Origin of the sequence: Clostridium puniceum, from assembly GCF_002006345.1 — a bacterium.
GTDB classification, from domain to species: domain Bacteria; phylum Bacillota; class Clostridia; order Clostridiales; family Clostridiaceae; genus Clostridium; species Clostridium puniceum.
In genome coordinates, this window is the sequence record NZ_LZZM01000198.1 from 1 (window position 1) to 40,674 (window position 40,674).

The 40,674-nt window shown below is 28.8% G+C and carries 37 protein-coding genes and 4 pseudogenes; 33 read left to right on the forward strand and 8 right to left on the reverse strand.

Annotation, left to right across the window (positions count from 1 at the left end; translation table 11 throughout):
* Window positions 1-110: 110 nt before the first annotated feature.
* Window positions 111-491 (reverse strand): ATP-binding protein, encoded by a 381-nt coding sequence (locus tag CLPUN_RS19115; protein WP_077848834.1) that lies wholly within the window; start codon window positions 489-491, stop codon window positions 111-113.
* Between the two features lie 267 nt (window positions 492-758).
* Entirely contained in the window at window positions 759-2,312 is a 1,554-nt protein-coding gene (istA, locus tag CLPUN_RS19125; RefSeq protein ID WP_077848835.1) for an IS21 family transposase, read from the reverse strand.
* Window positions 2,313-3,130: 818 nt separating this feature from the next.
* Between istA and CLPUN_RS29695 the strand changes: the two genes are divergently transcribed.
* Complete coding sequence (locus CLPUN_RS29695; protein ID WP_242954192.1) at window positions 3,131-3,253, forward strand: helix-turn-helix domain-containing protein; 123 nt, start codon at window positions 3,131-3,133, stop codon at window positions 3,251-3,253.
* A gap of 138 nt (window positions 3,254-3,391) precedes the next feature.
* Here the strand turns inward: CLPUN_RS29695 and CLPUN_RS29700 are convergent, their stop codons facing one another.
* Entirely contained in the window at window positions 3,392-3,532 is a 141-nt protein-coding gene (locus CLPUN_RS29700; RefSeq protein ID WP_423237310.1) for a hypothetical protein, read from the reverse strand.
* Between the two features lie 413 nt (window positions 3,533-3,945).
* Here CLPUN_RS29700 and CLPUN_RS28860 point away from each other — a divergent pair, with 413 nt between their 5' ends.
* From CLPUN_RS28860 to CLPUN_RS19170, 7 genes are all read left to right on the forward strand, one after another.
* Window positions 3,946-4,134 carry a hypothetical protein gene (locus tag CLPUN_RS28860; protein ID WP_242954193.1) on the forward strand — a complete coding sequence of 63 codons (189 nt, stop codon included), beginning with the start codon at window positions 3,946-3,948 and terminating at the stop codon, window positions 4,132-4,134.
* 331 nt (window positions 4,135-4,465) lie between these two features.
* On the forward strand, window positions 4,466-4,921 hold the full coding sequence (locus CLPUN_RS19145) for a DUF6678 family protein (protein WP_077848836.1): 456 nt from the start codon (window positions 4,466-4,468) through the stop codon (window positions 4,919-4,921).
* Between the two features lie 161 nt (window positions 4,922-5,082).
* Window positions 5,083-5,595 carry a hypothetical protein gene (locus CLPUN_RS19150; RefSeq protein ID WP_077848837.1) on the forward strand — a complete coding sequence of 171 codons (513 nt, stop codon included), beginning with the start codon at window positions 5,083-5,085 and terminating at the stop codon, window positions 5,593-5,595.
* 428 nt (window positions 5,596-6,023) lie between these two features.
* On the forward strand, window positions 6,024-6,587 hold the full coding sequence (locus CLPUN_RS19155; protein ID WP_077848838.1) for an RNA 2'-phosphotransferase: 564 nt from the start codon (window positions 6,024-6,026) through the stop codon (window positions 6,585-6,587).
* Window positions 6,580-7,128 carry a hypothetical protein gene (locus CLPUN_RS28865; RefSeq protein WP_242954194.1) on the forward strand — a complete coding sequence of 183 codons (549 nt, stop codon included), beginning with the start codon at window positions 6,580-6,582 and terminating at the stop codon, window positions 7,126-7,128. Before CLPUN_RS19155 ends, CLPUN_RS28865 begins: the two co-directional genes overlap by 8 nt.
* 52 nt (window positions 7,129-7,180) lie before the next feature.
* On the forward strand, window positions 7,181-7,393 hold the full coding sequence (locus CLPUN_RS19165) for a Rossmann-fold NAD(P)-binding domain-containing protein (RefSeq protein WP_077848839.1): 213 nt from the start codon (window positions 7,181-7,183) through the stop codon (window positions 7,391-7,393).
* A gap of 282 nt (window positions 7,394-7,675) precedes the next feature.
* On the forward strand, window positions 7,676-8,086 hold the full coding sequence (locus CLPUN_RS19170; RefSeq protein ID WP_077848840.1) for a peptide deformylase: 411 nt from the start codon (window positions 7,676-7,678) through the stop codon (window positions 8,084-8,086).
* Window positions 8,087-8,153: 67 nt separating this feature from the next.
* On the opposite strand, the gene dapB is transcribed toward CLPUN_RS19170, so the two are convergent.
* The 3 genes from dapB to CLPUN_RS19185 are packed head-to-tail and all read right to left on the reverse strand — an operon-like array spanning window position 8,154 to window position 10,819.
* On the reverse strand, window positions 8,154-8,909 hold the full coding sequence (gene dapB / locus CLPUN_RS19175; RefSeq protein ID WP_077848841.1) for a 4-hydroxy-tetrahydrodipicolinate reductase: 756 nt from the start codon (window positions 8,907-8,909) through the stop codon (window positions 8,154-8,156).
* A gap of 8 nt (window positions 8,910-8,917) precedes the next feature.
* Window positions 8,918-9,796 carry a 4-hydroxy-tetrahydrodipicolinate synthase gene (dapA, locus tag CLPUN_RS19180; protein WP_077848842.1) on the reverse strand — a complete coding sequence of 293 codons (879 nt, stop codon included), beginning with the start codon at window positions 9,794-9,796 and terminating at the stop codon, window positions 8,918-8,920.
* Between the two features lie 30 nt (window positions 9,797-9,826).
* Window positions 9,827-10,819, reverse strand: a complete 993-nt coding sequence (locus CLPUN_RS19185; protein WP_077848843.1) for an aspartate-semialdehyde dehydrogenase — start codon at window positions 10,817-10,819, stop codon at window positions 9,827-9,829.
* 301 nt (window positions 10,820-11,120) lie between these two features.
* Between CLPUN_RS19185 and CLPUN_RS19190 the strand changes: the two genes are divergently transcribed.
* The 3 genes from CLPUN_RS19190 (at window position 11,121) to hslO (ending at window position 13,168) form a co-directional block, all read left to right on the forward strand.
* A complete protein-coding gene (locus CLPUN_RS19190) occupies window positions 11,121-11,336 on the forward strand; it encodes an alpha/beta-type small acid-soluble spore protein (protein WP_077848844.1) in 216 nt (71 codons plus the stop codon).
* Window positions 11,337-11,439: 103 nt separating this feature from the next.
* Window positions 11,440-12,177 (forward strand): class I SAM-dependent DNA methyltransferase, encoded by a 738-nt coding sequence (locus CLPUN_RS19195; protein ID WP_077848845.1) that lies wholly within the window; start codon window positions 11,440-11,442, stop codon window positions 12,175-12,177.
* A gap of 115 nt (window positions 12,178-12,292) precedes the next feature.
* Window positions 12,293-13,168 (forward strand): Hsp33 family molecular chaperone HslO, encoded by an 876-nt coding sequence (gene hslO, locus CLPUN_RS19200; RefSeq protein WP_077848846.1) that lies wholly within the window; start codon window positions 12,293-12,295, stop codon window positions 13,166-13,168.
* A gap of 399 nt (window positions 13,169-13,567) precedes the next feature.
* Here hslO and CLPUN_RS19205 read toward each other — a convergent pair whose 3' ends face one another.
* Complete coding sequence (locus tag CLPUN_RS19205; RefSeq protein WP_077848847.1) at window positions 13,568-14,635, reverse strand: IS110 family RNA-guided transposase; 1,068 nt, start codon at window positions 14,633-14,635, stop codon at window positions 13,568-13,570.
* 667 nt (window positions 14,636-15,302) lie between these two features.
* On the opposite strand from CLPUN_RS19205, the pseudogene CLPUN_RS19210 reads away from it, so the two are divergent.
* The 14 genes and pseudogenes from CLPUN_RS19210 to CLPUN_RS19280 all read left to right on the forward strand — a co-directional run.
* Window positions 15,303-15,626 (forward strand): annotated as a pseudogene (locus CLPUN_RS19210) (NADH-quinone oxidoreductase subunit NuoE family protein); the annotation flags it as partial.
* A 1-nt stretch (window position 15,627) separates the two neighbouring features.
* Window positions 15,628-17,487 (forward strand): annotated as a pseudogene (locus CLPUN_RS19215) (NADH-ubiquinone oxidoreductase-F iron-sulfur binding region domain-containing protein).
* Window positions 17,488-17,491: 4 nt separating this feature from the next.
* Window positions 17,492-19,169 (forward strand): annotated as a pseudogene (locus CLPUN_RS19220) ([FeFe] hydrogenase, group A).
* A gap of 491 nt (window positions 19,170-19,660) precedes the next feature.
* Window positions 19,661-20,419 carry a YdcF family protein gene (locus tag CLPUN_RS19225; RefSeq protein ID WP_077848849.1) on the forward strand — a complete coding sequence of 253 codons (759 nt, stop codon included), beginning with the start codon at window positions 19,661-19,663 and terminating at the stop codon, window positions 20,417-20,419.
* 110 nt (window positions 20,420-20,529) lie between these two features.
* Window positions 20,530-21,378, forward strand: a complete 849-nt coding sequence (locus CLPUN_RS19230; protein WP_077848850.1) for a pseudouridine synthase — start codon at window positions 20,530-20,532, stop codon at window positions 21,376-21,378.
* A gap of 88 nt (window positions 21,379-21,466) precedes the next feature.
* The gene (locus CLPUN_RS19235; RefSeq protein WP_077848851.1) at window positions 21,467-21,796 is read left to right on the forward strand and encodes a hypothetical protein; all 330 of its coding nucleotides are present in this window, start codon (window positions 21,467-21,469) and stop codon (window positions 21,794-21,796) included.
* A complete protein-coding gene (locus CLPUN_RS19240) occupies window positions 21,793-23,250 on the forward strand; it encodes a sensor histidine kinase (protein WP_077848852.1) in 1,458 nt (485 codons plus the stop codon). The genes CLPUN_RS19235 and CLPUN_RS19240 overlap by 4 nt, the downstream gene beginning before the upstream one ends.
* Window positions 23,251-23,278: 28 nt before the next feature.
* On the forward strand, window positions 23,279-23,977 hold the full coding sequence (locus tag CLPUN_RS19245; RefSeq protein WP_077848853.1) for a response regulator transcription factor: 699 nt from the start codon (window positions 23,279-23,281) through the stop codon (window positions 23,975-23,977).
* Window positions 23,978-24,293: 316 nt separating this feature from the next.
* Entirely contained in the window at window positions 24,294-25,469 is a 1,176-nt protein-coding gene (locus CLPUN_RS19250) for a TolC family protein (RefSeq protein ID WP_077848854.1), read from the forward strand.
* A gap of 1 nt (window position 25,470) precedes the next feature.
* Complete coding sequence (locus tag CLPUN_RS19255) at window positions 25,471-26,907, forward strand: HlyD family secretion protein (protein WP_077848855.1); 1,437 nt, start codon at window positions 25,471-25,473, stop codon at window positions 26,905-26,907.
* Between the two features lie 12 nt (window positions 26,908-26,919).
* Complete coding sequence (locus CLPUN_RS19260) at window positions 26,920-27,657, forward strand: ABC transporter ATP-binding protein (RefSeq protein WP_077848856.1); 738 nt, start codon at window positions 26,920-26,922, stop codon at window positions 27,655-27,657.
* Complete coding sequence (locus CLPUN_RS19265; protein ID WP_077848857.1) at window positions 27,648-29,117, forward strand: ABC transporter permease; 1,470 nt, start codon at window positions 27,648-27,650, stop codon at window positions 29,115-29,117. The genes CLPUN_RS19260 and CLPUN_RS19265 overlap by 10 nt, the downstream gene beginning before the upstream one ends.
* Window positions 29,118-29,509: 392 nt before the next feature.
* Window positions 29,510-30,985, forward strand: a complete 1,476-nt coding sequence (locus tag CLPUN_RS19275) for an ABC transporter permease (RefSeq protein ID WP_077848869.1) — start codon at window positions 29,510-29,512, stop codon at window positions 30,983-30,985.
* A 297-nt stretch (window positions 30,986-31,282) separates the two neighbouring features.
* Window positions 31,283-31,789, forward strand: a complete 507-nt coding sequence (locus tag CLPUN_RS19280; RefSeq protein ID WP_077848859.1) for a hypothetical protein — start codon at window positions 31,283-31,285, stop codon at window positions 31,787-31,789.
* 215 nt (window positions 31,790-32,004) lie between these two features.
* Here CLPUN_RS19280 and CLPUN_RS19285 read toward each other — a convergent pair whose 3' ends face one another.
* Window positions 32,005-32,628, reverse strand: a complete 624-nt coding sequence (locus CLPUN_RS19285; RefSeq protein ID WP_077848860.1) for an MntP/YtaF family protein — start codon at window positions 32,626-32,628, stop codon at window positions 32,005-32,007.
* Between the two features lie 328 nt (window positions 32,629-32,956).
* On the opposite strand from CLPUN_RS19285, the gene leuA reads away from it, so the two are divergent.
* From leuA to CLPUN_RS19325, 8 genes and pseudogenes are all read left to right on the forward strand, one after another.
* Window positions 32,957-34,627 carry a 2-isopropylmalate synthase gene (gene leuA / locus CLPUN_RS19290; RefSeq protein WP_077848861.1) on the forward strand — a complete coding sequence of 557 codons (1,671 nt, stop codon included), beginning with the start codon at window positions 32,957-32,959 and terminating at the stop codon, window positions 34,625-34,627.
* Window positions 34,628-34,864: 237 nt separating this feature from the next.
* Complete coding sequence (locus CLPUN_RS19295; protein WP_077848862.1) at window positions 34,865-35,128, forward strand: CD3324 family protein; 264 nt, start codon at window positions 34,865-34,867, stop codon at window positions 35,126-35,128.
* Between the two features lie 144 nt (window positions 35,129-35,272).
* Window positions 35,273-35,824: an AAA family ATPase gene (locus CLPUN_RS19300; protein ID WP_242954195.1), complete on the forward strand. Its 552-nt coding sequence runs from the start codon at window positions 35,273-35,275 to the stop codon at window positions 35,822-35,824.
* 62 nt (window positions 35,825-35,886) lie between these two features.
* Window positions 35,887-36,798, forward strand: coding sequence for a GNAT family N-acetyltransferase (locus CLPUN_RS19305; protein ID WP_077848863.1), 912 nt, complete (start codon window positions 35,887-35,889; stop codon window positions 36,796-36,798).
* Window positions 36,799-36,911: 113 nt separating this feature from the next.
* Complete coding sequence (gene hisC, locus CLPUN_RS19310) at window positions 36,912-37,970, forward strand: histidinol-phosphate transaminase (protein ID WP_077848864.1); 1,059 nt, start codon at window positions 36,912-36,914, stop codon at window positions 37,968-37,970.
* Window positions 37,971-38,158: 188 nt separating this feature from the next.
* Window positions 38,159-38,664, forward strand: a pseudogene (locus tag CLPUN_RS19315) (GNAT family N-acetyltransferase).
* Window positions 38,665-38,691: 27 nt separating this feature from the next.
* Entirely contained in the window at window positions 38,692-39,729 is a 1,038-nt protein-coding gene (locus CLPUN_RS19320; protein WP_077848865.1) for a M42 family metallopeptidase, read from the forward strand.
* Between the two features lie 116 nt (window positions 39,730-39,845).
* Window positions 39,846-40,478 carry an HAD family hydrolase gene (locus tag CLPUN_RS19325; RefSeq protein ID WP_077848866.1) on the forward strand — a complete coding sequence of 211 codons (633 nt, stop codon included), beginning with the start codon at window positions 39,846-39,848 and terminating at the stop codon, window positions 40,476-40,478.
* The last annotated feature ends 196 nt before the right edge of the window (window positions 40,479-40,674 follow it).

The window sequence follows — 40,674 nt, forward strand, 5'->3', positions numbered from 1 at the left end:
GTGTGCCTTCCAACATTAAGACACCATAGGAATTTCACCTATTCATTCAGATATAAAGTTAGATTGCTATGCAATCCTCTAGTTTTATTGCATATTTCTATGCAGATTGTCTAGAAACAATTCGTACTGTGCGTTTTTCCTGTTCCACAGTTACCGGAAAGAATTACATTCTGACCATCTTTTATGAATTTCAGGCTGCTGAGATGCTTTAGTTTTAGCTGAGCATCAGAGGGTAAATCTTTGATAATATCTTCTAAATATTTTTTATAAAGAAAACTGGCAGTTCTAATTCTGCTTTGAGTTAAATTGTAGTTTCTTATATCACATTCTTTTTGAAGGAGTCCACAGAGAAACTCCTCATAGCTAAGATTGTTAGCATTTGCATCTTCAATTGCTACATCAATATCACCTTTTATAACGCTAAGCTTCATTGATTCAGCATATGCTTTTATATCTTTAATAATTGAATTATCAGAATCGATAAAAATCACTTCCTTTAAATCTTTTGTGTATTATAAGGTGTTTGTGATTAAAATAGCCAACTTTTAATGTTTATTTTGAGATATTTTTCTTATTTGTTCATAAAGATCTTGTTCTGTGTACTCATAAAAATGCCCATTTTCATCCGGTTCCGGCTCTTTGCCGAACTTTTCGAGTATTTCATTTTCAAGCTCATCAGATATTCTCCAAAAATTTTTTCTTAAAATGTTTATATCTTTTTTGTAATAATCATGTTTTCTCCTTATTAAAAATAATTTTTATATGTTTAAAAGATTATTAAATTCGTTGAGCATATTAACAGAGTTATTTATAATTTCATCTGTATGATCCTCAAGATATATGATTTTAGGATCATCTTTTCTAGCACAGATAAATTCAATTTTATCAATGCTGATATTAGTTGGACATACTTTCTGTAGGTTTTTGATAGCATTATTAATAGCTGTAAGCCCATAAGCACCAACTAATTCAATTAATTTTACAAAATCACGTTCATTATTATTAAAATATTTAGAATAAATTTCTTTTAAAATACTGTCCATCTGCTTAAATGCTGTACTATTAACCAGTGCTTTTGGTTTTCTAAAAAGGGTTTTAGCATAGTGCATAATATCTATGTTCCATAAATTGAGACCATAAACTTTATCGTGTCTAGCTATCTCTACTTCATTGTAAAATACTAGGATTTTAGTAGTATATACCTTACACCGTACCATTGTACCAACATAATCATCAGGTACTGAGTAATAGCGGGAATCAACCATAATAGTAGAGTATTTATTTACTCTTAGGTCCGCAAGCGTAGCTGTTTCATATAAAGGCATATTAGGTAATAAGTACTCTCGTTCTTCTTCTAATAATTCAAACGGTGACTTATTAGAATTTGATAAAGTTCTTGAATTTAATTTATTTAACATTTCATCAAGGTGAGCATTAGCCTCATTTAATGAGGTGAATATGCATTCGCCCGAAAATGCTTTTCTTCTTATTAATTCAACACTTCTTTCAACATGACCCTTTTCATTACCACTATAAGCATTGCAAAACCTAAATCTAAATTTGTAGTATATAGATAATTTCAAAAGTGCTTCAGTCGGCTCTTTCTCTGTATGACCTACAAATTTTCCTACAGCAACTCTAGTATTGTCATATACAACAGTCCTATGATTACCTTTAATTTGTTTAAAGAAAGCGGCATGAGCTTCTAAGAAGCATCCGGTATTCTGTTTCGGAAATAATCTAGCCCCTCTGTAATTGCTATAAGCTGCTGTAAATACTGCCATCTGAAATTCTTTTATACAACCATCACTCATTTTTAATTTAACTACTCCAAAATCAAATTCAACTACATCGCCTGGAGAATATTCCTGGCGTATATACGCCTCACGTTTTTTTCGTTCAATGCTATTGACAGCGTTTACTACTGATGGATAACTAACATTAAAACCTTCGTCTATTAAAGATTCATACATATCTATTTTCTTTTTTTGTTGTTTAGATAAGCCTGTTAAACGCTTCTGCTCATTTTCTTTCAGAAACTGAGAGATTCTTTCTATAACATCATCTGTTAAAGCTCTTTTACTTCGTGACGATGAACTATATTTAGGTTTTGATGTTATATCATCAATAATATTAGCTTTTCCTACTTCGCCTAAGTTTTCAGTCACGTTTACTAGCTTATCTTCATAGTCTTTTATGTACTTTCGAATGGTTTCTCTACAAATTCCTGTTTCTTTACTTATTTGTCTTTGTGATTTCCCCTCTCTAATATATTTCAAAATAACATCTTGCTTTTTATTCAAATTTATCACCTTCCGCACTTCCTCTTATACCCAATATTATTACCAAATATTATTTGTATAAAAGGTTTGGAAAATACTGGTGAGCAGGTTTTTAATTATTATTTGGTACATTTATAGTTTATACAATACACCATATTTGATTATGGATATAGCTGGTGATAAGAGCGTATCCAAATCATCAGGATTTCATGTGATGCACTGACATGAAGATTTTCAGTTTATTTATGTTGTTTCTGGAAGCATTTATATACACACTCTATTTCAAATCGAAACAGTCTGTAAGGGGCAGGCAATTTTCATTAATAAAAATGTTGTTCATAAAGCACAGGGCTCAGACGATTGCCATATAAAAGTATCCTGTTTTCAGAACATTTGATTGAGTTTTATCCAGAAGGACCTGCAAAGAGATTTGTTACTGCATTAGCTGAAAACAGTCAGTTAATCACTTAATTGTTTTCTGATTTGAATGAATGGCATAAGAATGTTTTAGGGTTACTTCGAAGTCTGATTGAATTAGAGAATATGGATACTCTTGTTTATGAATATGAAGTTCTGGTATTGATTTCAAGAATATGGTTGGAAATCATCCTCAATATTCAGGTACCGATAGAGAATCCCGAAACAGAAACATCGACACGAATGTAAAAAATTTTGAAATATATTGAACAGCATTATGGAGATTGTCGTTGGAAAATCTGATCCAAAGTGCAAGTGTCAGCAAATCAGAGTGTTTGCGTTGTTTTAAGCAGATGTTGCAGACCACACCTTATAAATATCTTATGGAGTATCGCATGCAAAAGTCAGTGATTCTTTTATAGGAAACAAATTTGCCAATCGGGTATATTGCGGACAAGGCAGGGTTTCATCAAGTTAGTCATTTGGGAAAGTGTTTTAAAGAAAAAATGGGATGCTCACCGAAAGAGTATCGAAAAAAAAGTAATTCTTATTAGCAACAAAATATTTTTTGTTCAATTGTATATAGAAATTGCCCTATCAGTTATGCTAATAGGGCGATAGAATATCCAAAGTGTCTATTGCTGTAATATACTCCTGCATTTCGTTGTCAAGATGTAATCAATCTGGCATATTCAATAGGATCGTCTATTGCTAAGGCAATTTAATGCACACTGAGATCCAGGAGTAGTTATAAGGTTTTCTTCGGCTTTTAAGCAATCTATTCGTAGTATATAATTATCGTATGCAGTGATATCTATACAGTTGTTGTACATATTGTACCAGGCATGTATCAATCTTATCTTATCAGTCCTTTCAAAGAAAATTTAAGAAGCATTTCAATCAGTTCTACATGTCTTATATGTTTCGTATTATACTTTGTTATGAGATTTCTTTTCCCTTGATTTTTCCCTTACTATGGTTCGTAATGTCCTTTAGGAAGATATAACACAAGGGAAACAATAAGGAAAAAATCACCTGCGATAAAATTAGGAATTTCAAGGGTTAGCGAAGATTTTAATAATAAAATATAACAGCTAATATTTTCCTTAAAATAAGTCAAATCTCAATTGTAATTTATTGTGTAATAAATAAAAAAATATTTTTTGTTTTAAATTTACAATATTTTACTATATGATATAATTTACCAAGAGATAAATAGTGATTTATAGTATTACTGAGGAGTTTTATGATAGTTTCAGAAATTATAACAAATATGATTGAGTATTCTAAAGGAAATCTTCATGACATTAATCATTTTATGAAGGTATATGCTTATACAAAAACAATTGGAGAATGTGAAAAATTAGATAAGAATACACAAACTGTGTTGGAAGTACCAGCAATTGTTCATGATATTGCCTGTCCTCTTTGTTGAGAAAATACAAATGGTAAGTATCAAGAAGAAGGTGAAATTTTAGTTGCTGAGTTCCTAAGGGATACTGGATATTCTGAAGGATTTATTAATCGTGTGATTTTTTTAGTTGGTCAGAACCATACTCTTAAAGACATTACTGGATTGGATTATCAGATTTTGGTTGAGGCAGATTATATTGTGAATGCTGACGAAAGTAATCATTCTAAGGCAAATATCAATAATGCAATAGAAAAAAAATTAAAACATCAACGGGTATTGCTTTATTAAAATCCATCTATGGTCTTAAGTAAATTCCAATTTAGATGGCGTATTTAGTAAATAGAGGTGAAAAATGTCTTATTCAGATGAAATTAATATACGTATTCAAAAAGCAAAAAATAAAGCAAAGAAATATATTGAAAAAGAACAGCTTGTATCTTTTATGAATAATACAAAATGGGAAGAATTTAGAAAAGCTATGCTGGAAGAAATGCCATTTCCACCTCCGTATATACTGAAAACAATATATGAAATTGAAGATGACAGCAAATATTATGCACATTTTAGTTCAGATGTAAACTATTTAGGTGGATATGACGAAGAAAGTTTTGTATGGTTACAGTACTATTTAATAGAATGGATTAAAGTTAGGCCACGATATTATAAAGTACAAGGAGGCATATTGGCTTCTAAAAAGATTATACATGATGCTGAAAAAGAATTTATAGAAATACTTAATAAATATTACATAAATTATGAAAAGGATAATGATTTATATGTGATCTATGGATATAAAAGAATTGGATAAATACTAATTTTATATTTAGCATTTTATAGACATTATTTAATGAAGTAATTAATCAAAAGGTTTTTAGAAAAATTGAATAATGATATTTATGTAAAATTTGTTATAATTAACAGATGATAATAAATTGTGAAGAATTATTTTTGTTAAGAGAGGAACTAGCCATGATTAAAGAAAGCGATTTTATAAAAAATAATGATGAAAGCGATAGCAATTATACATGTTATAATTTAACTACAAGTATAAGAATATTTAATCATTTAATCGCTGATGAGAATTTAGAAGAAGTCTACATATATGTTTCTGGTAATGGTGAACTAACTGCGATAATTAATTATATAATACATTACATAGACTGGTTTAGTTCTTGTGAAAATGTATTAAAGTCATATTATGAAAATAAACTTAATATAAAATATTTACAGAAATCTCTTCCATCAAATATTAATTTAGAATGTTGTCAATCCTGTAGACATGGTAACTTTTGTCCATACGGTGATAGTGATAATGAAATTTTTTGTTTTAAGGATATTGTGATTAACAGCAAACATGATGTGTGTGAGTATTTTTCAAATAATTCTACATTTATTAACGAAAGAAGTAGGAAGTTACTTGATTTCTGTACGGAATATAAGCTTATTTTGCATGATAAATACTATACTTATAATGACTGGTAATATGATTGGAGTAAAAAAGCGTATATTGGTATTTACTGTAGGCAACTCAACAGAAGCATATTTTTAAAAATAATACAGATGTTACAAAAGAGGTCATTAAAGGATGCTTATTTTCACCAGAATCAAATGGATTAGATGTAATAAAAATGCGAAACATTATATGATATATCAGTATATATTGAGTTAGAAGGTGATAATATTATGAAAATTATTGAGATTTGGAATAAAATAATTGAAGAATGGAATGGAACATTTATAATTGCAGAGACAAAGGAATTATTTTATGGGTTTTCATGGGAAACAACTGCATAGATGAGGATGCAGTTTTAGTTCAAATCTTTATAAAGCAAGAAGCAAAGTAAAATTTAATTATTACTGTTAAAAGATTAAAATTATTATTCGATATTATTATAAGCGAGGAATAAAAGATGAAATATGAAAATAAAGATCAAGAATTAGGTAAGTTTATAAGCTTAATATTAAGGCATAATCCTAAAACAATTAATATTACACTTGATGAGTATGGATGGGCTAATGTTGATGAATTAATAAAAGGAATTAATAGAGTAGGAAAGTACATTGATTTTAATACTCTTGAACGCATAGTTAATGAGAATAATAAACAAAGATATAGTTTTAGTAACAATAAAACAAAAATAAGAGCTAATCAGGGACATTCTATCAAAGTAGATATTGAATTAGAAGAAAAGCTTCCACTACAATATCTTTATCATGGTACAGCTAAAAGATTCATAGATAGTATTATGTATATAGGAATCCAAAAACAAAGCAGACTGCATGTACATTTATCAGCAGATTTTAGTACTGCCTATTCAGTAGGTAAGCGTCATGGGAAACCTATAGTTCTAAAAATCGATTCAATGGCAATGTTTAAAGAGGGGTATAAATTCTATATTTCAAAAAACATGGTTTGGCTGACGGATTTCGTTCCAGCAAAATATATTTATATTGAAGGTGATAAAAATGCGTAATATATTTTTTCATGAAGATGACTACTGTCAAATAGAGATTCTTCCAAAAGAAAATTATAATTATTGTATTGCTCAATGTAGCAATATTGAAGATTTTGCAAATAATCATATGGATGCAGATGGATGTGGATATACAGACATTTACATTAGGAATAATAATCAAATTCCGTTATCAACTTTAAATTTGTCGAAGGACTACTTAAAGAAATGTATGGAGAACATATTGCCAAAGTTTGATAGAGTAGAAACGGGATATAGCAGTTATCGTATTGAAGCTAAAAATACTTGTGCATATGGATTTAATGAAAATATTACTGTATTCTTCGATTATGATGAAAATGATATAATACAGAATATTTGGCTAACACTTGATATATATGAAAAAAATGATATTACAAATACTGAAAAGTTATTACATAAGTTGTCTGAAACTTTGGAGCTACTGCTGGTAGATTGGGGGTGGAGTGAAGCATATCTTTTGACAGAGACTGAACCTATAGTTCAATATTTAAGAAGACGTGAAAATATATTTAATTCGTAATTTGAAAAGCTGAATAAATAGTAATTTATATATGAGTTGGAGGTGATAACTTATGAAGAATTTAGTTAGGCTAAGTGAATATAGTATACTTGGTGTTAATCATTTAATTGACTTAAAAAGTGCTATTGTTGGTAAAGATATTATTTGCACGGATTCGTTAGGCTCTGACATATTAAAAGATTTCTGTGAATACCAAGTTACATTTGAAATAATGGAGAATGCAAATGAAAATGCAATATTAAATCCTTGTCCTCCTTTTTTATAGAGGAGAAAAATTTCTAAGAATGTAATAAAAAGTAAGTATTTTATTGGATATTCTTTCAAAAAATATTTATTAGAGATACAACAAGCAATAATAATATAAGTATGTTAAGCTAAACAAATTAAAACTTGTACAAATACATAATTCTAATATTAATGGAATAATGAACACTTCTGTAAAAGCTATAATATTTTCAAGTGAAAAAGACACAAGGTTAGGGCATATAATATATTTTAAAATCAAATCTTATTTTTATAAAAATATAATTGAAAAAGAGGTTAGATTATGATAAAACCAATTGTAAAAGATATATTGTTTTTAGGACAAAAATCAGAGGAGGCAACTAAAAATGATATGGTAGTAATTGATGATTTAATAGATACATTAAGCGCAAACTTAGAGCATTGTGTTGGGTTGGCTGGTAATATGATTGGAGTAAAAAAGCGTATATTGGTATTTACTGTAGGCAGCTTTATTGTGCCTATGATTAATCCAGTTATATTAAAGAAGGAAAGACTTTATGAAACAGAAGAGAGTTGTTTATCTTTAATTGGCATTAGAAAAACAAAGAGATATGAAAAGATAGAGGTGGAGTATCTTGATAGAAATTTTAAGAAGCAAAAGCAAGTATTTACTGGATTTACAGCACAAATAATTCAACATGAAATGGATCATTTTGAAGGAATAATAATCTAAATTGAGATGTACATAAAAAACAGAAGGAAAGTATTATCCCTTCTGTTTTTTTATAGGTTTAAATATACTATTCAAGCCCTATAACATCATTCATGTCATAAAGACCAGGCTTAGTCACAGTAGCCATATATTCACAGGCTTTTAAAGCACCAACAGCAAAAACTTCTCTTGAGATAGCTTTATGAGTTAATTCAATTACTTCACCAGTTCCAGCAAAGATTACTTCGTGATCTCCGATAATGCCTCCACCTCTAACTGCATGAATGCCAATTTCATTTTCTTCTCTTTTAGAATTTCCTTCTCTTCCATAAACATACTTAGTTGTATCTTTTATAGATTCCTTAGCGGCATCAGCAAGCATTATTGCAGTTCCACTAGGAGCATCTACTTTTTGATTATGATGCTTTTCAACTATTTCTATATCATAGTTTCCATAAAGCATTGGAGTAATTTTCTTTAAAAGAGAACTTATTAAATTAATTCCAAAAGACATATTACCTGATCTAAATAATTTCAAAGATTTACTTTTTTCATTTATTAAAGCAATATCTTTTGGTGTAAATCCAGTTGAACATATTACTAATGGTTTTTGAGTTTTTTCAGTTAAGTTTAATAGATTATGAAGAGCATCAGCTCTTGAAAAGTCTAATAAAACATCGTAGTCAAGATTTAAATCTTGTGGACTTTCAAATATAGGGTATGGAGCATCACTTTGAAATTTATCAATTCCAGCAACTATTTCTAAATTTTTAAATTGAGAAGTGCATTCAGTAATCATCTTACCCATTTTACCTGAACAGCCATTTAACACTATTTTAATCATCTTATCACCTACATTAATTTATTGTCTTTTAAAACAGCCTTTAAAAGCTCTTCGTTTTTACTTTCCATTTCACAAAGAGGAAGTCTAAGACCTCCAACTTCAAATCCCATAATATTCATAGCTGTTTTAACAGGGATTGGATTTGTTTCTACAAATAAAATATTTGTTAAAGCTAAAGTATCTAATTGGATATCTAGGGCTTCTTTAAAGTTATTATTTAGACATTTTTCAGTTATCTCATGAACCTTACTAGGAATTATATTGGCTAAGACAGAAATAACGCCTTTTCCACCAAGAGCCATTATAGAAACTATCTGATCATCATTTCCAGAATAAATGTCAATAGAATCTCTGCATAAGGCTTTCATTTGTACTACTTGGCTTATATTTCCACTAGCTTCCTTTATTCCAACTATATTACTTAATTTAGAAAGTTCTACTAGAATGCTAGGACCTATATTAACTCCTGTTCTGGAAGGAACATTATAAAGTATTATAGGTGTTTTTACTTCAGCATTTATAGCTGAAAAATGCTTTACCAACCCCTTTTGAGTAGTTTTATTGTAATATGGTGTAATAACAAGAAGTCCAGAAGCTCCAACACTTTCTGCATATTTACTCATAGAAATAGCAGAAGCAGTGTTGTTTGAACCTGTTCCTGCTATAACAGGAATTCTTTTGTTTATCACATCAACTGTAAATTTAATCGTATCTTTTATCTCTTTTTCTGTCATTGTAGTAGATTCACCTGTAGTGCCACAAATAACAATACCATCAGTACCTTCCTTTACATGCCATTCAAGAAGTTCTTCAAGCTTTTTAAAATTAACTCCATCTTCATTAAAAGGGGTAACTATGGCTACAGCTGAGCCTTGAAATATTGACATTTAGATTCCTCCAACTTAAATTGTTGCAAATTATTTATTGTCTTTGATCATTATTTCTGCGATTTGAATAGCGTTAAGAGCTGCTCCTTTTCTTATGTTATCAGCTACAACCCATAAGTTTAATCCATTATCCACACTAAAATCTCTTCTGATTCTTCCAACGTAAACATCATCTTTACCAGACATTTCAAGAGCTGTTGGATATTTTATTTCCTTAACATTATCATATACAGTTACACCTGGAGTGTTTCCTAATAATTCAAAGATATCTTTTATATCAAATTCAGAATTAAGTTCAACATTTATACTTTCACTGTGACCATTAAGAACTGGAACTCTAGCAGTTGTCGCAGTTACTCTTAAGTTTGGCTCGTGAAGTATTTTTCTAGTTTCTTTAATCATTTTTTCTTCTTCTTTAGTATATCCATCTTCTAAAAATACATCTATATGAGGTAATACATTACCAGCTATAGGATATGGGAATTTCTTAGGTGCAGCCCCTTTAATGCCATCTTCTAAATCCTTGATACCTTGGATACCAGCACCAGAAACAGCTTGGTAAGTAGAATAAACTATTCTCTTTATTCCATATTTATCATTTAATGCTTTCATTATAGGCATTGCTTGAATTGTTGAACAATTTGGATTTGCAATTATTCCTTTATGAAGTTTAATATCTTCGGGATTAACTTCTGGTACTACAAGTGGTACCTCAGGATCCATTCTCCAAGCACTACTATTATCAATTACTACAGCCCCATACTGTGCAAAAACAGGCGCAAATTCTTTACTAGCATCTCCACCAGCTGAAAATAGTGCGAAATCTATTTTCTTATCCTTTATATTCTTTTCACAAGTTTCTTCAACGACATAGTCTTTTCCTCTAAAAGGCAAAGTACTTCCCTCAGATCTCTTCGATGCGAAAAGATATAAATTATTTACTGGAAAATTTCTTTGCTCCAAGATTTCTAAAAATTTTCTACCTACATTTCCAGTAGCCCCAACTATTGCAACATTATACACAATAATCCCTCCTAAATTTATTTATTATAATTTTTATGTATACAAATACTATAGTTAAATATTAAATAAATATCAAGTCAATAGGGTAAATTAGTTAAAAAAATCTATTCGTTCATATTAATGCATTCCATTAATTAGGGAAATTATAAAGAATTATGTATATTTATACATGAATTTTGAAATTTTCAGAAATAGATTATTATAAAAACTAGAATCTTATAGAATAATAATAAAATAGCAGGAAATAATATTATTGAAATATTTAATAATTTAATATATTTAAGATTGGTAGGTATTGAATATGAGCGATGAACATATGAAAAGGGCAATAAAAGCAAAAATTAAAGCAAATAAGGAACTTACAGAAGAAGAAAAGCTTAGGGAAAAAATTAAATATGAAATTGCAGAAGAATTAGGATTAATTGATAAGGTTAGAAAGGAAGGCTGGGGTGGATTATCATCAGGGGAAACTGGACGAATAGGAGGACTTATGGCAAAAAGAAAAAAAGATAATTAAAAATAAAGCCTATTAAGCATTGAGTACTGATTGACTAAGTAAAGAATTACGATATAATATATTAGATGAATTAGTATACTAAATTAAGGGCGTGGTAAAGTATATGGCATATAAAGAATTTGCGAATATATATGATGAATTAATATATGAAGATGTTGATTATGATAAAGTTGCAGAAAAAATAATAGATTTATGCACTAAAAATAATATACTTTTTGAGGAATATTTAGATTTAGCATGTGGAACAGGAAATGTTGCAATTAAGGTGGCAAAATATTTTAAAAATACTTATGCAGTTGATTTATCAGATGATATGTTAAATATTGCTTTTGAAAAATTTAAGAAAAATAAAATTAAAGCTAAGGTAATCTGTCAAGATATGTGTGAATTAAGCTTAAATAATAAATTTAATCTTATAACTTCTGTACTTGATTCAACTAACTATATAACAGAAGAGGATGAACTGTTAAACCATTTTTCAAAGGTATATGAACATTTAAAAGATGATGGATTATTTATTTTTGATATAAATTCATATTATAAACTATCTACTATTCTTGGTAATAATATTTATACATACAGTTCTGATGAAATTTTTTATACATGGGAAAATTCTTTTGAAGAAGAAGTGTTAAATATGTTTTTAACTTTCTTTGTAAAGCAGGATAATGGACTTTATGAAAAATTTGAAGAAGAACATTTTGAAAGAGCATATAAGCAAGAATATATAGAACAAGCTTTGGAACAATGTGGATTTAAAATTTTAAAAAAATTTGAAGGATATTCTGAAAAAGAAGTAGAAGAAAATAGTGAAAGAATACTTTATGTAGTAGGAAAATAGTTTTTGGTTAAATTATTAAATTTAAAATGGAAATACAACAACTGTTAATTGCTAAAAACTTACTTAAATAAAGGGAGTAACTATAAAATGGATAAAAATAGGAGATGAAATAATAATGGAAGACAAAATAGTAAGAGCAACGGCTAAAGATGGAATGATAAGAATAATTGCAGGAATTACAACAAATTTGGTAAATGAAGGCAGCAGTATACATGAATGTACACCAGTAGCAGCTGCTGGTTTTGGTAGAATGTTGACTGCTGGAGCATTGATTGGAACAACATTAAAAAGTGAAAAGGAAGTTATTACTTTAAAGATAAATGGTAATGGAGAAGTAAATGGAATAACAGTAACAGCTCACAATGATGGTTCTGTTAAAGGTGTTATAGGAAATCCTTACATTGATAGACCACTTAATGCAAAAGGAAAATTAGATGTTGGTGGAGCTATTGGAACTGATGGAATTTTATATGTAATAAAAGATTTAGGCTTAAAAGACCCATATGTTGGACAAGTGCCAATACAAACTGGAGAAATAGCAGAAGATTTTGCATATTATTTTACAGTTTCAGAACAAACACCATCGGCAGTATCACTTGGAGTATTAGTTGATAGAGATCTATCTATAAAGGCTTCTGGAGGTTTTATAGTTCAAATGATGCCAGGAGCGGATGAACTTTTAGCAGACGTTGTAACATACAGATTAGAAGAAATTCCACCAATAACTACTTTAATAAGTGAAGGAAAAACTATAGAAGAAATTTTAGAATATATATTTGAAGGCATGGATTTAAAAGTATTAGAATCTCTTAAACCAGAATACAAATGCGACTGTTCTAGAGAAAGAGTTGAAAAAGCCTTAATATCTATTGGTAGAGAAACACTTCAAGAAATTTATGATGATGAAAAGACAGAAGAAATAGTATGTAATTTCTGCAATAAGAAATACGAATTCACAAATAAGGAAATAGGAGAATTATTAAATAGATAGATAAATAAAATAGCTGTTGTAAAGTGAATTGAAAATCATTTTACAACAGTTTTTTTATTCTTTAGACCAGTTATACAAAAAAATAAAAAATTTTTAAATTATTTTTTAAAAAAGGTATACTTAATAAACCATTATTATTTTACGAATAATGGACAAGATTAAGGTGAAAATTGTACACTAAATTACTATTTGTAAATGTCTTTCTAAATATAGCTTTTTATGAGTTTCAAGTAGCCTGAGTTCAAAAGCTTTTTTGTCTCTTAGTATAGCAAAAAAATGGTTAATTAATTTATGCATTATAGCGCAGATGGCTATTTTCTTTGGTTTAGATGTAGCTAATTTTTTATAATATGCAAGTAAAACAGGATTAGCAGGGACTCCGTTTCGGAAAGTTTTAATTTATGCTAACGATAAATTATATAATATTTTTCTAGCTAAATTGGAACCACGTTTTGTAAGCTTATTATGTGTGCTTGTGAAGGCTCCAGATTGAGATACCGACGTGTCAACGCCTAGAAATGCAACAAGTTTTTTTGCCCTTGAAAAGTTTTTGATGTCTCCAATTTCAGCTAAAAGACTTATAGCACTTATTTGCCCTACTTCAGGATGGGAGCATAATAGCTCAACATTTTCCTTGAATTCTGATATATTTGCAGAAAATTCTAGTATTTTTTCTTTTAGTTTATTGATAGCAGATTTAAATGAGGTGAGTAGATTAATAAAGCAAACCATTTCTGTTCCAAGATAATCTAGATCTAATTTTAATAATTCTGCTTCTTTGGCAATATTAAATATTAAATTGTATCGTTTATCAGCCCATTCTGTAGAATGGTTTACAGTTGATGTTATAAGGGTAATAACATCTGATTTGGAGGCAGATAAAAAATCAACATAGGTTGGATATTTAAATAAAATAGCTAGTGGAACTGAACTAAATACATCACTGAATACTTCATTAAATTTTGGAAATACTAAGTTAAGTAATGAATTTACTTTCTTTTTGTATTGAGCAGAATTGCTAACTAAAGAATCATATTCTCGGCAAAGCTTTTTCAATAAGAAAGTGTTTCCATCAAAAACAGATTCAGTTGAAAACATTGGGGATTGTGCTAGTTGTGCAATTCTCAATGAATCGACTTTATCGTTTTCAACTTTTCTAATACTTTGTTTTGCAAAGTTCTTAGTATGTATTGGATTAATAACATAGCATTTATAGTCATTTTTACTAAAATAATTATAAAGAGGAATATGATATAATCCAGTAGATTCCATAAAAATTTCAGGTCTTTTTGAAAATTGTTTTTCAATTTCCTTTAAAGTAGTTAAAAGTTTAGTGAATCCTTTTAAATCATTTGTTATATTCAATTTTTTCCCGTAGGTTTCACCACCGGGCATTAAAATAGTTATAACAGAAGATTTTGAAGATACATCTACTCCGACAACGAAGTTATTAATGAAATTATTCATAAATCATGTCTCCTTTAGTTTGAATAGAGGTCTCATATAAATCCAATAGACTATATCCTCGTTTGTTATTCAGATAATTTTACAAATAGTAAAAATCCAACCAGTTACACATAGAATCTATTGAATGAGATGACAGTCTAAAGAACGGGTATGTATATACTCCCAGGAAATTAACATCAATATCTCTATTCAAATATTAAATTTTCACTAGTTAGATTTTCACTATATAGACTTAAATATTCGTCTATGGATTTAGTATTTTCAAATACGAGGAAATTATAATAAAGTCAAATCTGTGGATAACTTTTAAAAATATCAGGGACACACAGTCTGTGAAGTAAATTTTCTTGTGAAAAATAGATATTGACAACGATTGGATATGAAATTAAGAATGTTATAAAAATTCAGAATATTTTAAAATAAGTGATTGGAAAATAAAAAGCGCAGTGATACTATAAAATAGTATTGATTAATATTAAATATATTTCATAAAGATAGGATAACTAATATTATTAAATTAACAATGTGTGTTATTCTGCTATTTGATTTATTATTTCATAGTGAATAAAAATATAAAACTTAACTAAATAATTAGGTAAATAAATATTCAAACAGGATTATACCAAAGAATTAAGACATATGAAAAATTAATATGGAGGTTTAAGTAATGAGTACTGCTAAAATATATAGTGTAGCAATTTTTTATGAAAATTTTTATTTAGAACCTAATGGTAAATATGTAATAAAAATATGTGATGGTACAGCCTGTCATGTTAGAAAATCTATTCCTATATTAGACAAGCTAAGAAAAGAATTAAATCTTTCAGAAATTAGAACTACAACAGATGATTTAATATTTACTTTGGAAACGGTTTCTTGCCCTGGCGCTTGTGGACTTGCTCCTGCCATGACTGTTAATGATAAAGTGTATGGAGCTATGAATCCAAAAAAGGCAATAGATCTTTTAAATACTCTTAAGGAGGATAAATAATATGCTTTTTAAGAGAAATGATTTAATTAATGCTAGAAATAATTATAAAAATAGTCTCCAAAATGAAAAAAAGAAAATTCTTATATGTTCTGGTACAGGCTGTGTTGCAGGTGGTTCATTAGAGATATATGATGAATTAATAAGGTTAATGAAAGAAAAAGGGATAGATTGTGAAGTATCATTAGAAAAAGAACCTCATGATGATACTATTGCAATTAAAAAAAGTGGTTGTCACGGATTTTGTGAAATGGGACCATTAGTAAAAATAGAATCATTTGGATATCTATATATAAAGGTAAAAGCAGAGGATTGTGCAGAAATTATAGACAAACTATAATAAATGATGAGTGTGTTGAAAGGCTTGCATATACGAAGAATGGGAAAGTGTATACAAAGCAAGAAGAAATACCCTTTTACGAAAAGCAAACTAGACTTGCACTTGAACATTGTAGATAAATTGATGCAACCTCAATAGAGGAGTATTTTGCTATAAATGGATATTCAGCTTTTGAAAAACCATTATTTGATATGGATCCTGATGAAGTTATTAAGCAAATTGAAGAGTCAAATTTAAGAGGCAGTGGTGGTGGATTCCCAGCAGGTCTTAAATGGTCTCAAGTAAAACGTCAAAAAGAAGAAATAAACTTTATTGTATGTAATGGTGATGAAGGTGATCTAGGTGCATTTATGGATAGAAGCATAATGGAAGGAGATCCTCATAGAATACTTGAAGGAATGATGATTGCAGGTGCTGCCTGTGGTGCACAAAAAGGATATATATATGTTCGTGCTGAATATCCTTTAGCTGCAAGCAGACTTTCAAATGCTATTGAACAAGCAAGAAAATATGCAATACTTGGAAACAATATTTTAGGCTCTGATTTTAGCTTTGATATTCAAATTAATAAAGGTGCTGGTGCCTTTGTATGCGGTGAAGGAAGTGCTATTACTGCTTCAATTGAAGGAAAAAGAGGCATGCCAAGAGTGAAACCTCCAAGAACTGTTGAACAAGGACTTTTTGGGAAGCCGACAGTTCTTAACAATGTTGAGACTTTTGCTAATGTGCCTATAGTTATTAATCGAGGAGTTGAATGGTATAAATCAATTGGAACTGAAAACAGCCTAGGAACAAAAGCTTTTGCTTTAACAGGAAACATTGAAAGTACAGGGCTTATTGAAGTACCAATGGGTACAACCTTAAGAGAAGTAATCTTTGATATAGGAGGAGGCATAAAAGATGGTAAAAAGTTTAAAGCTGTACAAATAGGTGGTCCATCTGGAGGATGTCTCACATCAGAACATTTAGATTTACCACTGGACTTTGATCCGCTAAAGAAAGCAGGGGCAATGATAGGTTCTGGTGGTCTAGTAGTTATGGATGAAAATACCTGTATGGTTGAAGTTGCAAGATTCTTTATGAACTTTACAAAGAATGAGTCTTGTGGTAAATGTGTTCCTTGCCGCGAAGGTACTAAGAGAATGCTTGAAATTCTTGAAAGAATTGTGGCAGGTAATGGCAAGTTAGAAGATATAGATTTACTTTTAGAACTTGCAGATACCATATCTGCAACAGCTCTTTGTGGACTTGGAAAGACAGCACCATCACCAGTTGTTAGCACAATTAAAAATTTCCTTAATGAGTATATAACTCATATTGTCAATAAAAAATGTCCATCAAAAACTTAAGACTATATTTATTGATCCAGATATGTGCAAAGGCTGTTCAAAATGCTCAAAAATTTGCCCTGTTGGTGCGATTTTAGGTAGAATTAAAGAGCCATTTACAATTGATAAAAATCAGTGTATAAAATGTGGTGCTTGTGTTGAAACTTGCCCATTTAAAGCTATAAAGGAGGATTAATAAAATGAGCGGACAGTTCATGACTATAGATAATGTACCTGTGGAAATAAAAGATGAAAAAAACATTCTTGAGTTAGTTAGAAGAGTTGGTATTGAATTACCTACATTTTGCTTTTATTCAGAACTTTCAGTGTATGGTGCCTGTCGTATGTGCATAGTAGAAACTAAACGTGGAGATATGGAATCAGCATGTTCTACGCCTCCTAGGGCTGGGATGGAAATATACACAAATACACCAAGAGTTAGAAAATATAGGAAGAATATTCTTGAATTATTGCTTGCAAATCACTGTAGAGATTGTACAAATTGTCAGCAAAGTGGATCATGTAAACTTCAAGAGTTAGCAAAAAGGTTTGGAATAAATGATGTAAGATTTCCGAACACAGCTAAAGAGACGAAATTAGATGAGTCATCAGTAGCTATAGTAAGAAACCAAAGCAAATGTATTCTATGGGGTAATTGTGTAAGAGTATGTGAAGAAATACAAAATGTTGGAGTAATTGATTTTGTAGGCAGAGGTTCAAAAATGACTGCAACTACTGCTTTTGATGAACCAATAGGACAATCAAAATGCGTTTTCTGTGGTCAATGTGCAGCAGTATGTCCTACTGGTGCCATTGTAGTAAGGAGCAATACAAATAAGCTTTGGGAAGATTTAAATGATGAAAATACACAAGTAGTAGTCCAAATAGCTCCTGCTGTAAAAGTTGGTTTAAACAGTAAATTAGGAGAAGGAGATGGTAGAAATGCAATGGGTAAAATGGTAGCTGCACTAAGAAAAATGGGTTTTAATAAGATTTTTGATACTTCTGTAGGAGCGGATCTTACAGTTATAGAGGAAACAGACGAGTTTATTTCAAAGCTTCAAAAAAATGAAGAATTACCATTGTTTACATCTTGCTGTCCAGCTTGGGTAAATTATGTACAAAATGCTTATCCTGATCTGATGAAAAATGTTTCTAGTTGTAAGTCACCTATGGAAATGTTTGGTGCTGTACTAAAGGAACACTATAAAAAGGATAACAAAAGACTTGTGAGTGTAGCAATTATGCCTTGTTCAGCTAAAAAATTTGAAGCAGATAGGGATGAATTTAAAACTGATGGAGTACCAGATGTGGATTATGTAATTACAACACAAGAACTTATTAATATGATAAATGAATGAGGAATTGCCTTTTCAGAGTTAGAGCCAGAAGCATTAGATACGCCATTCCAAAGTTGCAGCGGTGCTGGTGTTATATTTGGAGTTACAGGTGGTGTTACTGAAGCTGTCATACGTAAGGTTTTAAGTGATACTCCAGTTCCAGCATTACGTGAATTTGCTTTTCGGGGAATTAGAGGTATGGAAGGTGTTAAAGAAACAACTATTATAGCTTTTGACCGCGAAATAAAAATTGCAATAGTAAGTGGACTCAAAAATGCAGATAATGTTGTGAAAAAGATAAAAGCTAGAGAAATACATTACGATTTTGTTGAAGTTATGGCATGTCCAGGGGGGTGTTTCTGGTGCAGGGCAACCATTTGCGAAGGCAGATGGAAAATTTAACCGTGGCGAAAGACTTTATAAAGTAGATAAAATGAAGAGTATAGGTCGCTCTGATGATAATCCATTAATGGATTCGTTATATTCAGGAATTTTAAAAGATAGAGTTCATGAGTTATTACATATACACTATAAATAAAAAATAACTATTATTTTAATGTATGGTTAATTTAAAATGGTCTGTATATCATTACTTAAAAATAATTAAGCTTTAAGATATTGTAGATAGTTAGTTTTAGTAAGTATGGTTCGCCATATAATAAAATTTAAGAAAAAATTAGTATTGATTGCTAATATCATAGCAGTTTATGGTAATTGTGCAGGGCTAGATAAAAGAGCAGGTTTTGAAATGATTAGATACTCCTTTTATGGTAGACAGTTAAAATCGTAAAACTATATGGATTAATGAAGAAATAAAGTAGCTACTGTCAAGTTCAACTCCCAAAATTAGGAATTGAACTTGATTTTTTTCATGATGTTTTTCATATATGACGATATTATTACAAAATTGTGATATATTGCATACTATTTATTAAATGTAAATACATATTTATAAAATACCATTATAATGGGTTCATATAGAAATAAATATGCAGAAATAGAAAATAAATTAGTAAGGGGAGAAGAATTTTGAAGAAATTTTGGGATATTATATTAGGTGCAGTATTGATTGGATATATAATGGCTATAAATATTATGAGTGGTGTACGAGTTGCATTTAGTTTGCCAATTATAATTTTAGCAATTATATTAATACTATATCATTTTGTTAAGAACAGAATAAAAGAAAGTAAATTTTTATCTAAGGGATTTAAAATTATAAAGACATTTTTATGTATTGGATTAATATGGTTCTTCGGAATGGAAGCTGTTATAATTAGTTATCCTAAGCATAATGAAAAAAATGATGATTATATTCTTGTATTAGGTGCGGGACTAAACAATAGAACAATTCCCACTGAAATACTTAGAGGAAGACTTAATGCAGCAATAGAGTGTATAGAAAAAAATGATGCAGGATATATTGTTGTATCTGGAGGGCAAGGAGAAGATGAAGATTTGCCAGAAGCTCATGCTATGAGTAAGTATTTACAAGATAAAGGTATTAATAAAGAAAAAATAATAATTGAGGATCAATCTAGAAATACTAATCAGAATTTTAAATTTTCTAAGAAAAAAATAGAAGATCATAGTCATAAATCACTAAAAGAAGTTAATGTGAAAATAGTAACAACAGATTTTCATGTTTTTAGAAGCAGTATTTTAGCAAAGAGAAATGGATATGTAAATTTTAATAATTATTCTAGCGCTACAGTATGGTACCTTATTCCTATTACTTATACTAGAGAAGCTTTTGCAATTGTAAAGAGTGTGCTTTTTGACAAATAATTAGTACTACAATAAACTAACTTTAGGATTATAAGTATTATAGTAAAACAATATTAATTATATAATTTAGTTGCTTTCGATAAAGTTTCAAGAAGGGGTAGATATTAAGAATGAGAATAAATAAACTTTTTAGTAATTATGGAATTTGTTCAAGAAAAGAAACCAATAAACTCATTGAGGAAAGACGCGTTAAGGTGAATGGTGAGTTTTGTGTTTTGGGACAATGGGTAGAAGAAGGAAAGGATGAAATTCTGTTCGATGGTAAGCCTATTTCTATTAAGAAAAAAGTTTATATTGCACTTAATAAACCAATTGGAATTACTTGTACAGCAAAAAATGAGATAAATCATAACATAATTAAATTTATGAACTATCCTGAATATATATTTCCAGTTGGTAGATTGGATAAGGAATCTCAAGGGCTTATACTTATGACTAATGATGGAGAGTTAGCAAATCGAATTTTAGAATCAGAAAACATGCATGAAAAAGAATATATAGTTAAGGTTAATAAGGCTTTTGATGATAAGTTTCTTAAACAAATGGCCGAAGGGGTTGAAATCACAGGATATGGAAGTTCGGGAATTAAGAGAATATCAGATGAGTTTGGTGTATGTAAAATTAAAGATAATGAGAAAACTGAATTTAAGGCAGAGAATTTAGAACCGTTAAAAGTTGTACAATTAGCAGATTTAAAACAAACTAAAATGAATGTGAATAAAGTTATTAAAACAAGAAAGTGTAAAGTGTATAGAATTGATGAAAATACTTTTAAAATAATATTAACGCAAGGTCTTAATAGACAAATTCGAAAAATGTGTGGAGCTTTAGGATATAAGGTTATAAAATTAGAAAGAATTAGAATCATTAATATAAAGATTTCTGACATAGAAATTGGTAAATGGAGAGAAATTAATGAAGAAGAAGTAATGGTACTTAAAAAGGAACTGCTGATTTAGCTTAAAACATATTTTTAAGCTAAATTTCTTTCAAAGAGGAGAAATTTTTATGGAACAAATGTTAAGTATGGAAAGGATAGAAAATTAGATGAATAAAGAATATATAAATGCACTAGAAGCAGCAGAAAAATATAATTTGTTTTTAAAGGTGGTTACATCAGTAAAAAGTTTTGATTCATATAATAGTTTCTTTAATATTTATGAAGAAGCAGAAGAGCCTTGTAGAAGGATGGTGATTCTTACTAAAAGTAAAGATTTAGAGGAAGTTTATGATGAAAATCCTACAGAAAAAATAGATGAAGGTAAAATTGTAGATGGAATCATATGGATTAAAGATTATTCTTTACTTGTAAATCCGGATAAAATAGATTTAACAAATTTAACTGTTAGTAAAAATTTAGTTGAGGAATTATTATGAGAATAAAGAAGAGACTTACAATATCAAATATTCTTATGCTTGTAATACCAGTAGTAATTATATTTATTATAGCAATAATAATGAATATACCATTTTCAAAGGCTTATGAAAAAAAATTTAATATGGATAGAGAAAGGGATTCTTATGCATACTTCATCCAGCAAAGTTTAAGACCAGATTTAAAAAACTTTAATAATAAAGATGATTTTGTAAAACTACCTAAGGAATTGCAAAATTTTCTTGAACCTAAAGGATATCATTTAATAATTACATACGATGGAGAAATAATCTCATCAAATATTACAGAACAGGATAAAGAATCAATCTCCAAAATAGGAGATGATATACTTTTTCAGTCAAATTCACTAGTGCTTGAGATGAATCGCACTTCTTTAGTTAAAAACAGTTTTATTAAAGAGGGTAAAGTCGTAAATATTATTGCAATTAATTCTGTATATGAACCGATAAGATTTGATATGAAACGTGAAATGTCAACTTTTGTAATAAGCTATATATTAATAGTCGTTATTATTTCATTAATTGTTATAACTATAACTAACGGAATACTATCTACAAAGATTTATAAAAAATTAATAGTGCCATTAGAACTTTTAAGCTATGGCGCAGAACAAATTAAGGATGGAAATCTTGATTTTGAAATGAATTATGAAAGTGATGATGAATTTAAGCAAGTATGTGGTGACTTTGATGAAATGAGATTAAGATTAAAAGATTCTGTTGAGTCACAATTAAAGTATGAAGAAGATCGTAAGCAATTGGTAGTTGGAATATCCCATGATTTAAGGACTCCGCTTACAGCAATTAAAGGATATGTAGAGGGACTAAGAGATGGCATAGCCAATACACCTCAAAAGCAAAAAAAGTATTTAAATACAATTTATACAAAGGCATGTGATATGGATATACTTGTAGATAGGTTGTTTTTGTTTTCTAAATTGGACACAGGTAACTTTCCATTTAAATTTGATAAAATAAATATGAAGGAATATATGAATAATTTCTATAAACACATGAAGGATGAATTTTATGAAAAAGATGTTGAGTTCTTTTTTGAAAATACATGTAGTGATTTATGTAAAATAAAATTAGATTGTCAAGAAATGAATAGAGTTCTTTTAAATATAGTAGAGAATAGTGTAAAATATAAGGTAGATAATAAAATTAAAGTAAAAATGATTGTAGAAGAAAAAGAAGAATCTGTTGTTATAGAACTTAGTGATAATGGAAATGGTGTAGAAGAAGAAGAGCTCCAAAATTTATTTGTAAGTTTTTATAGAGGAGATGTTTCTAGAACTAATCCCAGTGAGGGAAGTGGACTTGGGCTAGCTATAGCAAAAAATATTGTAGAAGCTCATGGTGGAAAAATTGCAGCCTATAATATGAATGGACTTACAATTAATATAACGCTTCCTAAAATTTTAGAGAGAGTCTAAAGAAATAATGTAAAAAGGGGAATATGAAGTGAAAAGCATATTAATTATAGAAGATGATGAAAGTATTGCTGAATTAGAGAGAGATTACCTTGAGATAACTGGTTTTAAGACTGAAATTGCTATGACAGGAAATAAGGGATTAGAACTTGCATTAAATAAAGATTTTGATTTGATATTGCTAGATGTAATGTTGCCAGGCAAGGATGGATTTAAAATATGTGAAGAAATAAGAGCTGTTAAGGAAATTCCAATTCTAATGGTTACAGCAAAGAAAGAAGATATTTATAAAATACAAGGACTTGGTATTGGTGCAGATGATTATATAGTAAAACCATTTAGTCCTAGCGAACTTGTAGCAAGAGTAAATGCACATATTGCACGTTACGAACGTCTTACAACAATTGATAAAAATAATGATAATGAGAAAAGTTCAATAATCATTGGGAGAATTAAAATATTGTTTAAAGCAAGGAGAGTTTATGTAGGCGAAGAAGAAGTTAGATTTGCTAATAAAGAATTTGAATTGTTAATGTTTCTAGCATCAAATCCTAATATTGTATTTTCAAAGGATACTTTATTGGATAGAATTTGGGGCGAAGAATCATTTGGAGACAGTTCAACTGTTACAGTACACATTAATAGAATAAGAGATAAAATTGAAGTAGATAGCAGTAATCCTGAATATATAGAAACGGTTTGGGGGGCAGGATATCGATTTAATATGTAATATTTTAGAGCCATATTTATAAATAAATATGGCTTTTTATAATTTTAATTGGAAAATTATAAAAACATTATATGTGAATATTATGATAGGTTTGAATTAATTAAAAGCGATTTAAAGATTGTGAATTATAAAGCTTTGTAAATTAAATTGCTAAATGTAAAAAGGAATTTAACATAAATTTAACATAAGTTTATATTTTGTTTATATTTGTTTTAGACGAAGGTTAGAATTACCTATTATACTAAATGTAACAATAATAATTGTATTTTTTATAAAATTACATAATCAAAAATGACAAATTGAGGAGGAAACAATAGTGAAAAAAGTATTTATAAGTTTTTTAATAATGACTTTAATGTTAACCAAGATATCTTTAGTAAACATATCTAGTGTACAAGCAGCAACGACTGATACTGCTGTAACTACAAATAAAGATGTTATTAAAGTATCTTTAAGTAATATAAGAGAAATAGTTATTGATAATAACTTAGATCTTAAAATTAAGGATAATGAATTAAAAATTGCAAAAGAAAATCGAGAGGAAGCCAAGGATACTTATGATGACACAACAAAGCCTACAAAGGAGGAGTATACTGATTATAATACTGATGGTACGAGTGTTTTTGATTCTACTAATTATGAAAGTGCTCTATCAGAGTATAACTCTGCTAAAAAAGCATATGAAACAGCTAAGGAGGCTTATAAAACAGCAAAAACTAGTTATGATAAAAATGTTGAAAGTGTAGTTTATACAGCACAACAGGCCTATATATCATATTTAAATGATTTATCTACAAAAAAAATAAGTGAAGATACAGCAAATTATAATGAGAAAAAAGCTCAAATATATAAACTCCAATATGAAAAAGGGTTTATATCTAAAAAGGATTATCTTTCTAAATTACAAAGCAATACTTCAGTTAATGATTTAAATGAAGCAAAAGATACAGAAGAACTCAATAGAATAAAATTATGTAATACATTGGGAATAGACCCGGAAGAAAATATAATATTTAATACTGACATAACTGTGGATTTTCTGGTTATTTCAAAAATTAATTATGAAGATGATTTAGAGCAAATGCTTAATAACAATCTTGATATAGAACTTAAACATGATAATATTGATGATTTAGAAGATGAAGAAGATACTTATGATGATAATGATCAAGACGATATCTATGATTATAAATATGAAAATGCTGAAATAGCGTTAAAACAAGCAAAAAATACTGCAGAAACAGATTTTAAAGGAAAATATAATGAGCTTATGGCTTCGTATAATTCATTAAAAAACAGTTATGATAAAATACTTCAAGAACAAAATAATTTTGACGTTACTGAAGTAAAATATGATTATGGATTTATTTCTAAAAATGAACTAGATAGTGGGAAAATAACAGTAGATAAGGACAATGCTTCTTTTGTTAAGGCTAGAAATGAGTGCTATTTAAAATATCTAAAGTATATTGAAATGAAAGAAGGGTACTAAATTGAAATTATTTGATAAGAATGTAATAAATAAAGCATCTATAAAAAAAATATTTACGAATAAGAAGATTATAAGCGTAATATGCATATTGCTTGTTGTGACTTTAGGTTTCACAATCTATAAAGTTAAATTCGCTAAAAAAGCGAATATAGGACAAAGTAATGTTAAGTATACTACCCTTAAAAAAACAAATATTTCAACTAGTATTAGTTCATCGGGAGCTATAAAAAGTGGTGATTCTACAAATATATATTCTAATTTGGAATATAATGTTGCAGCTATTAATGTTGAAGTGGGAGATGTAGTAAAGAAAGGCGATGTTCTTGCAACAATAGATACTACAACGTTGCAGGAACAAATTGCTGAGGCTGAACAAACTCTTGCTTCAAATGAAACTAAAAATAAATTGTCATTAGCAACTGCAAGACAAAAATATGAAAATCTTAAATATTTATATGATAATAATTTAAATACAGATATAATAAATGCAGAAAATGCACTTGATTCTGCAAAACTTAATTTAGATCATGAAACAAAGATCTATGAATATGATACAGTAATGCTTCAAAATGGTGAAATTTCACAAGATGAAGTTAATAAACAACAAATAACATATGAATCTGCACAAAGTACTTATAAGAAGGCAACTGTTGCTTTAGAAGCAACAAAAATTAATGCGAAGCAAAGTTTATCAGAAGCAAAAAATTCTTATGATAGCGCTCAAGCAGCAGCTGATGACACTAGTAATAGACTTGCTTTTGAAGATAAGAAAAAGAAGTTACAAGATGCACAAGTAATAGCTACAGTAGATGGAACTATAACAAATGTAAATGCAGTAGTTGGAATCCAAGCGTCAGGAGCACTATTTGTAATTCAAGATTTAAGTAATTTAATAGTAAATGCAAGTGTTGATGAAACAGATGTTGCAAATGTAAAAGTTGGACAAAGAGTAGAAATAACAACAGATGCATCAGGTCCTGAAATTATTGAAGCAAAAGTTATAAGTGTTGAACCAATTTCTAGTACTCAAAGTGCAAGTAATAGCAGCACTAGTACAAGCAGTGGCAAAACTAGTACTACTACTAGTACTACAAGCAATTCAACAAGCAGTGACGTATCATTTACTGTTAAAGTACAATTAACAGGTCAAAGTGACAAGGTGAAGGTAGGTATGAATTCTGTAGTAAACATTATTACAAATGAAAAGAAAGATATATATTCAGTACCATATGGAGCTGTAGTTAACAAAAATGGACAAAGTGTGGTCTATGCAGCTGTAAAACAAGATAAACAATATGTTGTAAAAGAAATTTCAATAACTAAAGGGATAGAATCAGCTACTAATGCTGAAATTGAGGGTTCAGATCTTTCAGATGGAATGATTATACTTAATGAGCCATCAGGTTATTCAGAGGCAAGTATTGTAGCAATAAAGTAGGAGGTGAATTATATGAGTAAAAATATAATTGAAATGAAGGATATTAAAAAAAGCTTTTATATAGGAACTCCAAATCAGTTAAACATTTTAAAGGGAATTGATATTACTGTAAAAGAAGGCGAATTTGTATCTATTATAGGAACATCTGGTTCTGGGAAAAGTACATTAATGAATATTATAGGCGCACTTGATAGAGCAACATCTGGAGAATATATATTAGATAAGACTAATATTAATGACATATCAGATGATGGGTTATCAGAAGTAAGAAATAAACAAATAGGATTTGTATTTCAAACATATAATTTAATACCAAGAAGTTCTGCATTAAAAAATGTTGAGTTACCAATGCTTTACTATGGGATGAATAAAAAAGAGAGAAGAGAACGTGCAGAAGAACTCTTGGATCTTGTTGGAATGAAAGACAGAATGTCTCATCAGCCTAACGAATTATCAGGAGGACAAAAGCAAAGAGTAGCAATTGCGCGTGCCCTTGTAAATGACCCTAGTATAATACTTGCAGATGAACCAACAGGAGCTCTTGATTCTGCAACTGGAAGAATGGTCATGGATTTATTCCATAAAATTCATGAAGAAGAAGGTAAAACTATAGTGCTTATAACTCATAATAATGAACTTGCAGATGAAACCCAAAGAATCATAACTTTAAGAGATGGAAATATAATATCAGTAAAAGATAATGAAAAATATTATAGAAGATCCCGAGAAGAGGAAAAAGTATGTTTATAAAAGAAAATATAATGCTTGCAATAGCAGGCCTTAAATCTAATAAAATGCGTTCATTACTTACGATGCTTGGTATAATAATAGGTATAGCATCTGTAATAGGTGTTGTTTCTGTGGGAAATGCAATGACATCATCTGTAACAAGTTCAATGTCTTCAATGGGAGCTACTAATATTACAGTTAACGTTCAAGAAAAAAGCACAGCCAATAAAGCAATTGCATTAGCTAAAAAGCTTGCCATTGATGCAAGTTCAGCTGCTTCTATGGAAAAAAGTGATGGCAAAGAAACTGCGAAAAGTAATGATGCTGTCGCAGGTGGACCAGGTGGAGGTGCCCCGGGGGGTGCGCCAGGTGGTGGAGGCGCTCCGGGTGTTGGACCAGGTGGAGGTGCTCCAGGTGGGGGCGGCGGAATGCAAGGTGGCAGAATGGGAGGCAACTCAGGCAGCTCTACTAGTGATACAGATCTTATGACTATGGAACAGATAAACACATTACAACAAAATTATAGTGATAAAATAAGTGCTATAAGTATATCTGAAAATGGCAATTCAGGTAAAGTTAAGAATGAGACAACATATGCTAATATAAGTACAGTAGGTACAAATATTGGATATCAAGAAATTAAAAACCTTACAATACAAAAAGGAAGATATCTTGTACAAAATGATATTGATGGAGCTAAAAATGTAGCAGTCGTTTCAGACAAATTAGTAACAAAAATATTTGGAAATGATGTTGATCCTATAAATAAACAGATAAAAGTCTATACCTCAAGTGCTATTTATTCGTACACTATAGTTGGAGTATATACTTACAAATCTCAAGGTGGAAATAGAACAACATCAGATGAAAATTTATCTACAGATATATATATTCCAATAACTGTAGAAAAGAAATCTGCAACTAATAAAAATTATCAAACATTTACAATAAAATCTAAGGAAAACGTTGATGTTTCGACCTTTACAACAGAGTTATCAACTTATTTATCTAATCTTTATTCAAAAAATATTAAGTTTGAAGCTTCTGCAAGTAATATGGAAAGTATGCTTGAATCAATGACATCAATGATGAGTACAGTTTCACTTGCCATATCTGGAATAGCAGGTATATCACTTTTAGTTGGTGGAATTGGAGTAATGAATATAATGCTTGTATCTGTTACAGAGAGAACAAGAGAAATAGGAACAAGAAAGGCGCTTGGTGCTAAGGGAAGTCATATAAAAATGCAATTTATAATTGAATCAATTATAATATGTTCAATTGGCGGTCTTATGGGAATAGCACTTGGTTTAGGCCTTGGTGGTGTAGGAGCAAAATTAATGGGATTCACAAATTCAGTATCACCATTGGTAATTATAATAAGCTTCTCTTTCTCAATGTTCATTGGTATTTTCTTTGGATATTATCCAGCAAAGAAAGCAGCAGAACTTGATCCAATTGAAGCACTTAGATATGAGTAAAATAATTTGCAAATATATTAAAACAAGAGTAATAGCAAAAAATTTCTATTACTCTTATTTTTTTGTTCAGAATGTGAATGTATGTGCTATTCTTAATGCTTGTAAAGAAATAATCTATTATAGTATAGTTTATATATTGTTTATATTTGATTTACAAAAAATTTATAAAATTGCTTTAATCTTAATTTGGAACTTAAAATTTTAATTGTTATATGTATATATATTCCTAAAAAAATAATTTTCATTGAAATTAGTTGTTAGGGATAATTTTGTTTATGAATAAAAATTATGACATATATTAAAAAATTATTAGGTAGTAAAGAAAAAAATATATAAGTTTTATTTTGTACAAAATATAAAATTGTTTTAGAAGAGTAAAGATGGTGAAAGAAATGTTTATAAAAGAGAATATAATACTTGCAATGGCAGGCCTTAAATCCAATAAAATGCGTTCATTACTTACAATGCTTGGAATAATAATAGGTATAGCATCTGTAATTGGTGTTGTTTCAGTGGGAAATGCAATGACAGAGTCTGTAACAAGTTCAATGTCCTCAATGGGAGCGACTAATATTACAGTTAACGTTCAAGAAAAAAGTGCAACAAATACGAAAAGTACTGCTACACAAAGTAACGCAAGTGGAAAAAATTCAACGAATAGTTACCAAAGTGGTAGTAACGGAGCGCAAAGTAACGCAAGTACAAAAAATTCAACTAGCGGTTCACCAAATGCAAATAAAGGTACACAAACAGGTAGTAGTGGATCTTCTGCTAGTGTGGGAGGTGTATTAGGTAGTGGTGTCAGACCACAAGGAAGCAGTAATGCTGGAAGACAAGGTAAAGCAAGTAGTACTACAAAAGATACAGACCTTATGACTATGGAACAGGTAAATACATTACAAGAGAATTTTAGTGACAAAATAAGTGCAGTAAGTATAAACGAAAGCGGTGCTTCAGGCAAAGTTAAAAATGAGACAACATATGCTAATATAAATACAATAGGTACAAATGTTGGATATAGAGATGTTAAAAATATACAAATGAAAGAAGGACGATATCTTGCTCAAAATGATATCGATGGAGTTAAAAATGTTGCCGTAGTTTCTGATAAATTGGTAACAAAAATCTTTGGTTCTAATATAGACCCTATAGATCAGCAGATAAAAGTTTACACATCAAATGCTATTTTTACATATACTGTAGTTGGAGTATATACGTATAAAGCTTCAGGTGGAAATAGAACAACATCAGATGAAAATTTATCTACAGATTTATATATTCCAATAACTGTTGCAAAGAAAGCAGCAACTAACAAAAATTACCAAACATTTACAATAAAACCTAAAGACAGTGTGGATGTTTCAACATTTACAACTGAACTATCAACTTATTTATCTAATCTTTATGTGAAAAATCCCAAATTTGAAGCTTCAGCAAGCAATATGGAAAGCATGCTTGAATCAAGGACAACAATGATGAATACAGTTGCAATGGCTATATCTGGAATAGCAGGTATATCACTTTTAGTTGGTGGAATTGGAGTAATGAATATAATGCTTGTATCTGTTACAGAAAGAACAAGAGAAATAGGAACAAGAAAAGCACTTGGTGCTAAGAGTAGTCATATAAAAATGCAATTTATAGTTGAATCTATTATAATATGTTCAATAGGTGGCATTCTGGGAATAATTCTTGGTTTAGGACTAGGTACTATTGGTTCAAAAGCCATGGGGTTTGTAAATACAGTATCACCATTAGTAATTATAATAAGTTTTACATTTTCAATGTTCATTGGGGTTTTCTTTGGATATTATCCAGCAAAGAAAGCAGCGGAACTTGACCCTATTGAGGCTCTTAGATACGAATAAAAATTTATTATGAATTAAATAACTCAGAGTGGAAGTGGCAGTATAAATTTAAAATTTAGAATGTCACTTTTGTTTTTTATTATAATAGAATCCAACTTATTGCAAATAAATATATTATTTTTTAGAAAATTATCTTATTTACAATATTAAGAAAATATTAAGGATATATTAATTGTAACAAGAAAAAATGTACAGTAAAATTATAAACTGTAAGGAAGAAATACTGAATATTTTAATGTGAATTTTAATTGAATTATTAAAAACTATTTATATTATGAGAAGTGGGGAGATTTTACGATGAATGATAAAAATTACTTTTGGGGATTTTTTTTAATAATGACTGGAGTGTTGTTATTTATATCAAAATTGTTTCATATACAACTTTTTAGTATGGGAAGATTATGGCCGATATTTATTTTAATACTTGGATTATGTTTTGAACTTGCATATTTTTCTACAAGGAGAGCACCAGGGCTATTAGTTCCAGGAGGAATTTTAACAATCATAGGATTACTACATTTTTTTGAAACAATTACTAATTGGCATTTTGCAGGATACACATGGCCTATATATCCATTTGCAGTTGCAGTAGGATTATTTCAGCTATATATTTTTGGTGGTAGAAAAAGAGGCTTGCTTATACCTATAGGAATTTTAACTTTAGTGTCAGTTACATCCCTTACCTCTATGATTTTTGGAAGTATATTTAGATTTATTAATACGTCACTTGTTATTCCAGCAGTTTTAGTTTTAATTGGAGTATACCTAATAGCTGGAAAAGAACAAAAAAATATACACCATTAAAAAAAGCGCTAAGCGCAAATAAGATCTTTACACCATTAAAAAAAGCGCTAAGCGCAAATTAAGACCTTTTCACAATTAAAAAAAGCGCTGAGAGCAACCAACAACAATTCACGACTAAAAAAGCACTTACCTATGAAAGAGCGCGAAATAGAATATTTTATATGCCTTAGAATGATTTAAACAAATCATTCTAAGGCATATTTTATATTTTAGGATTATATGAAAACTTCATATAATCCTAAAATTATTAATATAGAACCAGAAATTAAATTTAAAAATCTATAAAAAAATCTTATAATATTGGCATTGAAATTAAGATATCCTAAATAAAGTGTAAGTAAAGTAAAAACAAAATTAAAAAATATGCTCAAATTAATATTTATACCTGTAATACCTGCTGAAAAATAGATAAAAAAATTGTTTAGTATAAAAGCTATAGAAAACTCAAAACATTTTGTTAAAGATATGCTATTTGTTCTGTCAAGGTTTATAGCATAAGGATATTCTGTGAAATTTTTATATTTAAATGAAGTTTCCGAATAATATGAGGTATCATATCCAGCTTGTTTATTTTCTAGTCTAATATATTCAACTATATAATAAACACCAATAAAGCTTAAGCAAATAGCACCAAATATGTTTCCGATTTTAGGGTTAAATAAATTTAAAAGTAATTTGCCAGCATACATAAAAAAAAGAGTACCAATGGATGTTAATATTGAAAATAATATAATTATATTTTTACTGAAATGTATTTTTACATTTCCATAAAATAAGGGAATTCTTAAGGTATTTAAATTTAATACAATGCATAATAGAAATGCTGATAGAAAAAACATAAAAAACTCCTAAAAATCATTTTATTACAATATATTCATAGAATATAAAAAGGGGTATGTTTTGATGAATTTGTAAAATTAACAATGTAATATTATAAAATCGTTTAAAAATAGCCTCAAAACTTTACAAGTAGTTAATATTGTGGTAAAATACATATAATGTTCTAAAAATTTAAAGAGGTGATGATAGGTGGGGTTAACAAGAAAGTAGACAAAAAAATAATATTTATTATTAAGCTTCGAGGTGTGGTGGAAGGGCTATATCTGGAAATAAAAAAACACATAGAAGCAAAAAGAATAATAAATATATATTTTGGAGGGCTAAAAAATGTTAAATTATAAAAAATACAAAAGATTTGAAACAATAAAATTGAAGGACAGAACATGGCCAGATAATGAAGTGACTAAATCGCCAATTTGGTGTAGCGTTGATTTAAGAGATGGAAATCAAGCTCTTATAAATCCAATGACAGTGGATGAAAAAGTAGAATTTTTCAAGTTACTTGTTAAGCTTGGATTTAAGGAAATTGAAGTAGGATTTCCTTCAGCATCACAAATTGAATATGACTTTTTAAGAAAGCTAGTAGATGAAAATCATATTCCAGATGATGTTAGGGTGCAAGTTTTGACGCAAGCTAGACCACACCTAATTAAAAGAACCTTTGAAGCATTGAAAGATGTGAAACAGGCAATCGTTCATATATATAATTCAACTTCAGTACTTCAAAGAGATGTTGTATTTAATATGAGTAAAGATGAAATTAAAGAAATTGCAGTTAAAGGAACTAAATTAGTTAAAGAATATGCAAAAGGTTTTGAAGGTGAAGTATTTTTAGAATATTCGCCAGAAAGTTTTACAGGAACAGAAGTTGAATATGCATTAGAAATCTGTGATGCAGTATTAGATACATGGGGAGCAAGTAAAGAAAATAAGGTTATAGTTAACCTTCCATCAACAGTACAAATGGATACGCCGAATATTTATGCTGATCAAATCGAATGGATGTGTAGAAACTTTAAAGATAGAGAGAGAGTAATTGTAAGTGTACATCCTCATAACGATAGAGGAACTGGAGTTGCGGATGCAGAGCTTGCAATGCTGGCAGGAGCAGATAGAGTAGAAGGAACTTTATTTGGTAATGGAGAAAGAACAGGAAATGTAGATATTTTAAATATTGCTTACAACATGTTTTCACATGGTGTTAATCCTGAATTAGATATTGAAAATGTTAATGAAATTATTGAAGTATATGAAAGATGTGTTAAGATACCAGTACATGTAAGGCATCCATATGCAGGAAATCTTGTATTTACAGCATTCTCAGGTTCACATCAAGATGCTATAAATAAGGGAATGAAAAAATATCAAGAAAGACATGATAATATCTGGCAGGTTCCATATTTACCTATAGATCCAAGTGATTTAGGCAGAGAATATGAAGCTTTGGTTAGAATTAACAGTCAATCAGGCAAAGGTGGAATTGCTTTTGTTATGGATCATTGTTATGGATTTAAAATTCCAAAAACTATGCAAAAAGAATTTGCAGATGTAATTCAAAAACTTTCAGAACAAAAAGGAGAAGTATCTCCAGCAGAAGTTATGCAAGCTTTTGAAAAAGAATATTTAAGTATAGAAGTTCCATTTAAATTAGTAAAATGTACAATTTCTGATATTTCTGATGATAATGGTGATGAAGATACTAAAGTAAATGTAACAATAGTACATGATGGAAAATCAAAAGAAATTGAAGGTATAGGAAATGGCCCTATAGACGCATTTAAAAATTCATTAGCTGGAAGTAGCTTAATAAACATTAAAATCATTGACTATACAGAACATGCATTAAGTACAGGCTCAGAAGCAAAAGCAGCGGCTTATGTGTATATGGAAAGAAATGATAATGGAAATAAGACTTATGGTGTTGGAGTTGATAGTAATATTACAAAAGCTTCAATTAAATCAATGATTAGTGCAATTAATCGCCTATATTTTAAATAGAAAATATGTTATAATGTTCCTATATATTTATATATAGGAATATTTTATTATAAAAATTAGAGGAGGATATTATTTTGAAAAAAGAAACGCCTGCTATATTTTGTGCAGAGTTTATTTAAAGCTTAGGCTTTTTAACTTATGTATAAGGTATGATATATATGATAATTAGTCTAATATATTTTAAATAAGTTCTGCACCCTTAGATTTTAAGAAATTTCTAAGGAGTTGGAATTTAAGATGAAATATATAAGTGCAGAAAATATCTTGCCAAAGGAATTAATTGATGAAATTCAAAAATATTGCCAAGGGCAATATTTATATATTCCAAGAGAACAAGGAATAAGAAGAGAATGGGGAACAAGATCTGGAGTAAAAAAGGAACTTGAAGTCAGAAATAATGAAATAAAAAGAAAATTTCATAATGGAGAAAGTAAAGAAATCTTAGCAAAAGAGTATTGTTTGTCTATTTCAAGTATAAAGAAGATAGTTTATGAAAATTAAAATTAAGCGTGTATCTAACTAAATTTGGATACACGTTTAATTTTTTTAGAGTAAATTAGTACTGAGATTTAATTTGTGGATAAAAAATGATACAGAAAGAATCTTTACCTTGTGGAATCTTTAATGAAAAATTATAGTTAATAGATGAAGAGAAAAAAGATAGAATATATGATTAGTAAATATAAGGTTATTAGTTTGAAAAAATTAATAATGGTTAATGGAACAATGGGTGTGGGGAAAAGCACTGTATGTAACATATTATTTAAAATGATAAATAATAGTATGTATTTAGATGGAGATTGGTGCTGGAATATGAATCCATTTGTTGTTTCAGAAGAGGATAAAGAAATGGTTATAAATAATATTTCATATCTACTAAAATCTTACTTAAGTAATTCAAAATATGAATATATTATTTTTTGCTGGGTAATGCATGAAGATAGTATTATAATGCAAATATTAAATGAATTAAAAGAATTTGATTTTGAACTACATAAGATATCTTTAATATGTAGTGAAGAATCACTTAAAAGCAGATTGAATATTGATATTAAAAATGGTATTAGAAATGATGATATTGTTAATAGGAGCATAAAGAGAATTTTATTATATGATAAGATGGATACTATTAAGATTGATGTAAGTAATATTACTCCTGACGATACTGCAAAGGAAATTTATAAAATGATAAAGTAATTACTATATGCTAAACATAGCAATAAAATTGGAAATTAAAAAATAAAGGATAGGTGTAAAAAATGAATATTGGTGTACAAATAGAACGATTTAAATTAATAAGCAATTATATGAAGAATGATAAATATAGAAAAAGTTTTAATGAACTAGCAATTAAAACTTTTAATATAGATTTTGATAAATGGTTTAAAGAAGGTCTTTTAAATGAAAATTATATAAATTACTCTTTTCTTTGTGAAGATAAGGTTGTAGCTAATGTATCTGTAAATAAATTTTTTATAATATATAATGGACAAATTCACAAATCAATTCAAATTGGAACAGTTATGACAAAGGAAGAGTATAGAAATAAAGGATTAATTAGAAAGCTTATGGATAAAATATTAAAGGAATATGAAGAGTATGATTTAATTTATTTATTTGCAAATAAAAGTGTATTAGATTTTTATCCTAAATTTGGATTTAAAAGAGTAATTGAAGGAAAATATGAAATGAATACTAATCAAATAGAACATATACAATTAAATAATAATAATATAATGAAGCTTAATTTAGAAAAGAATGAGCATAAAAGAATTATTAAGAAGATAGCTCAAAAAAGAATAGCAATATCGCAAAAATTATGTGCTATAAAAGATATGTGGCCACTTTATGTATATTGTAACTATGAGTTTAGAGATGAGTTGTATTATTTAAAGCAAGAAGAGATAATTGTGATTTTAAAAAGAGAAAATGATGTTGTAGAACTTTATGATATTTTAAGCGAAAATGACTTTGATTTGGATAGGGTTATTTGCCAGATAATAAAAAAAGAAGATAAAAGATTAAAATTTAAATTTGTTCCTGATAGTACAAAATCAAAATATATATTTGATTTTGAATTAATTGATAAAACAGAGGATTATTTATTTATTTTGGAAGGCAAGGAAACTTTAAGTGATGGAATATTATTTCCTATCACATCTCATACATAAAAAATTATCTTTATCTGTCAGTTAGTGAATACCTAGAATAATTATTACAATTGTTCTAGGATTTTTTTTAAGGTATAATGAATTAAAAAGCAAATTTATTAGGGGGCAACTAAATGAGCAAATATTGGAATGATAAAGTAAGAGAGCTAGAGCCTTATGTTCCTGGGGAGCAGCCTAAGGACAAAAAGTATATAAAGTTAAATACAAATGAAAATCCATATCCGCCATCTAAAAAAGTTATTGAGGCTATGAAGAATGCCGTGAATGATGATTTGAAGTTATATCCAGATCCAACTTGCAGTGATTTTATAGATGAATTGGCAAGTTACTATAATTTAGATAAAGATCAAATATTTATTGGAAATGGGTCAGATGAAGTTTTAGCATTTTCATTTATGGCATTTTTCTCTAAGGATAGAAAAATATTATTTCCAGACATAAGTTATTCATTTTACATAGTTTATGCACAGCTTCTAAATTTAGACTATAAAATGATAAAACTTGACGAAAATTTTGATGTACCATTAGAAGAATTTAAGAGACCCAATGGAGGAGTAATTATACCAAATCCTAATGCTCCAACAGGAAAATATATATACATTGAAGAACTGAAAAAACTAGTTGAAGCCAATAAAGATAGTGTAGTAATTATAGATGAAGCGTATGTAGATTTTGGCGGAGAGTCTATGATTAAATTCATAAAGGATTATGATAATCTATTAGTAATTCAAACTTTATCAAAATCCCGTTCATTAGCTGGATTAAGAGTTGGATTTGCTTTAGGTAATAAAGATTTAATTGAAGGACTAAATAGAATTAAGAACAGTATTAATTCATATACAATAGATAGATTAGCACTTATAGGATCAGTAGAAGCAATAAGAGATGAGGAGCATTTTCAAGAAACAACTAAAAAGATAATAAGTACAAGAAAAAAAACAATAAAAGATTTAGAAGGTTTAGGATTTACGGTTTTAGAATCAAAATCAAATTTTGTTTTTGCAAGTCATAAAGAAATATCAGGAAAAATTCTTTATGAAAAATTAAAAGATAATGGAGTGTTGGTTAGACATTTTAATAAAGAGAGAATTAATAATTTTTTAAGGATAACAATAGGAACTGACGAAGAAATGGCAGTTTTAATTAAAAAACTTAAATTGATATTAAGGTAGGGTTAAGAAATAATTGTTATATATTTTCTAATAAATAAATTAAATATACATTATTGATGTATGTGGTTTTTAAGATGTAAATTAATTAGAATTTAAGATGAAAAATAAGTTATATACCTATATAATTATAGAGTATATAACTTATTTATGTTAATAAAATTTTAAAAATTATTGATGGAGGCACATTAATGAAAGAGATGATAAATACAAAAGTTGAAAATTTCAAAATTAGATTTGCAGAAGAAAAGGATACAAAATTAATATTAGATTTTATAAAAGAATTAGCAGATTATGAAAAATTATTAAATGAAGTAGTGGCAACAGAAGAAATTTTGCATGATTCATTATTTGTAAGAAAAAAAGCAGAAGTAATTATTGGTGAATATGCTAGCAAACCTATAGGGTTTGCACTATTTTTTTATAATTTTTCAACTTTTCTTGGTAAGCGGGGATATATTTAGAGGATTTATATGTAAAACCTGAAATGAGAGGCAAGGGACTTGGTAAAATTATGTTATCATTCCTTGGAAAACTTGCAGTAAAGCGAAATTGTGGTAGACTGGAATGGTGGTGTATAGACTTGAATGAACCATCTATAAAGTTTTATAAAGAAGTGGGAGCTAAACCTATGGATGAATGGACAGTTTATAGAGTTGACGATTCAGAACTTAAGAATTTAGCAGATAAATTTTAAATTTATTAGCAAGAAAGAGGTATGATTATGGAATTATCAATTGATAAAAAATATATATTGGATATAGCAAAGGAAATATTAGAATTTAATAGCCCGACAGGCTTTTGTTTTGAAATAATGGATAAGATAAAAGACATGGCAGATAGTTTTGGATATGATTTTGAGACCAATAATAAAGGCGGGGGAATAATTACTATAAAAGGTAAGTCAGATGACAAAGTAATAGGGTTATCAGCTCATGTAGATACTTTAGGGGCTATGGTTAGATCCATAACATCAGAGGGAAAATTAAAATTTACATTGCTTGGTGGTCCAATTGTTCCAACTTTAGATGGAGAATATTGCAAGATACGAACAAGAGAAGGGAAAATATACACTGGTACATTCTTAAGTACAAGTCCAGCGGCACATGTTTTTGAAGATAGTTCAAGTAAAAGCAGAGATACTAAAAACATGGAAGTAAGAATTGACGAAAATGTTAAATCAAAAGATGATACTCAAAAGCTTGGAATATGTCCAGGAGATTTCATATTTATAGAACCTAAAACAACAATTACTGAAAGCGGATTTATAAAGTCAAGATTTATAGATGATAAAGGAAGTGTAACTTGTTTGATGGGATTATTAGAGTTATTCAATAGAGAAAAAATAACTCCACATTTTACAACAAAAATATTAATTTCCAATTATGAAGAAGTTGGTCATGGAGCATCATACATTCCGAGGGATATAACAGAAATGATATCTGTTGATATGGGATGTATTGGCGAAGATTTAAGCTGTTCAGAATATGATGTATCAATTTGCGCTAAGGATTCTGGTGGCCCTTATGATTATAATATGACTACAGATTTGGTAAACTTAGCAAAAAACAATGACTTAAATTATGCAGTAGATATCTATCCATTCTATGGTTCTGATGTTGGAGCTGCACTTAAAGGTGGAAATGACATTCGTGGAGCGCTTATAGGACCAGGGGTTCATGCATCCCATGGAATGGAAAGAACTCATTATAGTGCTTTAGAAAATACAATTAAGCTTTTATATTTATATTTAACTATGTAATAAGTGAATATATTGATTTTTACTATTATTTTATAGTGCAAAGCAGATTGTTAGATGATAGTAAAAATTGTATATATCATTTAAGTAAAAATATTTAATTAGTAAGGAGAACAATAATGAAAGCAGTTATTTTTGATATGGATGGAGTAATTATTGACAGCGAACCAATTCACTTAGAAGTAGATATTCAGACTATGAAAGATTTAGATTGCAATATTTCAAAAGAGGAATTAAATAAATATGTAGGAACAACTAATGAGTATATGTTTACTGATATAAAGAATAGATATAAAATAAACAAATCTATTGAAGAAATAATAAGTTATAGAGTAGAAATTGCTAAGAGAAAAATAATAAAATCTGATTTAGAACCAATAGAAGGAATTAGAGAATTATTAAAGGACTTAAAAAATAAGAATATTCCTGCTGCAATTGCATCATCATCACCTAGAGATTTTATAGAGGTAGTTGTATCAAAATTTAGATTGAATGATTATTTTAGTTACATAGTAAGTGGAGAAGAAGTTGCAAATGGTAAACCAGCTCCAGATGTTTACATTGAAACAGCAAAGAAATTAGGAATACCTCCTAAAGATTGTATTGTTATTGAAGATTCAAAAAATGGAGTATTAGCAGCTAAAGCAGCAAGCATGAATTGTATAGGGTTCCAAAATATTAATTCAGGGGATCAAGATTTATCTAAGGCTGATTTTATTGTTAAGTCAATTGCAGAAATAAGAATTACATGATATAACTTTAGTCTATATTGAAATTAATGTATAAAACTTATTATTTTATATGCTTTTATGTATTATTTTTATGACCTGTTGTAAAATGAAATTGAACTAATAAAAAATCCATAGTGGATTATTCTGTGTTATGATTTAATCGTTAAACAAAAAACATACACGGAGGATAATCACTATGGACTACCCACATAAAAAC

Excerpts from the sequence above, each read along its gene's own strand:
- CLPUN_RS29700 (WP_423237310.1), bottom strand. The coding sequence starts at position 3,532 with ATGTACAACAACTGTATAGATATCACTGCATACGATAATTATATACTA.
- CLPUN_RS28860 (WP_242954193.1), top strand. The coding sequence starts at position 3,946 with ATGATAGTTTCAGAAATTATAACAAATATGATTGAGTATTCTAAAGGA.
- CLPUN_RS19145 (WP_077848836.1), top strand. The coding sequence starts at position 4,466 with ATGTCTTATTCAGATGAAATTAATATACGTATTCAAAAAGCAAAAAAT.
- CLPUN_RS19150 (WP_077848837.1), top strand. The coding sequence starts at position 5,083 with ATGATTAAAGAAAGCGATTTTATAAAAAATAATGATGAAAGCGATAGC.
- CLPUN_RS19155 (WP_077848838.1), top strand. The coding sequence starts at position 6,024 with ATGAAATATGAAAATAAAGATCAAGAATTAGGTAAGTTTATAAGCTTA.
- CLPUN_RS28865 (WP_242954194.1), top strand. The coding sequence starts at position 6,580 with ATGCGTAATATATTTTTTCATGAAGATGACTACTGTCAAATAGAGATT.
- CLPUN_RS19165 (WP_077848839.1), top strand. The coding sequence starts at position 7,181 with ATGAAGAATTTAGTTAGGCTAAGTGAATATAGTATACTTGGTGTTAAT.
- CLPUN_RS19170 (WP_077848840.1), top strand. The coding sequence starts at position 7,676 with ATGATAAAACCAATTGTAAAAGATATATTGTTTTTAGGACAAAAATCA.
- dapB (WP_077848841.1), bottom strand. The coding sequence starts at position 8,909 with ATGATTAAAATAGTGTTAAATGGCTGTTCAGGTAAAATGGGTAAGATG.
- dapA (WP_077848842.1), bottom strand. The coding sequence starts at position 9,796 with ATGTCAATATTTCAAGGCTCAGCTGTAGCCATAGTTACCCCTTTTAAT.
- CLPUN_RS19190 (WP_077848844.1), top strand. The coding sequence starts at position 11,121 with ATGAGCGATGAACATATGAAAAGGGCAATAAAAGCAAAAATTAAAGCA.
- CLPUN_RS19195 (WP_077848845.1), top strand. The coding sequence starts at position 11,440 with ATGGCATATAAAGAATTTGCGAATATATATGATGAATTAATATATGAA.
- hslO (WP_077848846.1), top strand. The coding sequence starts at position 12,293 with ATGGAAGACAAAATAGTAAGAGCAACGGCTAAAGATGGAATGATAAGA.
- CLPUN_RS19205 (WP_077848847.1), bottom strand. The coding sequence starts at position 14,635 with ATGAATAATTTCATTAATAACTTCGTTGTCGGAGTAGATGTATCTTCA.
- CLPUN_RS19230 (WP_077848850.1), top strand. The coding sequence starts at position 20,530 with ATGAGAATAAATAAACTTTTTAGTAATTATGGAATTTGTTCAAGAAAA.
- CLPUN_RS19235 (WP_077848851.1), top strand. The coding sequence starts at position 21,467 with ATGAATAAAGAATATATAAATGCACTAGAAGCAGCAGAAAAATATAAT.
- CLPUN_RS19240 (WP_077848852.1), top strand. The coding sequence starts at position 21,793 with ATGAGAATAAAGAAGAGACTTACAATATCAAATATTCTTATGCTTGTA.
- CLPUN_RS19260 (WP_077848856.1), top strand. The coding sequence starts at position 26,920 with ATGAGTAAAAATATAATTGAAATGAAGGATATTAAAAAAAGCTTTTAT.
- CLPUN_RS19265 (WP_077848857.1), top strand. The coding sequence starts at position 27,648 with ATGTTTATAAAAGAAAATATAATGCTTGCAATAGCAGGCCTTAAATCT.
- CLPUN_RS19275 (WP_077848869.1), top strand. The coding sequence starts at position 29,510 with ATGTTTATAAAAGAGAATATAATACTTGCAATGGCAGGCCTTAAATCC.
- CLPUN_RS19280 (WP_077848859.1), top strand. The coding sequence starts at position 31,283 with ATGAATGATAAAAATTACTTTTGGGGATTTTTTTTAATAATGACTGGA.
- CLPUN_RS19285 (WP_077848860.1), bottom strand. The coding sequence starts at position 32,628 with ATGTTTTTTCTATCAGCATTTCTATTATGCATTGTATTAAATTTAAAT.
- leuA (WP_077848861.1), top strand. The coding sequence starts at position 32,957 with ATGTTAAATTATAAAAAATACAAAAGATTTGAAACAATAAAATTGAAG.
- CLPUN_RS19295 (WP_077848862.1), top strand. The coding sequence starts at position 34,865 with ATGAAATATATAAGTGCAGAAAATATCTTGCCAAAGGAATTAATTGAT.
- CLPUN_RS19300 (WP_242954195.1), top strand. The coding sequence starts at position 35,273 with ATGAAGAGAAAAAAGATAGAATATATGATTAGTAAATATAAGGTTATT.
- CLPUN_RS19305 (WP_077848863.1), top strand. The coding sequence starts at position 35,887 with ATGAATATTGGTGTACAAATAGAACGATTTAAATTAATAAGCAATTAT.
- hisC (WP_077848864.1), top strand. The coding sequence starts at position 36,912 with ATGAGCAAATATTGGAATGATAAAGTAAGAGAGCTAGAGCCTTATGTT.
- CLPUN_RS19320 (WP_077848865.1), top strand. The coding sequence starts at position 38,692 with ATGGAATTATCAATTGATAAAAAATATATATTGGATATAGCAAAGGAA.
- CLPUN_RS19325 (WP_077848866.1), top strand. The coding sequence starts at position 39,846 with ATGAAAGCAGTTATTTTTGATATGGATGGAGTAATTATTGACAGCGAA.